The following is a 57,671-nucleotide window of genomic DNA, read 5'->3' as shown; positions in this document are numbered from 1 at the left end:
CTGTTTGAGTGAAAATAGGGTCAAAAGTAAATACTTTGAATTCCTTCCAAAATACTCCGACTAAGACTAACAGCACGATTCCGATAATGCTGATCATTCTGACGTCGGACAGCAGCATTGATGAAGCTTGTCCATAAACAAAGTTATCCAGCCCTGCCTGATTTGCATTGGGTTGATCTTGGATATACGTCAACAATACTAACCCAAGACCGAAAAAACTCGATAAAATCAATGACAGCGCACTATCGAATTTCACCACATTTTTCCGACTCATCCATTGGATCAAAAAAGTAGCAAACAGGCCGCTAACGGCTGCGCCGATCATCAAAACGATCCATTCTTTTCGTCCAATAAATAAAAATCCAATAGCGATCCCTGGCAGAGCTGCATGACTCAAAGCATCTCCCAACAAACTCTCTTTCCTTAAAGTAGCGTATGTTCCGATCACTCCACTAAGGAGTCCAAGAAATCCTGTCCCCAAAGCTACGAGTTGAAACGTATAGTCGCTCAATAACGAAGTCAATTGTTCTATCATAACTGATCGACCCTTTCAGCAACACTATGGTCTTTCCGATAGGTCTCTTCAATGATGTCTTCAGTGAAAGTTGTTGCAACTGATCCAGCAGCCACTACTTCACGATTCAAGAAAACAACTTCATCAAAATATTCTTTTACCGTCTGCAAATCGTGGTGGACCACAATAACAGTCTTCCCGGCCGAACTTAATTCCTCCAGCAATTCCATGATCACTTTTTCCGACTTCATGTCCACTCCGGCCAACGGTTCATCCAATAAATAAATCTCTGCTTGCTGGACTAGAGCGCGAGCAAGGAAGACTCTCTGTCTTTGTCCGCCTGAAAGCTGACTAATTTGTCTGTCTTTGAAAGAATGCATCCCTACTTTGACCAGCATCTCTTCTGCCAGTGCCGTATCTTTTTTGCCTGGACGCTTGAACCAGCCCAAATGACCATATCTCCCCATCACGACAACATCCAAAACAGTTGTCGGAAAATCCCAATCTACAGAACTTTTTTGAGGAACATAGGCAACTGATTTTTTGATCGATTTGTACTCCGCCCATTCTCCATCTTTTACAGAGAAATCTACTTCTCCTGTCAGCGGAGTCATCAATCCTAAAATGGATTTGATGAGGGTCGATTTTCCTGCTCCATTTGGTCCGATGATGGCCGTTCGTTTTCCTTTTTGAACGTTTAAACCTACTTGCCATAATACAGGTACGGCTTGATAGGCTACGGTTAGTTGTTCAATATGAATAGCTGTTTGATTCATGACAAGCCCTTCTTTCTGTTTATTTTAAAGCATCCACAATCGTATCAATATTGGATTTGTACATTTTTATATAGGTTTCGGCATTTTGAGATTCATCTCCTAATGCATCTGAAAACAATTCTCCGCCTATCGACACATCCCAACCTTTTTGTTGGACGGCTTCTTGAAGAGATTCAATCGTACGAGTAGGCACGGAGCTTTCTACAAATATCGCTTTGATTTGTTTATCCGCTACAAGTTGCGCCAAATCGCTGACATCACGTGTTCCAGCTTCTGACTGAGTATTCAGTCCTTGAAGTCCAACCACTTCAAATCCGAACTCTTCTCCAAAATAATGGAACGCATCGTGAGCAGTGACTAAATAACGACTTTCTTCCGGAATTTCTGTGATACGTTCATTAATATAAGCCGCTAACTCATCCAATTCTTTTTGATAATTCTTATTGTTTTCTTGATAGACATCTGCATTTTCACTATCAAATTCACTTAACTGCTCTGTGATGTAGTCAGCTGCCATTTTCCAATTGCTGACACTAAACCAAATGTGCGGATCATAAGCTAGTGAATCATCATCAGATGACAAAAATGTTTCTTTTGACAAACCTTCTTCTAATACAAAAACTTCTTTTCCTTGTTGTTCCAGTCCTTCGAAAACTTCTCCTAATTGAGCTTCTAAATGCAGACCATTTGAAACCACGACATCAGCTTCCATCATATTTGTGACATCTGAAGCAGAAGCTTGATATCCATGAGGATCAATCCCAGGTCCCATCAGACCTTCTACCTCTACATGCTCGCCACCTATTTGGTTGACTAAATCAGTGATCATAGTTGTTGTCGTGATGATTTGGACGGCTCCTTCTTGAGCGGTCGAATTCCCCTCATTCGCATCTGATGCATCAGATTGGCATCCTGCCAAAATCAAGAGGACAACAGCAGAAACAAGCACAGCTAGTTTTTTCATTTTATCTACCTTCTTTCGGGTTGCTTTAAGTTATTTTTAGATTAGACTAAAAATTATATAAAGTCAACCTAAATCGATTGATTCCTTACTTGGCTGTTTTTTCTGGATGAGGTATAATAAGAATACTGATTTAAACTGACTTGCTGGAAACCGATGAACACAGTCAGTGATATTAAGCGAGCTTTTACAGGCAACAACTGTTGACCCATGCTTCATGCCTGTATGCGAAAGAAAAAAGGAGTATTCAAATGACGCCAAGCAAAGAAGATTACCTAAAAACCATCGTTAGTCTCGGAGGGGCCACCAAAGTAGTAAACAACAAACAATTGGTAGCAGCGATGAATGTATCTGCTGCGTCAGTAACAGATATGAATACAAAATTATTAAAAGAAGGGTTGATTACCCATACTCCTTACAGAGGTGTGCAAGTTACTGAAAAAGGATTGCGTCTGGCAAACCAAGTGATTCGAAAACACCGCATCTGGGAAGTTTTTTTACTGGAAAAACTGGGATACGATTGGAAAGAAGTCCATGCTGACGCTGATCGATTAGAACATGCATCTTCTGATTTGCTGATTGAACGGTTAAACCAATTCTTAGGAGAACCAGAATTTGATCCTCACGGCGGGAGAATCCCTGCAAAAGATGGTACCACAGAAAGCTATGACTACCCGCAATTGAATGACTTGTCTGCCGGTGATTCATTTGTCGTAAAAGAAGTCGAAGATGATCCTGACTTTCTAGACTACATCACTGTTAAAGGGATCAAATTAGAACAACAGTATACTTTGCTGGCTAAAGAAGCGTACGAGGGCTCGTTAGCTTTACAAAACGCAGACGGTAAAACATTTATGCTGAGTTACAAAGCTGCATTTAAAGTATTTGTAGAAAAGGCAGATACTGAATGACCTCGCATTTTCAGCGAGTTCTTCCAACTTATGTTAGAGACAAAAAAACTGCTCACTGGGGAATTGTCCCAATGAGCAGTTTTATCGTCTATTTTTTCAAAGCATGCAATCTTTCAATCAGAAACAGCAAGTCTGTTTCAAATTGCACGCCAAATCTTAAGCTAGGTCTATTTTCAAGTGTTCGTTTGATCACTTTTTCTACATATTCTACGGCACTTGTCATTGCTAAGTCTAAAGAGATCTGTTGAAATAAGAAACCGGCAATCACGCTGCTGAACACGTCTCCTGTTCCTTCAAACCGACCAGGATAGACGGGTGAAAATGCATAACTGACTTGTTGGTCTTTTTGTGTCATGCTGGCTGCTCCAATTTCGTTTTCGCTCAACATCACACCTGTCAGAACTACTTGTTTTTTATTCAGCTGCACCATTTTTTTCATCAATCGTTCAACATCTTCAGAAGCATAAGGCCCTTTTTGATAAGGAGTTTTTGTTAAGTAAGCTGCCTCTGTTAAGTTAGGAATGATCACAGTCGACAATTGGCACAACTCCCGCATTTGCTGGACGTATTCTTCGTCAAATCCATCATATAATTCTCCATGATCGCCCATTACAGGATCCAACACAATAACCGCTTCAGGCGTTGCAAACTCTTTGATAATGCGTTTCACGATTTCGATTTGCTTGTGTGAGCCTAAATAGCCGACTAGTACTCCATCAAAACTAAGACCCAATTGCTTCCAATGGTCTAAAATTTTAGACATCTCACTCGTCAAATCCAAATAAGTGTAATCTTCAAATCCAGCCCCAGTGTGCGTAGACAGTAAAGCAGTAGGCAGCATATGAGTGCTGTTGTTCAAACTGCTTAAAATCGGCACAGCCACATTCATAGAAATCTGGCAGCTGGCTGAGATGTCTTGAATAACTAATACTTTTGGTTGCTTCATCTATTTCACCACTATTCCATTACATTCTTTGTTTATTATACCAGTTTTATCTTTATTTTTTCCTCTTACCATCATTTTTCTGAAAACTATTGCTTATCTTTGGAATGAATCGTGTATAATAGAAAATAAATTAGGGGGGAAGCTATGAATAAGAAAACACTCACTACGCAAAATTTGGTATTATTCGCTTTATTTATTGCAATGACTGTCGTTATGACGCTCATTATCCGCATTCCTATCCCGTTTGCTCAAGGGTACGTGAACATTGGGGATTCGATTTTGTTGCTCGCAGGGATGCTTTTGGGTCCGGCAGGCGGTTTTTGGATTGGTGGTATCGGAAGCGCATTGGCAGATTTATTTGCCGGCTATTCTTTCTATGCTCCCATCACTTTTCTGGTCAAAGGGATAGAAGGCTTGTTATGTGGATGGCTGTTTATGAAATTGCCTTCTACTAAACCGTTGATTCCTGCTTTAACAGCTGGTATCTGGATGGCAGTGGGGTATGTTTTAGGAGACTGGATTCTCTTCGGGCTGGCTGCAGGTTTAGCAGCATTTCCAATGAATCTCCTTCAAGGAGTCGTTGGGGCTTTAATGGCTGTACTGCTGCATCGTTTCGTTGCACCTGTCTTTAAAAATCAAACACATTAAAAAAGCTAGAGAAAACAGTTTGCACTGTTTATTCTCTAGCTTTTTTAATGACAACTTCAAGATATTGGTTTTCAGCAGCTGAATCCTTCAACACTCGTAACAAGCTGTTTCCATATCGGCCCAACTGCTCTTCTATCATTTCTGGATACCAGACTTCAATCACCTTACAAGAGAAATCCATTGTTAAGCAATCTTTTAAAGCATCCAGGTTATTGCCATAATAGTCGGGCAAATCCAATTCTGTTTTCAAGTAAGCATGCAATTCTTCTCGATCCGTCATCTGACTGCCGTCAAGAATGATTTTCTTTGTCATAGAAACCTCCTAATAAAGTTGTTCGAATGATTCATAATGGTCATCGGTGTAAAAAATCAACCCATCATTCGAATAGACGATTCGTTTAGGGCCTCGATATTCTCCTTCATAATCAATATCCGCTTCATAATAGATGCGTCCATCTTTTTCAGGCAGCAGCCCTTCATAATTTCCGAACTTGTTGCCCCCAATGGACATCTGATCGGTCACTTCCCATAAGTTGCCTTTTTCATTATCCCAGCCTAAAGCTTCTGCTTCTTGCTTCGTCAAATAATTAGGCGGCAGTTCACCGAATTGATGCAAATAAGCAGCAACCTCATCTTTCGTGGAGTAAACCTCTCCTTCAGTAACACCACTCTCTTGAACTGTAGATTCTATCTGCGCGTTTTCTGACGGAAACAGCGTATCAAATACATCCAGCTGTTGTCCTCCAAATAACAGGACCAGTACTCCAACGATACTGTATAACCAATTCTTTGTATTTCTTGTCTTTTTCATATTAATCCTCTTTTTCTTCTAATTCTTTTTGTGCTTGTTTCGCTGCTTTCTTGCGTGCACGAAGCATACGGAAAAAATCCGTCAATAGAGCTGCGCACTCTTCTTCCAATAACCCTTTTTCAATGTCTACTTGGTGATTGAACCGTTCATCTCCTAAGAGGTTCATTAAAGTTCCCGCAGTACCTCCCTTAGGATCTGGAGCTCCATAATACAACTCTTTCACACGCGACAAAATCATTGCTCCGCTGCACATCGGGCACGGTTCAAGCGTCACAAACAATTGAGTGTCTTCTAGACGCCAATTGCCTAGATGCTGATTTGCTTCTCGAATCGCAATCATTTCTGCATGTGTAGTAGCATCATGAGTCAGCTCGCGCACATTATGTCCACGGCCGATGATCTCTCCATTTAAGACCACTACCGCACCAATCGGAACTTCTAACTTTGCTTCTGCTTTTTTCGCTTCTTTGATAGCTTCTCGCATAAAAAACTCTTTTTCAACGCTCGATAATTCCATATCATTCTCCTCTGTCTGTTTTCACTTCTCTTATGATAGCATATTCTTCTTCAAACCCTACAAAAAAAGTCAAACCATGATAAAATAAAGAGGAAGCTCTCATCAACCGATATCTTGCTACAGAAATGAGGAACACAAGTGAATTTCAAAGAAATGAAATTATTGTATCCAGAAGCTGTACTGACACATTCCAACACCTCTGGAGAAAAATATGTCGCTTTCCCTTATAAAGACAAATGGATCCAACTGGAAAGAAAACAAAAAAGCGACACTGAATTAGCTTTGATCCAGTATGCTTTGACGCAAAAAAAGACCTCTTCAACTCGTTCTGCTGCTTCCAAATGGCAGTCGTTTCTGCTGGAAGAGTCATTCGCTTTGCCAAGAAACGAAGGCAGTTACCGGATCATTCAATTTGAGATCGTAAAAATGGACGACACGTTTACGCAGTCAGTCTGGCTCGATGCCTTTAAGCAGTTGTTTTTGAACATAGAAGAAGCTTTTTTTCTTACTGAAACTAAAGGAATACTTATTGAAGAAAAGCACGACCATTTACTAAACAATGAAGAAATGGCTGGAATCATCCGTACTTTAGACGATGACTTTTCCATTAAAACAGTTTATTACATCGGACAATTTTGGCCAATAGAGGCTACTTTGCCGCAAATTTTCAAAGAAGAACAGTCTATATTCGATACTCAAAAAAACAAACAAGCTCAAGTGTTCGACTTGTCGACGATTGCCTTGCATCATTATACTGCTGACGCCATAAAAAAGAGTCCCTTGATGCAGAAGTTGAAAGCAGAGACCGTTTTTGACGCTGAATTCAAGGAATTGATTTTAGCGATGTGGAAAAGCCAAGGCAATATTTCCGTTGCTGCTAAATCTCTGTATATCCACCGGAATACCTTACAATATCGTATAGATCGATTCCATCAAGCCAGCGGCTTATCCTTACGCAATATGGATGACCTATTGCTTTGTTATTTATTGACGTTGAATTAAAAACGAGATTGGGAAAAAAAGCGTTTAGCCCCGAATCACTTTACGAAATCAATAATCATAAAAGAGGCGGAGCTGGGAAATAACTCCCAGCTCCGTCTCTTTATTTTTCAAGTTAATAGCAATTTTATTTTTTCATTTTGTGCACAGTAGCGTCTTTTAATTGATCTGTGTACTCGCTGATATTGCCTCTTATATTGCTCACTTTATCAACTACACTCAATAGATTGATCAACTCTTCGTCTGACAAGCTTTCTACTACTTTCATCGCTTTAGGATTGCCATTTAATTTCTTTTGAACAAATTTTTTGGCACGTTTGCGGTTGATCTTATTTTCCACTTTTTCCATCGCCGAGTCCGATAATATCATATACGCTGCTCCGATTGCCGTTGCTGCTCCAAGTCCCATTAACAAATTACGCGTAGAATTCTTCATAGAAAATCACGTTCCTCTCATTTGTTTTCTCAGGTTCATCATATCAGAAATGCTTTTTTATCACGAATAAAAAAGCCTACCAGACTCCTGTCTGATAGGCTCAACTAATTGTTTACGGAGTAGTGACTTTTTCTTTATTCTTGTCTTGCTTTGCAGATTTCTTGGAGTCTCGAACTGTGAATCGGATTTCTCCTTTTTGAGCACCAATGGTTACATTATCCCCAATTTTGATATTTCCGCTTAACAATTCTTCACTCAACAAGTCTTCGATTTTCTTTTGGATCGCTCTACGTAAAGGACGAGCCCCATATTCAGGATCGAAGCCTTCTTTAGCGATCACATCAATCGCTGCCGGTGTGATTTTAGCATAGATATCCATATCTTCTAAACGTTTAACGATTGTGCGAGACATTAATTTCACGATTTCATTCAATTCTTCTTTTTCTAATGAATGGAATACGATCGTTTCATCTAAACGGTTTAAGAATTCTGGACGGAATGAATTTTTCAATTCTTCCATGATGCGTTTTTCCATTGTTTTGTGGTCTTGCTTTTTATCTTCCAATGAAAAACCGACTGATTTCTCATCACGTAAAGCAGTTGCTCCCAAGTTGGAAGTCATGATCATAATCGTATTTTTGAAATCTACTTTACGCCCTTTTCCATCTGTCAAATGTCCATCATCCAAAACTTGAAGTAAAATATTGAACACATCAGGATGGGCTTTTTCTACCTCATCCAATAGGATAACAGAATACGGTTTTTGACGAACTTTTTCAGTCAATTGTCCACCTTCATCGTACCCTACATAACCTGGAGGTGATCCCACTAAACGACTCGTACTGAATTTTTCCATATATTCAGACATGTCGACACGAATCAACGCTTCTTCATTTCCAAACATAGCTTCACTCAACGCTTTCGCTAATTCGGTTTTACCAACCCCTGTAGGCCCTAAGAACATAAATGAACCAATTGGGCGGTTCGGATCTTTCAACCCGCTTCTTGCACGGCGTATCGCTCTAGAAACAGCTTTGACCGCATCTTCTTGGCCAATCACTCGTTTATGCAATACATCTTCCATTTTCAATAAACGATCAGATTCTTTTTGTTCCATTTGTTGAACTGGGATACTTGTCCATAAGGCTACTACTTCAGCAATATCATGTTCAGTAACTTCTAATTCAGTTGGTGTTTCTTTTTGTTGTTGTTTTTTCATTAAAGCATCGACTTTTTTACGTTGCTTCATTTCGCGTGTTCTGATTTCGCCAGCTTCTTCAAAATCTTGATTTTGAATGGCTTCTTCTTTCGCTTCAACCAATGCATCCAGTTCTTCAACAGCAACGGCTATTGGTGTTGGTTTACCAGTTACGTCGATTCGTACTTTAGAAGCAGCTTCATCAACCAAATCAATCGCCTTATCAGGCAATTGTCTAGAAGTAATGTAACGAGTTGACAATTTGACCGCAGCTTTGACTGCTTCATCTGTGATTTTCACACCGTGATGATCTTCATAGCGAGAACGCAGACCATATAAGATCTCTTCTGTTTCTTCTCCATTCGGAGGATCAATATGGATTGGAGCAAATCGTCTTTCTAAAGCAGCATCTTTTTCGATGTGTTTTTGGTACTCATCTAAAGTCGTAGCACCGATAGTTTGCAATTCTCCACGTGCTAGAGCTGGTTTTAGGATGTTAGAAGCATCAATTGCTCCTTCTGCTCCTCCTGCACCAATTAGTGTATGCAACTCATCAATAAACAGGATTACTTCGCCATCTTGATAAATTTCCTCGATGATTTTTTTCATTCGCTCTTCAAATTCCCCACGATACTTCGTTCCGGCAACTAAAGAACCCATGTCCAACATCATCAGACGTTTGTTTGCTAATGTACCCGGTACTTCTCCTGAAATGATTTTTTGAGCTAATCCTTCAGCTATAGCAGTTTTACCCACACCAGGTTCTCCAACTAAAACTGGATTGTTTTTAGTTCTGCGGCTTAAAATTTGGACGATTCGCTTAACTTCTTTACTGCGGCCAACAACAGGATCCATTTTTCCGTCTTTGGCTTGAGCAGTCAAATCTCGCGCTAATGAATCCAATGTCGGTGTTCCGGCAGAAGATGGCTTAGCAGCTGATCTTGGACGTTTGCTTTTCGTATTCTTCATTTGGTCTTGTCCGATCTTTTTGAAGATCACTTGGCGAGCTTTATTCAAACTTACATCTAAGTTGCCCAATATTTTAGCTGATAGAATATCTTCTTCGCGCAACAACCCTAATAGCAAATGCTCCGTTCCGACCAAAGAAGACCCCATGCGTCTAGATTCATCTGTAGCAAACGTAATCGCTTGTTTTGCTCTAGGTGAATAAGGTAAGACAGCTTCTTTTGAAATGTATTTCATGGTTCCATATCCGGTAAAATGTTCAATCTCTTCACGAACATCCTGTTCTGTGATGGTGAACTGACGAAGAGTTTTCCCAGCGATACCTTCTGTTTCTTTTACAATCCCTAGTAAAATGTGCTCAGTTCCAACAGAATGGTGACGAAAAGCCTTAGCCTCTTCTTGAGCAATACCTAGTACTGTTTTTGCTTTTTCTGTAAATAATTCATTCATGTTCTCGCCTCCGACTTTTCGTTATTCATACCTCAAATTGTTCAGGCAAGATTTTAAGATACGTGCTCTTACCTCTTTAGCCGTTTTATTATCTAATCCTAATACGACTTTGTCCATAGCAGCCATTATTAATACGGCTTCTCTTTTATTTAAAAAATCATCTTCATACAACTTTTGCACGATCGAAAAAGCATCATTTTGAGAAATACTGTTTCCGACTATTTCTATTATTGTATCTAACATCTCAGATTCGTCCAACAATTTAACTTTTATGATCCGGATGTATCCACCGCCGCCACGTTTGCTTTCCACTAAATAACCTTTTTGCACCGTAAATCGAGTATTGATCACATAATTTATTTGAGAAGGAACACAGTTAAATAAATCAGCCATTTCGCTTCTTCTGATTTCCACTTGATCTGATTGTCCTAACACTTTTTTCAAATAAGATTCAATGATATCTGACATATTTTTATTTTCCATGCGTTGTTGTTATTAAAAATAGGTCCTTGGTGTTTTAGTATCATACACTGTTTTTCAATACATTCCAATACCTGATTTTTAATAACCCTCCTTTTCTTTTAGTCTTCAAAAAAAGACCATCTCATTTAGTCGCTGATCTTCGCTTATTACCCTCGATAACCTTTGACTAATCCTGACTAATATTATACTGGAAAAAACCTGATTTGAAAAGCTCCACTTATGAAAAGTTGCTGTTGAGCCATTTTGAGAGCTTCATCACTGATTAAAGCAGTAAAATAAAAATCTGTCATTTGGATTCCATATATGAAGGTCATCTGCAACATAACCTCTCAGCCAAAGGTTGCCTTCTATTTTTCTAATGTAAAAACCTTGAGGAAAATCCTCCTCTTCATCGATTTTTTCTGAAGCGATCGTAATTGAGCCATATGGAGCCTGTTTTTCATAAACGGGTTTACCCGTATAACCTTCTAGTTGATCTAAATAGGCTAATCTCAAATATGGTCCCGTTTCTACTGGACAAAGAGACAATCCATTCTCTATGGCTCGAGCATAAATATCCGGCAGGACAGCTCCTTCTATGAAACCAAGGTCTCCAACAGTCAATTCAATAGTTTTTAACAAATACACTTCTTTAGAAACACTCATTCGTTCATCCAATAATAATTGCTTACCTAAATCATTGAAAAATACATTCTTCTCCTGCAGCTTATCCATTAAATCTGCTTTACTAAGTCCGCCTACTTCTATCGTTCTAACAATACCAGAATGCCATAGTTGTTCATTTACTTTAAGAACCGTCATTTTTCTCTCACTCCCTTAAAGAATCCTTATTTTTAACTCTCATAATAGCTGAACGAAACTTCTTACACAATAAACACCTATATAATTTCATTTCTAACAAAAATCGACAAAAAAAGTGAGCTGGATAGGAATCCACTCACTTTAAACAATGCTTCTATTATCGGGAATACAGGATTCGAACCTGCGACCCCTTGGTCCCAAACCAAGTGCTCTACCAAGCTGAGCTAATTCCCGTATGTATGTGCGCTTCTATAAGTCTCTATAAAAGAAATGTACCCAGCAGGAGTCGAACCTGCAACCGCTTGATTCGTAGTCAAGTACTCTATCCAATTGAGCTATGGGTACAAAATAAATGGTGCCGAGGGCCGGAATCGAACCGGCACGGATATCACTATCCGCAGGATTTTAAGTCCTGTGCGTCTACCTGTTCCGCCACCCCGGCAATAAAGAACAAGATTCAGAAGATTTACGTTCAGTATCTAGATAAACTAGAAAGCGGAAGACGGGATTCGAACCCGCGACCCCCACCTTGGCAAGGTGATGTTCTACCACTGAACTACTTCCGCAAATGATGCCGGCTAAAGGATTTGAACCCTCGACCCTCTGATTACAAATCAGATGCTCTACCAACTGAGCTAAGCCGGCAAGTAATATTGCCATTCAAAAAAGTAATGATGCGGGTGAAGGGACTTGAACCCCCACGCCTCGCGGCGCTAGATCCTAAATCTAGTGCGTCTGCCAATTCCGCCACACCCGCATAATATTTAATTTGGCAATAGATAAACATACTAGTCATATGAATACAACTAGTATGAGTCATGCAGGATTCGAACCTGCGACCCTCTGATTAAAAGTCAGATGCTCTACCAACTGAGCTAATGACTCATGGTGGAGGTTAACGGGCTCGAACCGCTGACCCTCTGCTTGTAAGGCAGATGCTCTCCCAACTGAGCTAAACCTCCAAAAAAACTATGCGTGGCAACGTCCTAGTCTCACAAGGGGAAACCCCTCACTACCTTCGGCGCTAAGAAGCTTAACTTCTGTGTTCGGCATGGGAACAGGTGTGACCTTCTTGCCATCATCACCACACATATGAGAACCTTGCGCTCTCAAAACTGGATTTGTCTACTATCACATTTGTTCGGATCCGTTGAATCCACCTAAAATCTTGGTTAAGTCCTCGACCGATTAGTATTGGTCCGCTCCGCCTATCACTAGACTTCCACTTCCAACCTATCTACCTGATCATCTCTCAGGGGTCTTACTCACTTACGTGATGGGAAATCTCATCTTGAGGGGGGCTTCACGCTTAGATGCTTTCAGCGTTTATCCCTTCCACACATAGCTACCCAGCGATGCTCTTGGCAGAACAACTGGTACACCAGCGGTGTGTCCATCCCGGTCCTCTCGTACTAAGGACAGCTCCTCTCAAATTTCCTACGCCCGCGACGGATAGGGACCGAACTGTCTCACGACGTTCTGAACCCAGCTCGCGTACCGCTTTAATGGGCGAACAGCCCAACCCTTGGGACCGACTACAGCCCCAGGATGCGATGAGCCGACATCGAGGTGCCAAACCTCCCCGTCGATGTGGACTCTTGGGGGAGATAAGCCTGTTATCCCCAGGGTAGCTTTTATCCGTTGAGCGATGGCCCTTCCATGCGGAACCACCGGATCACTAAGCCCGACTTTCGTCCCTGCTCGACTTGTAGGTCTCGCAGTCAAGCTCCCTTCTGCCTTTACACTCTACGAATGATTTCCAACCATTCTGAGGGAACCTTTGGGCGCCTCCGTTACATTTTAGGAGGCGACCGCCCCAGTCAAACTGCCCGTCTGACACTGTCTCCCGACCAGATCATGGTCGAGGGTTAGAGTGGCCATACAGCAAGGGTAGTATCCCACCAATGCCTCCACCAAGACTGGCGTCCTGGCTTCAATAGCTCCTACCTATCCTGTACAAGCTGTACAGACACTCAATATCAAACTGCAGTAAAGCTCCATGGGGTCTTTCCGTCCTGTCGCGGGTAACCTGCATCTTCACAGGTACTATAATTTCACCGAGTCTCTCGTTGAGACAGTGCCCAAATCGTTACGCCTTTCGTGCGGGTCGGAACTTACCCGACAAGGAATTTCGCTACCTTAGGACCGTTATAGTTACGGCCGCCGTTTACTGGGGCTTCAATTCTGAGCTTCGCCGAAGCTAACCCATCCTCTTAACCTTCCAGCACCGGGCAGGCGTCAGCCCCTATACGTCATCTTTCGATTTAGCAGAGACCTGTGTTTTTGATAAACAGTCGCTTGGGCCTATTCACTGCGGCTGACCAATGGTCAGCACCCCTTCTCCCGAAGTTACGGGGTCATTTTGCCGAGTTCCTTAACGAGAGTTCTCTCGCACACCTTAGGATTCTCTCCTCGACTACCTGTGTCGGTTTGCGGTACGGGCTGTTTGTTTCTCACTAGAAGCTTTTCTTGACAGTGTGACATCAGAAACTTCGGTACTTAATTTCCCTCCCCATCACAACTCATCCTTAGAGAAGCAAGCATTTCACTCACTTCAAGACTCATTGCTTGGACGTGCATATCCAGCAGCACGCATTTCTTAGCCTCCTGTGTCCCTCCATTGCTCAAACAAAACAAACAGGTACAGGAATATCAACCTGTTGGCCATCGCCTACGCCATTCGGCCTCAGCTTAGGTCCCGACTAACCCTGGGAGGACGAGCCTTCCCCAGGAAACCTTAGTCATTCGGTGGACGGGATTCTCACCCGTCTTTCGCTACTCATACCGGCATTCTCACTTCTAAGCGCTCCACTAGTCCTCACGATCTAGCTTCAACGCCCTTAGAACGCTCTCCTACCATAGAACCAATGGTTCTATCCACAGTTTCGGTGTTATGTTTAGCCCCGGTAAATTTTCGGCGCAGGGTCACTCGACTAGTGAGCTATTACGCACTCTTTAAATGATGGCTGCTTCTAAGCCAACATCCTAGTTGTCTAAGCAACCCCACATCCTTTTCCACTTAACATAAACTTTGGGACCTTAACTGGTGGTCTGGGCTGTTTCCCTTTCGACTACGGATCTTATCACTCGCAGTCTGACTCCCGGACATGAATCAATGGCATTCGGAGTTTATCAGAATTCGGTACCCCGATAAGGGGCCCTAGTTCAAACAGTTGCTCTACCTCCATGATTCTACATTCCGAGGCTAGCCCTAAAGCTATTTCGGAGAGAACCAGCTATCTCCAAGTTCGATTGGAATTTCTCCGCTACCCACACCTCATCCCCGCACTTTTCAACGTACGTGGGTTCGGTCCTCCAGTGCGTTTTACCACACCTTCAACCTGGACATGGGTAGATCACTTGGTTTCGGGTCTACGACCACATACTCATTCGCCCTATTCAGACTCGCTTTCGCTACGGCTCCGTCTATTCAACTTAACCTCGCATGTAATCGTAACTCGCCGGTTCATTCTACAAAAGGCACGCTATCACCCATTAACGGGCTCTAACTATTTGTAAGCACACGGTTTCAGGTGCTATTTCACTCCCCTTCCGGGGTTCTTTTCACCTTTCCCTCACGGTACTGGTTCACTATCGGTCACTAGAGAGTATTTAGCCTTGGGAGATGGTCCTCCCGGATTCCGACGGAATTTCTCGTGTTCCGCCGTACTCAGGATACTGATCAGAGTGAACGTCGTTTCGAATACAGGGCTTTTACCTTCTTCGGCAGTCCTTTCCAGGACGCTTCTTCTACGACGTTCATTTATGACTCTATGTGTTCAGTCCTACAACCCCAGAAAGCAAGCTTTCTGGTTTGGGCTCTTCCCGTTTCGCTCGCCGCTACTCAGGGAATCGAATTTTCTTTCTCTTCCTGCAGGTACTTAGATGTTTCAGTTCTCTGCGTCTACCTCTACTGACCTATGTATTCAGTCAGCAGTAACATCCTATTAAAGATGCTGGGTTCCCCCATTCGGAAATCTCTGGATCAAAGCTTACTTACAGCTCCCCAAAGCATATCGGAGTTCGTCCCGTCCTTCATCGGCTTCTAGTGCCAAGGCATCCACCGTGCGCCCTTAGTAACTTAACCTATCATTACTAAATTGGTATTACTTGTTTTATCTTACGATAAGAACATTAAAAAACTCATTTAAAAACGCGGTGTTTTCTCGGTTTCTTACTTAAATGTTTCTATTAGACAATATCCAGTTTTCAAAGAACAAAATTCATTTGCAACTAAGTTGCAATGGAGCCTAGCGGGATCGAACCGCTGACCTCCTGCGTGCAAGGCAGGCGCTCTCCCAGCTGAGCTAAGGCCCCTATTTATCTTTAGTATGAAAATGATGGGCCTAAATGGACTCGAACCATCGACCTCACGCTTATCAGGCGTGCGCTCTAACCAGCTGAGCTATAGGCCCAATATCGGACTTCATAATAAAGAATGCAGTTATTGAAAGATCTATTAAACCTCTCAAAACTAAACAAAGTAAAAGCGAACCGTGTAAAGTTCCGTTATATCCTTAGAAAGGAGGTGATCCAGCCGCACCTTCCGATACGGCTACCTTGTTACGACTTCACCCCAATTATCTGTCCCACCTTAGGCGGCTGGCTCCCGAAGGTTACCTCACCGACTTTGGGTGTTACAAACTCTCGTGGTGTGACGGGCGGTGTGTACAAGGCCCGGGAACGTATTCACCGCGGCGTTCTGATCCGCGATTACTAGCGATTCCGGCTTCATGTAGGCGAATTGCAGCCTACAATCCGAACTGAGAATGGCTTTAAGAGATTAGCTTAACCTCGCGGTTTTGCGACTCGTTGTACCATCCATTGTAGCACGTGTGTAGCCCAGGTCATAAGGGGCATGATGATTTGACGTCATCCCCACCTTCCTCCGGTTTATCACCGGCAGTCTCACTAGAGTGCCCAACTGAATGCTGGCAACTAATAATAAGGGTTGCGCTCGTTGCGGGACTTAACCCAACATCTCACGACACGAGCTGACGACAACCATGCACCACCTGTCACTTTGTCCCCGAAGGGAAAGCTCTATCTCTAGAGTGGTCAAAGGATGTCAAGACCTGGTAAGGTTCTTCGCGTTGCTTCGAATTAAACCACATGCTCCACCGCTTGTGCGGGCCCCCGTCAATTCCTTTGAGTTTCAACCTTGCGGTCGTACTCCCCAGGCGGAGTGCTTAATGCGTTAGCTGCAGCACTGAAGGGCGGAAACCCTCCAACACTTAGCACTCATCGTTTACGGCATGGACTACCAGGGTATCTAATCCTGTTTGCTCCCCATGCTTTCGAGCCTCAGCGTCAGTTACAGACCAGAAAGTCGCCTTCGCCACTGGTGTTCCTCCATATATCTACGCATTTCACCGCTACACATGGAATTCCACTTTCCTCTTCTGCACTCAAGTTCTCCAGTTTCCAATGACCCTCCCTGGTTGAGCCAGGGGCTTTCACATCAGACTTAAAGAACCGCCTGCGCTCGCTTTACGCCCAATAAATCCGGACAACGCTTGCCATCTACGTATTACCGCGGCTGCTGGCACGTAGTTAGCCATGGCTTTCTGGTTAGATACCGTCAAGGGACGAGCAGTTACTCTCATCCTTGTTCTTCTCTAACAACAGAGTTTTACGATCCGAAAACCTTCTTCACTCACGCGGCGTTGCTCCGTCAGACTTTCGTCCATTGCGGAAGATTCCCTACTGCTGCCTCCCGTAGGAGTCTGGGCCGTGTCTCAGTCCCAGTGTGGCCGATCACCCTCTCAGGTCGGCTACGCATCATCGTCTTGGTGAGCCATTACCTCACCAACTAACTAATGCGCCGCGGGTCCATCTACAAGTGACAGCCGAAACCGTCTTTCTTCTTTCTGCCAGGAGACAAAAAGATCTATGCGGTATTAGCATCCGTTTCCGAATGTTATCCCCCGCTTGTAGGTAGGTTACCCACGTGTTACTCACCCGTCCGCCACTCTTCTTTCCCGGTGCAAGCACCGGTAGGAAGCGTTCGACTTGCATGTATTAGGCACGCCGCCAGCGTTCGTCCTGAGCCAGGATCAAACTCTCATATAAAGTCGTCACCCGAAGGTGACTGCTTAATGATGCTTGAAGCTCATTAATTGATTGCTAGCGAATAATTATTCACTAATGTTGTTGTTTCGGCGCTTGCCGAAACTCCTTACACGTTTGGTTCGTCTTACTTTGTTTAGTTTTCAAAGGTCTAATTTCGTGTTGCGCTGTCGTTTTGACAACTTCTAAATAATACCAGATGTTTAACTGTTCGTCAACAACTTTTTTTACACTTTTTTTAAAATGTTTTTTTAGAATTTGTCGTTCTGTCTCAGCGACATGTACTAATATACCACCCTGATAAGGTTTCGTCAAACAAATTCTTTCATTTTTTTTACTTTTTTCAGATTTCTGAACATTAAATTTAAAATCTGATTTTTTCTCCCTTTTTCTTTTATTTAAAACGAATAATCCTATTCTGGTACAACTCAACATTCGTTTATCTCTTTTAGTTCGCGGTGAATGGTCAATTTGTTTATCTATCCAATACTATGTATTTTTACTCAATTGAATTGATTACCTGATTATACAGAAAGAAGGAGCAGCCTCTGCTGCTCCTTCTGCATCTATTATATTGTGCTAAAGCACGCTTCAGTCTTTATTTACTCTCTTCGGCTTCTTGATAAGTACTTGGAGAGAATTCTACGTTTTCGTATTCGCCCGCTTCATCAGCGTAGTAACGATTGTATCGTTGTTTGAATTTGCGGAAGATGAAGGTAACAACGACTCTACTGATCGCATAAATCGGAACTCCTAGTATCAACCCGACTAACCCTAATAGTTCACCTAGTACCAGCAAAACAATAATGATAGTTAATGGATGGATTTTTAAGTTTTTCCCCATAACGTTTGGTTCAACAAAATTTCCATCTACAAATTGTACAACTAGCCAAACAATGATCAGTTTAACTAACATGAACCATGAGGTAGTTAACGCAATAATAACTGCGGGAACCATGGCCAATGTAGCACCGATATAAGGTATAACGCTTGTAACACTGGCTACAATAGCTAATATTCCTGCATAGTCCAACCCAATAATAGTAAAACCAATAAACATCATAATACCAAGGAATAATGAGATCGTTAGTTGACCTTTAACGTAAGATCCTACTTGGTCTGCAATGATTAATCCTAAATCACGAGTTTCTTTACGATATTTCGGCGGAATGACTTTCATCACATAGCTGAAGAATTTTTTGTCGTCTTTCAATAGGAAGAATAAGATAATTGGGAAAGTTACCATGATCACAACAAAATTAGACACTGTAGAGACTACCGTAGATATTCCTGATACAGCAGTTGTCAGATAATCAACAATATTGCTAGGTAATTCTCCTATCCATCCGTTAAACCATTCAATCACATTGTTAGCTGTATCTTCAAAAACTGAATTGTCCGTCCACCCCATAATAGTTGCGCCGATGTTGTCCACATATTCTGGAAAAGCTACTACAAACTGAGTCACTTGTTCGCTAATATAAGGCACCACTAAAAATATCAACCCTACTAAAGCACCAATCAATACTAAAAACAGAAGAATAACTCCCCACACTCGTTTTAAACGATGCTTTTCCAACCAATCAATTAGCGGGTTGAATAAAAAATAAGTCAACACAGCTAAAATGACTGGTGCTACTATAGAAGAAAAGAAAACCAGCAGCGGTTCAAAAACAAAACTTATCTGATCATAAATAAAAATCAATATTCCAATCATAATGGCTACTCCTAGTGTGAACAACAGGTTCTTTCCACCCAGAAAGGAAATATACTTCGAGTCTTTCATAGTTTATACACTCCTCATCTTTTATGTCTGTTTTGTACTTAAAGGAGAGCTCTTGAAGAAACGCACCTGTCTTTTCTTTACCTTCTCTGATTTGAAGTTGGTACAGACAATGCTTCCATTATTATGTACATCCGTTGATAGTCATGACGTTTGTTTATCTTCATTAAGTACTTCTCCTTTACATGCATTATACTATGTTTCTTTATGATCTGTGAACAAATCACCTTATCCTCGCAACCGCAAAAAAAATAACCAAGACAAAAGCGTCTTGGTCATTTATATTTTATAGATTACGCATAGTTGGGAATAACAATACGTCTCGAATAGATTGTGCATTTGTCAGTAACATGACTAAACGGTCAATTCCTATTCCAAGTCCACCTGTTGGAGGCATACCGTATTCTAATGATTCGATAAAGTCTTCATCAATTTGATGAGCTTCGTCGTTTCCTTGTTCGCGCTCTTTCATTTGTTGTTCGAATCGTTCTCTTTGATCGATTGGATCGTTCAACTCACTGAACGCATTTCCGTATTCATTTCCAGCGATGAATACTTCGAAACGATCTGTGAAGCGTGCGTCTTCAGTATTTTTCTTCGCTAATGGTGAGATCTCAACAGGATGTCCGTAAACAAATGTTGGCTGTACTAACGTTTCTTCTACAAATTCTTCGAAGAATTCATTTACTACATGACCAAATTGGCTATGCGCTTCAACTTGAACATTGTGCTTTTTAGCAATTTCGCGCGCTTCTTCATCGGTCATTTCTTGCCAAAAATCAACGCCTGTTTGTTCTTTGATAGCATCAACCATATGGATTCTCTTCCATGTAGACTCTAAGTCGATTTCGATTTCATTGTACGTGAATTTCCCAGTGCCTAGAACATTTTGAGCAACTGTACGGATCATGCCTTCAGTTAAGTCCATTACGTCTTCATAATCTGTGTATGCTGTATAAACTTCTAACATCGTAAATTCTGGGTTGTGAGTTGTATCCACACCTTCGTTACGGAATACGCGCCCGATTTCATAAACACGTTCCATTCCACCTACAACCAATCGTTTCAAATGCAATTCCAAAGCAATACGCAAATACAATTCCATATCCAACGCATTGTGGTGAGTAATGAACGGACGAGCCGCTGCTCCACCAGGAATGTTATGAAGAGTTGGTGTTTCTACTTCGATGTAGTCTTGGTTATTCAAATATTTACGAACTTCAGCAATGATTTGGCTGCGTTTCACGAAACGGTCATAGCTTTCTGGATTACTGATTAAATCTAAATAACGTTGACGGTAACGTTGTTCTACGTTCGTTAAACCATGATATTTGTCAGGCAATGGACGCAATGCTTTAGACAATTGAGTCAATGAAGTCGGTTTAACTGTAACTTCTCCAGTGTTGGTTTTCATCAATAAACCTGTAACACCTACAAAGTCCCCTAAGTCAGCACTTAGAAATGTTTCATAGTCCTCTTCGCCAACAGCGTCTTTACGTACATAAACTTGGATTTGGCCTTTGCGGTCTTGCAAGTGAGCAAACCCAACTTTACCTTTACCACGTTTCGTCATAATACGTCCAGCAACCGTTACTTCGATTTCTTGTTCTTCGATTTCTTCTTTGGATAATGCATCATAAGTTTCGTGTAGTTCTTTAGATAAATGTGTACGTTTGAATTTGCCACCAAACGGATCAATATTACGGTCACGCAACGTTTGCAGTTTCTCACGGCGAACTTGCAATTGATCATTCAATTCTTCTAAATGCGAATTTTCATTGCTCATTAGTTTCTCTCCATTCTTTTTAGCTTCTCAGCTCTCTCTTAATCATGCCAAGAGTGCGCAAAAAAAGCAAGGCAATTAGTGACTTAACTCCCTAACGCCCTAACTTTTTCATTTAACATACTTAACGATTTTCATACGATATATGATAACACATTTGCATACAGTTTGGGAAGAACCGTTATTTTGAAGAATGTGTGTCGTAATAGGCGTTTTACACCGCAGCCAGAGAAACTTCTTCTATTTCGTCCTCTTTATTTTTATGGTAATACTGCGCTTGGGCATTCCACAATTCGTAGTACTTTCCTTTTTTATTTTCTACTAGCTCATCATGGGAGCCTAGCTGCACTAACTTACCTTCATCAAATACAGCTATTCGATCACAAAAACGGCAACTGGATAAGCGATGGGAAATATAAATGGCTGTGCGGTTCCCTATAACTTCTGCAAAATTTTCATAAATCTCAGACTCCGATAGCGGATCTAAAGCTGCAGTCGGCTCATCTAAAATAACGATTGGTGCATTTTTATATACAGCACGTGCCATGGCTATTTTCTGAGCTTCTCCACCAGAAAATTCAATTCCAGATTCATCGTAATTTTTGTACAAAAAGGTGTCTAGTTTTTCGGACAAGGTAGCCAGTCGATTAGAAAACCCTACTTTCTCCAAAGCGGCTATTGTTTTTTCTTCATCCATTCCATTAGATGCAGCCACATTGTTGCCTAACTTAAAGGCATACAAATGGAAGTCTTGGAACACCACTGATAACAACCGCAAATACTCTTGGTAATCGTATTTTTTGATATCAATCCCATTTAATAGGATGACACCTTCTGTCGGATCATATAACCTGCAGATCAGTTTGATCAAAGTAGTTTTTCCCGAACCGTTCATCCCTACGATGGCCATCTTCTCGCCAACTTCAAATTTCAAGCTGATATTTTGCAATACCATTTCATCAGTACCAGGGTATGCGAATGATACATCTCGTACTTCTAACGTGTATTCATTATCTAGACGTTTTTCAACAGGCAGCGTGCCTTCGTGTCTATCTGTCTTCAACTCTAGAAATTCAAATAACATCTTCAGCCCTTCTACGTTATTGATAAGATCTTGAATAGAAGAAAGCAGATTTGGAAACTCACGAATAAACAATGTAAAAGCACCTGCGTATTGGACGACCGATCCAGGAAGAACAGCCCCGTTCATTGCTTTGACAATCAACCAAAAGTATCCAGATGCCAATAACAAATAAGACATCAGCTGAACAATAATCGTAGTACGATACCGACTGCGGGTTACCTCTGCCATAGTATCTCTAGTATAGGTATACAATCTCCTCATATTTGTTTGATAAATAGGCTGTTGTTTATACAAACGAATTTCTTTTCCTGAATTGTAATTCATTAGCTGACTCAGAAAAAACTGAGCAGCATTATTTACCCACACACCACCTTTTAACAGTAATTTCATTATTTTATCTTGTGTACGTTCATTTATTTTTAGAGATAGGATACTGAACAGCAGCAGAGCTATACTAAAACCTATTAGTATCGAAGGAGAGTCCGCATCAAATGCAATCGTCATTGTCTGTGAAGTCGACGTAAACAAACTCCATAAGAAGATAAATGAAATAATTAGTGAGAAAATCTGCTGAAAATAGTTTTTCGTCTCATTTAACAATAGAAATAACCCTATTCCTCCAGCATACTCTGACTGCTTAATGGTATTTTTCAGATCATGAGTTTCAGATTTTTCTACTAATTCATAATCCATATGGATAATCTTAGTGTTCAACAACATCTCTTTTCTATCCATTGCACTATAAATTAAACCAATACGATAATGCGAGATTCCATTTGAAATAATGGAAGAGCAGTATCCGGTAACTAATGCGCCAATCACCCAATAGATAAGAGTGGCTTCATTCTCTCCTTGCAAAAGTAAGTTCAATATTTTACTAGTAAAGAAAAAAGGTATAAATGGAAATACTGCTTCAAAAAAACCTTGTGTCAGACTCGACCAAAAAAGTTGCGGAGATAATTGGATCATCAATTGGTAACCTTTACGCGTCATCGCTAAATTTTCTTTTATCTTATGCATATGCGGGCTCCTCCACATCATTTTGATAATAACGACTTTGTACAGTATACATTTCTTTGTACTTTCCGTTTACCGCCATCAGTTCTTCGTGTGTCCCTTCTTCAATAATCGAACCATTTTCCAAGAAAACGATGCGATCACAGAATCGAGTAGAAGAGAGTCTATGAGAAATAAAAATCGAGGTTTTATCTTTTGCAATATCATTATATTTAGTATAAACAGCATTTTCGGCAATTGGATCCAACGCTGCTGTAGGTTCGTCTAGTATAAGCAATGGAGCGTTTTTATAAATCGCACGAGCTAATTGCAGTTTTTGCTTTTGTCCGCCAGATAGATCTACCGCGTCTTCGCTGACTCGTTTAACCAAATACGTTTGGTCTTTTTTAGAAAGTTTAGCTGTTTCCATGTCCAATCCACTTTGCTCCATTGATTCTTCATACGACACGGAGTATCGTGATTCTCCTTGCACAATCGTTTCTTGGATAGTTACAGGCAACTCGAAGTAATCTTGAAACACGACTGAGAACAGTTCTGTATACTCTTCGTCAGAAAAATAGTGACTAGGAATCCCATTGATCAGAATCTCTCCTTCTGTTGGTCGATACAATCCACATAACAATTTGATAATGGTTGACTTTCCTGCACCATTTACGCCTACCATTCCTACTTTTTCTCCTGCTCTAATATGCCAATTCAATTGTTGGATAGTATTCTTATCAGCACCATCATAAAGATAAGAAACATTTTTGAATTCTATATCTAATGGAAAACTTAACGAATCAATCGAAACTCTCGCTTCATGATTGAGTTGATTTTCTAGTTCTGTATAATCCCTAAAATCTTTGATTTCACTGGATATATATTTAAAATTAGCGATATTTGTCAGTACCCCATTCATAAACATTGATAATGAAGCAATGATTCCAAAATAAAAGGAAAAACTGGCTACCGACAACGCGCCATTCAACACTTGTTGAATCAAAATCCAGTACGCTAGTCCATCACGTAGTAGTGATAATGTACTAGAAAGCACACTTCCTTTTAATTTCCGCTGATTAACAGCATTCATCAGTTTTAATCGTTGCGCGTTATTCTCTTCAAATTCTTTCATAAACCAATCTTCCATATGATACAAACGCATATCTTTAGCAGCTTTAAAATCTCCAGTGTTTTCTACTAAGTACCCGTTCTTTTTTTGGATAGGAGCTAACGTATCTTTATTTCTTTGTTCCAGCCGGTTTGTTCCTAGACTGAATACATACATGATGACTGATGATCCTACAATAACAAGAATCAATATTGGATGGACCGTCCCTATATAAAAACCATATAACAATAATCCAGTAATGTTTTTTAAAAATTGATAAGACTCTTCAAAGCCTTTTTGAAACGCTCCTTCTGGATCACTAGTAGGAACCATAGCTTTAGAAAACAATTTTTGGTTCTCTGCATTTTCAACTTGTTCATATTTTCTAAACAATAATTCTTCTGCTAGTTCAACCATATTTTGAATTCGAAAAGTATTTCCTTCTGAATTAAAATAAACTCTTAAACTCTGAGACAAACAATAACACAGCAATGAGCCGCTCAAAACTCCAATCAACAAATAGATCGAATCTCTCCAATCCCCTTTGTCTCCAACCATTGCAATAATGATGGCTACTGTAGCTGACGACAGTAAAGGAATCAGCATATCTGCAAATGCTCGAATAATCATATACACTATATATTTTTTATCTGTTCGCCACATTTTTTGATATAAATAATACAAATGTGATGATTGTTTTAGTAGTTTTTCCATTCTAATCACCTCTAAGGATACAATAGCATGTTGAAATATCTATTCAGAAAAACGACCACGAATGGTCGTTTTCTAAGCATAAGCGGTCACAACGGCAACAAAATCTCTGTCGCAAACACTCCTTCTTCATGTTTCCGATTTACATGCCCTTGATATTTATGTACCGTTTGATCAATCCTCTTTAAACCAAATCCATGTTCTGTGCCTTTTTTTGTTGTCTCATAACCTGTCCCAGTCTTCTTGATGGTTTGGTTCATACTATTGGTAACTGAAATATATAATTGCTCTTTCATTTCAGCAATGTACACTCGAATAAATCGTTCACTCGGATCAGCAACTGTCTGACTGCCTTCAATCGCATTTGACAATAAATTCCCTAACAACGTTCCTAAGTCGACATTATGGATCGCTAAATCTGATGGAATAACAGCTTTGACATTCAACTGTATTTGACGCGCCTCAGCTAGAGACAATTTGCTGTTTAAAATAGCATCCGCCATAACATTCCCCGTACGAATGCTCAAATCTACGGCAACCAAATCTTCATCCAATTCTTCTAGATAGCTTCCTAACAACTCAATTTTATCCATTTCAATATAGGCTTTCATCGTCTGGATGTGATTTTTGTAATCGTGTCTCCAGCCACGCATTTGACGATAGATATTTTCTACTTCTTCTGCATGCTCATTTAACATACTTGCTTGAGTATGGAATAAACGCTGAATCGTTTTTCGGTGGTAGTGCCACATCAATGCAGCCATACCAATAAAAAGTATCATAAAAATAAGGATAATCAGTTCTATCGGCATGAGCTACTCCTTTCGAAAATAGTGGGTAAAAGCATTGACGACTTTTTGTTGATTTCTTCTGGAAATTGGAATTACGCTATTGTCATCCATAATCAATTCGCCTTTTTTGATGCGTTTGATACGATTACAATTCACAATGATATTTCGATACGGTTGTACAAACTGTTCTTGATCTAACTGCTCACTAAAACGTTGCAAAGTATCTTTGAGAAAAAGGACTTGGTTATCAAGAATCACCTTTATCTCCCGACCCTCTACTTCAACAGATAGAATCTCATCTTGATTGAGTTTGATTTGTTCATTATCTTTTTCTGCTAATAAATACTTTGTTTTAGAAGGTAGTTTCATTAATAACCGATCTAGAGCATCGATTAATTTTTCTTTATCTACTGGTTTTATTAAGTAATCGACCGCTTCAACCCTATACCCTTCACTTATGTAATCTGTTAACCCTGTAATAAACAGTAATGCGACTGAGTCGTTTTCTTTGCGTAAATAACGAGCCATTTCCATCCCATTCATCTCATTCATTTGAATGTCCAATAAAACCACATCTACTTGCTTGTTTTCTGCATAGTGAAACAAAAAAGCTTCTGCGCTTTCCCATATATGGATAGAGACAGAAAATCCATGTTTTACCGCATAATTTTCTACTTGTACTTGCAGCCATTCTGCTTGAACAGCTTCATTTTCGCAAATAGCAAATGAATAAGTTTTCATTTCCATCACCTCTCTTACTCATTATAAACTAACTTTATTTTAAATAAATTCTTTTAGACAAAAAAAGTGTCACTACGCTTAAAAACAGCGTAGTGACACTTGAAATATCTTCTTATTGTTCTACATTAAAAACTCCAGTAGACAGGTAGCGCTCACCATTATCAGGAGCGACTGTTACAACACGTTGATTGCTTTTCATTGTTTTCGCTACATCAATGGCTGCTTTGATAGCTGCACCAGAAGATGGACCCACTAATAATCCTTCTTCTTTCGCTAGACGTCTCGCCATATCAGCCGCTTCTTCACTGCTTACTTTCATGACTTTGTCGTACAAAACAGTGTCCAGTACATTTGGAACAAAACCTGTACCGATACCTTGGATCTTGTGTGATCCAGGATCTTCGCCACTTAAAACGGCTGATTCTGCTGGTTCCACGGCATAGATCGTAATGTCCGGATCAACATTTTTCAAGACTTTACCAGCTCCTGTCAATGTACCTCCAGTACCAACTCCAACAACAAATGCGTCTGGCGCTTCTCCGTTGAAAGCCTCTAAGATTTCTGGACCCGTTGTCGCTGCGTGAACTGCGGGGTTAGCTAAATTATCGAACTGCATTGGCATAAAATAACCATCTTGCTCAGCCAACTCTTTTGCTTTAGCGATTGAACCTTTGATTCCATCGGCACCTGGAGTCAGCATCAATTCAGCTCCATAAGCTTGAGCTAATTGACGACGTTCCATACTCATCGTTTCCGGCATAACAATCAACACTTTATAGCCTTTAGCCGCAGCAATCATAGACAAACCTACACCTGTGTTTCCACTTGTCGGTTCGATGATTGTGTCGCCTTTTTTCAATTTACCTTCTTGCTCAGCTACTTCGATCATGTTCAATGCGATACGGTCTTTGACACTTCCGCCTGGATTAAACGATTCTAGTTTCACATATACTTCCGCAGCATCAGGTGGTGCCACTTTTGTTAACCTTAATAGAGGTGTTTCTCCAATCAAATCTGAAATTGAATGAACTACTTTTACCATATACGTAAAGCCTCCTAATTTTCGCTATTCTTCTTACTTTTTGTAGGGTTCTCCCAATAAGTTTAACGCTTTTATTTTTCAATTGCAACAATTTAAAATTCGGCAAGAGAATTTAGCTCAATTCCTTTTGCGTGACGAAATTGAGCTGCTATCCTTCAAAAGGGAACGCAACTATTCGTTGCGTTACATTAACGTACCTTTTCTGCCCAAAACGGAACGCAACCTACTTTTGCGTCCCTTTTTTTCACTTTTCACCTCAATTACGGCACGCAAATCACCTTGCAACCAGCCAATTCCTCTAAAAACAAAAAAAACTGCTGAAAAGCACCCTCATTAAGGGTCTTTTCAACAGTTTATAGAATGCTTATTTTTAAGCGTTCGCTTTTAAGTCTTCTAATTCTTGTTCTGAGTAGTGGTATTTATTTCCACAGAAGTGGCATACCGCTTCAGCGCCATGATCTTCAGTAATCATTTCATCGATTTCTTTTTTACCTAAAGAAACGATTGCACCAGCAAAACGATCTTTAGAACAGTCACATTCAAAAGAAATTGGCATTTTATCCAACACTTTTGCATTTCCTTCACCGACTAAACGATCAAGGATTCCTTCAGGAGTTTCTCCGTTTTCCATCAAACGAGACACCATTGGGATGTTTTCGATAGCTTTTTCGATAGCTGTGATTGTTTCTTCTGTAGCTCCAGGCATAACTTGGATCATGAATCCTCCAGCTGCTTTGATTGACTCATCAGTGTCTACTAATACACTCAAACCAAATGCTGATGGTGTTTGTTCACTGGTTGCCATGTAGTACGTAAAGTCCTCAGCTAATTCTCCACTGATCAACGGAACTTGTCCCGAAAAGGCTTCTTTTAATCCTAGATCTTTCGTGATCGTCAATGTACCTTCAGTACCTACAGCGCCTCGTACATCGATTTTTCCTTTTTCATTCAACGGAAGACTTACTTTAGGGTTGGCAATGTATCCTTTTACCGTTCCTTTTCCGTTACTGTCGGCAACAATGTGTCCCGTTGGACCGTTACCTTCAATTTTAACCGTTAATTTTTCATCGCCTTTTACCGTTGCTCCTAGTAAAAGAGCTCCTACCATCGTACGACCTAACGCTGCTGAAGAAGCACTCCATGTGTCATGACGACGTTGAGCTTCTGCAACTGTTTCAGTAGCATCGATTGTAAATACACGGATTTGGCCATCATAACATACACTCTTTAATAAATAGTCTGACATTCATTTCCCTACTTTCTATTCGTTTGCATTCTCATTCAGTATGAAAGAGGGTTGCGGAATTTCCCGCAACCCTCTTCCTTTTTGTAAGGACAGTATACCATCCTACTTTATGCTTTGTCTACTGTTTAGGGGAATCTTGTTTGTCCTCTTCATCAGGAACGTCATTGCCTTGAGTTGTCAATGCCGTGTCGTCACCTTGTGAAGATTCCTCTTTTTCATCTTCGCCTAATTCTTTTTTAGCTTCTTCAACAAGTTTTTCAGGATCTTCCTGTGCTTCTTGTCCTTGAGCTCTCGCTTGCTGCTCACGTTCTTTTTCTTTTTGTTCGCGAGCTCTCTTGATTTCTTCAAAAGATAAACCTTCTCCTTCACGTTTTTCACGTGGGAACTCTTCGTCTTCTGTTACAGGAGGCATTTCCCCTGTTTCAAATAGACTCTTGATTGTGCGTTCATCTAATGTTTCTAATTCAAGCAGTTTTTCAGCGATCAATTTCAACTCTTGTGCATGCTCTTCAAGAATTCTGCGCGCTTCAGTGTGCGCTTCATTCATGATCGCCAATACTTCTTGGTCGATTTGGTAAGCAATTTGTTCAGAGTAGCCTTTCGTGCTTCCGTAGTCACGTCCCAAGAATACTTGGTTGTTTCCTTCGTATTGCACGGTACCCAATTTATCACTCATACCATATTCTGTTACCATGCTGCGAGCCAATTGAGTAGCTTGTTGGAAGTCATTACTTGCTCCAGAAGATTTAGAGTTGAAGATCATTTCTTCAGCTACACGTCCTCCAAGCAATCCAACGATTTGTTCTGTCATTTCTTTTTTCGTCATCAAGAAGCGATCTTCTTTAGGTAACATGATAGCATATCCGCCAGCACGCCCACGCGGTACGATCGTAACTTTATGAACGACACGAGCATCATTCAATACCATACCAACGATAGTATGTCCCGCTTCATGGTAAGCAACCATAGAGCGTTCAGTTTTACTGATGACACGGTCTTTCTTAGCAGGACCAGCAATAACACGGTCTTGCGCTTCATCGATGTCTAATGCATCAATAGATTTTTTGTTTCTACGAGCAGCTACTAAAGCCGCTTCGTTCAACAAGTTTTCCAAATCTGCTCCGGCAAATCCTGGTGTTTGTCTTGCAACAACACCTAGGTCCACATCAGCAGCTAATGGTTTGTTTTTCGCATGTACTTTTAGAATAGCTTCACGTCCTTTAACGTCTGGACGACCAACCATGATTTGACGGTCAAAACGGCCTGGACGAAGTAAAGCCGGGTCTAATACGTCTGCACGGTTTGTTGCTGCAATGACGATGATTCCTTCGTTTCCAGAGAAACCATCCATTTCAACAAGCAATTGGTTCAACGTTTGTTCACGTTCATCGTGTCCGCCGCCCATACCGGCTCCACGTTGACGACCTACTGCATCGATCTCATCGATAAAGATGATCGCTGGCGCATTTTTCTTAGCTGTCTCAAACAAGTCACGTACACGGCTTGCCCCAACCCCAACGAACATTTCTACGAATTCAGAACCTGAAATCGAGTAGAATGGTACTCCTGCTTCACCGGCAACGGCTTTAGCAAGCAATGTTTTACCCGTACCTGGAGGTCCTTCTAGTAATACCCCTGCAGGAATACGTGCGCCTAAATTAACAAAACGTCTTGGATCTTTTAAGAATTCGACTACTTCTACTAATTCTTCTTTTTCTTCTTCTGCTCCAGCTACATCTGAAAAGCGTACTTTACTTGCTTTAGTATCGGCTTCTTTAGCTTTTGATTTCCCAAAGTTCATGACGCCTCGGCCGCCTTGGCCTCCGCCGCCTTGTCCGCTTTGTCCCATCATCATGTAAATGAAGAAGATAAAAATAACTAGCGGCAATACAGATATCAATAGCGTTACCCAAACACCGGATGACTCTTCTTGTATTGGAGTTACTTCAATATTATTTTCTTTTGACAGATCCCAAATCTCTGAAATCATTGGATCATTTTGTAAAACAGTTGTCGTAAAGTTTGTTACTTCTGAATCGCTTGTTCCAAGAATCGGAATATCACTTTGTTCTGATTCCTCTACCGGCTGTTCATCACGGTATGACCCTGTGATGGTATAAACTCCAGCAGTTGGTTGCATGGTAAATGATTTGATTTCATTACTTTCCAATTGTGTTATAAATTCACTTGCGGAAATACCTTGGCTTTGCTCATTAGAGTTTCCTCCAGTTGCCCAAGATACGATCCCGATGATTCCGATAAACACTATGGCGTAAAAAATCCCATTTTTCAAGAATCCTTTTTTCACACAGTCGACCTCCCTTACTTTCATTCCATTTTTTCATTATTTTCCCTATTTATTGCGACTGAATCTACTTTATCATATCATATTTGACCATACTTGACCAATTATTTTTACTCGTAAATCTCTGGTTTTAATACTCCAATGTAAGGAAGGTTGCGGTAATGTTCGATGAAGTCTAAACCGTATCCTACTACAAATTCGTTCGGCACCAAGAAACCAACATAATCAGCTTCCAATGGTACAACACGACCTTCTGGCTTGTCTAACAACGTAACGATCTTGATGGATTTTGCTTTGCGGTATTTGAACATATCGATGATGTAAGATAACGTACGTCCGCTATCGATGATGTCTTCTACGATTAAAATATTGCGTCCTTCTACATTCGTATCCAAATCTTTCAAAATTTTGACCTCTCCAGAAGAAACCATTGCACTTCCATAACTAGAGACATCCATGAAATCCATTTCCAATTTCACGTCCATTGCTTTTGTCAAATCAGATAAAAACGGGATAGCGCCTTTTAAGATCCCAACTACAAGAGGGTTTTTGTCTTTATATTCTGCGCTCAATTCTGCTCCCAACTCTTGTGTTCTTTTCTGTATTTCTTCTTCAGACACTAGAATTTTTTCGATATCGTTCTGCATAATAGTAAGTTCTCCTTTTAGCTCTCATTGCCGTTTTGGCTATGAATTAGTATGTACTGTATTGTATCAGTTTCCCGCTCAATAGACAATCTTGAATCTTTGTATCCCAGAAAACAAAGCACTTTCCCCTCGGCATCACACACGACTCTCAATTCGTCTCGCTGCTCGAGCGGAACTTTTTGATCAATCAGTACATCTTTGATTTTTTTGGTTCCTCCTGTACCCTTCAGCGACATTCGGTCTCCAGGTTTACGTCGACGAATCACCAGCGGCAGCTCGACACTGTCAGCATTCATCCACATTACCTTTTGATGCCCGATGTCTAAGAAAGTATCGGCTGTAAACAACCCTACTTTCCCTCCTTGCGGCAAATGAATCCATTCTCCTAGATGTAATTCTTTAGGTTCTTTCACTGAAACTTCGACTGACTTGGGTAAGGTGAAAAACAACGTATCATACCTTCGTTTCGCTATCCACTGTCCTGGTAAGTCAATTTGACCATTTGGATGCGGACTGATCAACAAGTCATGGACAGCTTGGATGTGCTGCCGTTGAAACAGCTGGTCTCCTTGTTGATAAACCATCATCAGCAACTCTTGCACGACCAATCGCTGAAGACTTTGATCCATTTCCAGATACCTAATTCGATCCAACTGAAGTCTTCCATCAGTCGTTTTCTTGCTGATGCGTTTCAATTGGCGTTGGACTTCTATTTGCGCAACAGCCAGAACATCTTGTAAATCAGTTGAAAAGTCAGAAAAATGCGGGACCAGTTGAGGATTTTCTTCTTTCAGCAGCGGAATCACTTGATTGCGGTAACGATTCCGGGTGTATACTGAACTTTGATTGGTCTCATCTTCAAAATAGTGCAGCTGCTGTTCGTCACTGTATTGGTACAGTTGTTCTTTTGTATAAGGCAATAACGGTCTCACCAACAGTCCTGATGAAAAAGATCGAACGGCTTTGATACCCGCCATACTTTCTAATGACCCACCGCGTACCAACCGCATCAAGATGGTTTCTATCTGGTCGTCTCCATGATGAGCTGTCAACAAATGGGTAGCCTGCTGCTCAGCAAATACTGTTTTAAAAAAGGCATACCGGAATTCACGTGCAGCTTCTTCAGTAGAGGCTTTAGGATGTTGGCTGGTTTCCCATTTGGTCATGAAAAAAGGGATCTCAGCTTGCCGGCAAAATTGTTCTAAAAAAACCGCTTCTTTAACAGAAGCTTCTCTGAGCTGGTGGTTGACATGAACTACTGCGAACCATGGTTTCAGCTCTTTTGGCAGCCGCTTCATTAAATCCAGCAGCACCATCGAATCGACACCGCCAGAAACAGCTAGTAAAATTCGGGAACTTTTCTTCCAATAAAATTGTTTTTGACAAAGCTGTAAAAAATCTTTAAACAAATCCATGGAAATAGCTCCTTTAAAAGATGATCTTATTTCTATTATACCCATAGAATACGAAGAATTTAAGAACAAATGCCAGAATTTTAAAATAAATTAAGATATCAGACTTTATTTTCTAAGAAATGGAGTTCAGTCTCTTTTTTTCATTCAAAAAGAGGAACTTGATGATTTCAAGTTCCTCTTTTCAATCTATTAGTTAATAATCTTCCGCTTTTGTAGCAGGATCGATATCATAAGCTTTTTGGACCATTTCATTGCGTTGTCCCAATCCTTCATCGGTCTGCTTAGTCCATAAACTTTCTGCTTGCTCTTTCACTTGCTGGATCATGCTTTCAGGAACTACATTACGGTATTGCTTGGTTTCACCTAAGATAACTTTAATCGCAGGTTCAACCACTTCTTTTGGATCATACTGTTCAAATGGAAACGAGATCTCTTCCATATTGAAAACACGTTCTGGATCTTCAGGCCAATCTTTCCATGTCTCAAACTCCCGATCGTTAAACCCTGTTAAATAAGGTCCCGGATTGATCGTTGCTACCTCAATATTAAATTCCTGCAGCTCTCTGCTTAATGTGTCGGCGAAAGCTTCCAAGGCATATTTCGATCCAGCATACGGACCAGAGAAAGGATTCACCATTAAACCGGATACTGAAGAAGTAAAGACGATTCGTCCTTGTTTCTTTTGGATCATTTTCCGTGCAAATTTTTGCGTCAACAGAATTTGACTAATAGCGTTCACGTCAAATTGTCTGCGCAAGTTTTCTTCAGGGATATCTACCAGCGAACCGCCTTCTTTGATAGCCGCATTGTTCACCAATACATCAACGTCCCATTCCCAAGCTTTTTTCCGGTCTTTTTCATTCGTAATATCCAATTTTTCAATTCGCATTGAGACGCCTTTTTCTCGAGCTTCTTTTTCTAAAGCTGAAACTTGCGACATCGCTTCAACGCTGGCAATGACGTTTTTCCCCATCTCAGCTAATCGAAAGGCAATGTCTTTCCCGAATCCAGTACCTGCACCTGTAATCAAAATTGTTTCTTCACTCATCAATCTTTCCTCCTCTGCAATGCTCTTCCTGTCTACAGAGTAACAATATTCTTAAAAAAACTTCAACTATTTTGATTACCTCTTCTGTTTTATGATAACGATAATTTTTTTTAATTTTAGCAAAAGTGATTAAGTTATTGTTTATTTCGGCCATGAGTTCGTTATTTTTTTTGCTCATGGCCGTTTGCATGACCAGTTTCGGCCATCAGCAGCTTATTTTATAGCGTCATGGCCGATCTTTATTTATAGTCCGCCATGAGCCCTTTATTTTGTCTTTCATGGCCTAAAATCCCTTTTACTCTCTATAATCTCTTATCCAATCCTGAAAAATACACGCTTAAACGGCTCAATCCAGCTCATTTAAACGTGTATCCTCAGATAAAAGCCTTATTTCTTAACGACTCTCGTACCGCCGTTTTCATTGATGACATTTGACAGGTTCTCCAATGAAGTAATCACCGTTTCGCCGCCTTTTTGAGATTGTTCAGCAAAAAGAATCGCTGCTTCAACTTTCGGCAGCATACTGCCTGGAGCAAATTGGTCCTCGCTGATGTATTGTTTCAATTCATCAGTAGAAACAACTTCTAGTTTCTCTTGATCCGGTTTGTTGTAATTGATGTAAACATTATCCACACCTGTCAAGATGATGAACAAATCTGCATCAACCAGTTCAGCTAATTTTTCAGAAGCGAAATCCTTGTCGATAACAGCTTCCACTCCAACAACTTTGCCGTCTTTTTCAACGACTGGAATACCGCCTCCACCTGTTGAGATCGTGATGACGCCTTGTTTGATCAACTGCTCAACGATCGGAGCTTCTGTGATATTAACTGGTTTAGGAGACGGAACAACTTTCCGCCATCCGCGTCCTGAATCTTCTTTGTATACCGCTTCTGAAGATAATGATCTTACTTCTTCCTCGGTAAAGAATGGTCCAACAGGTTTTGTCGGATTCTCAAATGCAGGATCATTCACATCAACGACAACCTCTGTTAATACTGTTGCCACGTCTTTAGCGATTCCGCGATCTTTCAATGCTTGTCTCATCGCTTTTTGCATCCAATACCCGATGCTTCCTTGAGTCATTGCCACACAAGTATCCAATGGCATCGCAGGATTTTTTTCGGAATCCGCAGCTGCTTGCTGCAACAATAAATTCCCCACTTGAGGGCCATTTCCGTGTGAAATGATCAGTTCATTTCCTTGTTCTACTAAAACAGCCAATTTTTCAGCTGTTTCTGCTAAAGCTCGTTCTTGCGCTTCTGCACTGGCGTCTGTTGATAAAATCGCATTTCCGCCTAATGCTACTACAATTTTTTTCTTCACTCGTTTATCTCTCCTTCTTTTGCACGTATTGCAATCCTAATGCAAACCCATATAACGTATCCGTCCCAGAAGTGTGGCCGAACCGTTTCAAGCTTTGAATCGTATCTCCTATTTTCTCACGATCTTTTTCCGTCACTAATTGTGCCAAACACAAGAAATTCTCGTTGACGTACCCTTTTAGCAACGCTTTAAAGTAACCCTCACTGATAGCTGTCGTCTTTTTTTCTTTCAGTGCTGCAGCGACTTTCTCTTTCCAACCTGCCGCTTCTTGAAACAACATCCGCGCAAATGTGTACCCGATCAAGATGTCGTCTCCACTTGGGGTCAATCCGATTCCTCTCCCGATCAGCATCCGCATCATATCTTCATCTGCCAGCGACTTGTTGCCTTCATCTGGTTCAGCCAAAGATTTGAGTCCATCTTTGATCGCGTCATTCAATGGCAATCCAGTCTCAATAGATAAGGAAAACATCGCTTCTTTAAATACTTGATAAAACACCGTTTTTTCTAAATCAACGCTTCCCAAATCTAATTCTGGAACAGACAAGTCAACTTCTTCAAACATACGGAAGTCGATGTCGATAATGTCTTTTTGCGTATAGAAATACAGCTTTCCTTGTTTGAAACGCACCAAGTCTCCTGGTCGACATTGCTCGTGCAGCCGACGATACAGTTGCGTACTGATCAGGCATCCGAATGGAGATAAGGGCATTCCAATTTGTCCAATGTGAAGCAAACCGAATGGAAATTGAACATTCATACTGTTTTCAAATAACGTATGGATGCTCCCCATTTGCAGCGAATCTTTAAAATAGAGAGACAAAAAATTGCTTTTTGTCTCTCTTTTGATGGTATTCATTAGTCTTCCTCTACTTCAATTCCAACAGATTCAGCATAAGCTACCAAAGCTTTTTCGAAACAAGCTAATGGTGCGCGTACCGTTCCGGCACCTACTTGACCAAGTCCTGCTTGTTTATGAGCGATTCCGGTATTGATCAACGGTGTGATTCCAGTTTCGACAACTTTACGGATATCGATTCCAAGACAAGCTCCTTTGAAGTCCCATGTTGGGATACTGTAGTTCGGGTTATGTCCCACACAGATTTCACTCATCTCGTTGCTGACACGTAAAGCATCTTCAAAACCGCCAGCTCCGACAAATCGAGTTACCCCTGGAGCTGCAATCATTGCCATACCACCAACACCGATGGTTTCCGTAATCGCACTGTCTCCGATATCCGGGTTGCCGTCTTCTTCACTGAAACCAGTAAAGTACAGTCCTTTTGGTGTATTAACGGGTGCAGTAAACCATTGGTCTCCTAAAGCACTGACACGAACCCCGAAATCTTTTCCGTTACGAGTCATTGTGGTAACGATCGTTCCTTCAGTGATTTGACGTGCTCCATCAACGATAGCTTTACCTGTTGCCATCATGATGTTTAAGAAGAATTGATCTGTGTCTGCTAAGAATTGGATTACTTCTTGTTTCATTGCATTGTCTACATCGTCTAATGACAGGATTGTTGGTGAGATTTCTTTCAAAAACAACAAGCTGGCTGCGATATTTCTTTGGTGGAACTCATCCCCCATAGTGATGGCTTTAGCAGCTAATACGTTCACGTTCAATCCGCCATCTAATTTGCGCAAAGCTTTGCTTAAAACAGGTGCTAATACATCTTGGATCCACGTCAAACGATCCACAACTTCTTGAGAGAAAGCTCCGAAACGCAATACTTTACCGATTCCTTCGTTCAAAATACAGTAAGCTGTGTTGTTCGTTAAGCGGTTTTCTACTACTAAGACCGGCATGTGCATAGAGGTGATTCCGCCCATAGGTCCAACAGCATTCACATGGTGACACGGAATAAAGGTAAACTCGCCGTTTTCCAACATTCTTCTCGCTTCTTCTTCTGTTTCAGCCCATCCTTCATATAAGGTAGCTCCCACACAAGATCCTTGCATTGGTCCAGTCATATCTTCATAAGCGATTGGCGGACCAGCATGCAGCAAGACTTTTTCTTTCAATTCAGGAATCACCGTATGAGCTGGTACAACATCCACTAGGAATGGCTGTGCATCTTTGAAACGTCCGATGACTTTTTCGTTTTGCTCGTTGATCTCATCAATTTGTTTCAATTGGTTCAAGATCTTGATCAATTTGCGATTTCCGCCCGCTACTGGTTTCCAATTGTATTGAACCGCTTGGCCGCCGTGTTCGCGAACAACATCACTGAAGCTTTCAACCCCGATATTGATCACTCTTGGTTTCGTATTTAATAAATCGGTGATGGCTTCACTCACTGCTGGCAATGCTCGTTTTTCTTGATCGTAGCTCTTCACTTCTTTTGGTGCATCTTCTACGTCTTTGCCCATCAAATGCAAGGCTAATCTGACAGCTTTTGCATTACTGTCTTCCACTAAGACTCCCGCTTCTTCCAACGTACGTTTAGCTTCATCGTAATCTTGAGGGTCTTGTTGTGTTCCACAAACGGTTCCGATGAAAGAAAGTTCACGATTTTCAGCTTTAGCTATTTCTAACGCTTCTTTGATGACAGGAGCTAATACACCAGCCATATCTGGATGCGAACCGTATCCTAAAACAATATCTAACAAGATGACGCCGGTATTTTCGTCTGCGGCGTATTCTTCAATTTTCTTTTTCCGAACTTCAGGATCGATCATTGGGTGAGGTTTCCCTTGTGTGTAAATGTCATCTCCAAGGTCCATCACTTCAAATCCGTTAGCTTTTAAAATGTAGCCTTCTTCTTTGATCAAGCCGCCTAATTCTAATGCTTCAGAAATCAACATCGCTGCTTCAGAAGCTAATGTTCCGCCTGAATAAAGTCCTTTAACCGTTTTATCTGCTCCAACTTTTTCGCCGCCTAAATGATGCGGTTGTTCTTGATAACGGTCTTTCACTTCTTTGCCATTTGCTAAGTCAACTGCGATATGAGCTGTTTCTTCTAGAGTGTGTGCTAGATAAACGTCTCCTTCGTGATGATCAGGGTTTTCTCCAAGGAAAATCGCTACTACTGGTTTAGGAAGATCATACAATAAACGCACTACTTCATCGCGAACCTCTGGTGCAGGCGGCTTAGAAATGACAACAATAACGTCTGTCGGTTCGTGTTCTGCTAAACCTACTAATGCGTCTTTCATCGTGATCGCGCCAACTTCATCTGACAAGTCGCGTCCCCCGGTTCCGATTGCATGGATCACTCCCCCGCCTAAACGGTCAATGATCGTGGTGACTTCTTGGATCCCAGTACCTGAAGCTCCAACGATACCAATATTTCCAGGTTTCACTACGTTGGTAAAAGCCATTGGTACATTTGAGACGATTCCCGTTCCACAGTCAGGTCCCATAACCAACAAACCTTTTTCATGAGCTTTTTTCTTCAAACGTACTTCGTCTTCTTTAGAGACATTGTCACTAAAGACAAAAGCATGAAGATTGTTGTCTAATGCTGTTTCGATTTCATCAGCAGCATAAATTCCAGGTACAGAGATCAATGCTAGATTAGCATCTGGTTGAGCTTCTAGTGCTTCATCCCAATTGCGTGCATCTTTTACTTGGCTGCTTTCTTTTTTGACCGATAAGTCGCCTAAAAAGTTTTCCACTTCATCCATTACAGCAGAAAGAACGGCTTCATCTTGCGAATCTACCGCCACCACCATATCACTCGGCTGAGCTTTTTGGACTTCGTCGTTGTATAATCCAGCTTCCTTTAAAATATCTTTATTCGCATCTGTTCCCATCATAACTTGAGCTTTTTCAACACCATCGATTGTACTCACTGCGTTGGTTAATAACATCAAATTGATAGAGTCTTGATAACTGTTTTCTTTAATTTTTGTATAAATCACTTTCTCTACCTCCATTCATTAATTACAAGTCTCATTATAAAGAATATTGAAAACGCGTACATCAGCATCAATAGATAAATCTGTTTCTTCTTTTTCTCCATGAGGGATAAAAAAAGAATTCTAAATATCAAATAAAGCCTTTTTATGCTAAATTAAAGGAACAGACGTACTCTTTTAGGGATAAATTAAGGAGGAAGACTATGTTACACGGAAAAGACTACACTTATACGCATTTTCATTCGTTGGAATTGAAGGCTACTTTCTATTCAGCTCAATCCAATGTCAAAGACAAAACGATTCTTTACTTTCATGGTGGAGGTTTGATTTATGGGCAAAGAAACGACTTGCCTGAACCCTATATCCAAACTTTTTTAGACAACGGTTATCATTTTTTGACCTTTGATTATCCTTTGGCTCCTGAAACACCTTTGGTCGATATTTACTCCCAAAGCAAAAAAGGCCTTCTCTGGTTTATGGATCATTACAAGAAAACCTTAGGCATCGAGTCGAATGACTTTATTTTATTTGGTCGATCGGCTGGAGCCTATTTAACTCTGCTGCTTTCTTATGATAAGGAATTGCCAAAGCCGGAAAAAATCATCAGTTTCTATGGTTATCCTTCTTTAATGACACCGAGTTTAAGCACTAAAAATACTTTTTATCAAAAATACCCGGCTGTCCCTGAGATGCTCGTGAAAAAAATGATCGGCAGCACTCCACTCGCTGATGGACCGCTCCAAACCCGCTACGCTCTTTACTTGTACGGCAGACAAACTGGCAGATGGTTGGATCTTCTAGGCATTTCTTCAGAAAATAAGGGTGTTTTTTCTCTCACTGAAGAAAACCTAGCTGAACTGCCGCCTACTTTTATTGCCCATAGTCATGATGACCAAGATGTACCCTATACTATTGGTGAACAATTGCATGCAGCTATTCCATATTCTTACTTTTACAGTGTTTCCAATTTAGAACACGATTTCGACCGTGACCCAACTGTCCCTCAAGCTAAAGAAGCTTATCAAAAAATGATCGATTGGTTACTTTTGAATTGATGATGAATTAATGATGGTGACATTTTTTATAGTGTAATCATCAATTGAATCCTACGGGGCCTTGTACAGAAGCTTTTACTATTGGTTGTTATTTTGAAAGGTTGGACAATATGGAAAACAAAACTATTCAGTTAGCTGTTTCACTAACTCAAGATGAATTTATTAGAGTAAAGTTATTTTCTAGGTGGAAAAACTTAGCTATATTATATGTATGTATGTTCATACTGAGTTTACTATATTTTTCCATAGCAAGTCATCTCCTTTTTTCTTGGCCAGTCAGTTTTCTGATTGGTTTTGCAATAACGATACCTTTGTTAATATTGATTTTTTTTTCGAACGATAGGTTTGTTTAAAAAGGATTATAAAAAAAATCTTTCTAATAAAGAAGAAACAATATATGAGATAGGTGAAAAAGGAATTCGCATTTCTCAAACAGAGGGCTTTTTTTTATTGACTTGGGAAAATGTTGATTATGTAAAGGAATTAGATGATTTTTTTGTCATTTGGAATAGTGGGACAGCTAATGCTATTCCAAAACGATGTTTTTCCAACTTAGAAGACATCTCTTTTTTCAAAACATGCTTTAACAAAAATAGGTCTACTAATAGCAGCATAGAACATTAAATCGCGTTTATCCTTTACCTTTAGTATTTTATAATCAATAATAAATGGGCTACTATCCTCTTATTTATGTTTACTAGTCCATTTAAGCATTAGGCTACCAGATACTCTTATTAAATAATTAAATGGCGGAATAAGGATACTAATCTAGCTAATTGCATATCGATACACTTGCCTATAGAAAAATAATAAATATTATTAGAACGAATTAGTCCAAATCAGGAGGAAAGACTATGGAAGAAAAAAAAACAGAAATAATATTCAAAGGCGGATTGAAACTAGAGGATATGCATAAATCAAATCGCTACCAATTACGGATTCGCCGTAAAAGATCACTAATATATATTGGTATTATGGTAGGTATTATGTTCTATATTCTTTATAATGCAATTGATAATATTTCTAATTCAACTTCACAAGGTATTTTTTTATCGACAATAGGTATAATATTTTTAGGGTTAGTATTAGGAATAATTGTCGGTAGGACTTTGATAAAAAAAAGAACAGAGTCACTGTACAATTTAAATCCTACTCTAAGTAATAAGACTAAGTATATTGCAAATGATATTGGTCTAAAACTTGAAATGATAAATGAATTAGAACGTTTTTACGAATGGAAGAACATACTTAAGGCATACGAGTTTAGTGATATGTTTCTTATATATATAAATTCTCAAGCCTTACTATTTATTCCAAAGTCATTTTTTGAAACACAAGAAGATGCTGATTATTTCAGTAATCTTCTTTCATGTAAAACTAAAAAAACTATGCTTTAATTTTCTTGAATAAAAAAGTTTCTTCCAAAAAATATGATTTTTGGAAGAAACTTTTTTATTTTTGGCATAACGCATCATTTTAATAATTATTAAGGTATTAAAAGTAATGTAGTAAGAGGATTAAAATAGCTTGCAAGATTTGCTAAAGCTCCTGGTAACAATGGACCTGCATATACTCCAATCACTACTAACCCTGTTATCGCTAGAACTCCACCAATAGCTAGAGCTACTTCCTTACCGTTAGAAGACTCATTAGAAACTTCGTGGATTCTATTTGTAACTTCAACAGGTACTTGGTTTTCTGTGGGAAAATTAAAAGTCTTTAAATAAACTTTTAAAATGATCGATGCGGACACACTAGTACTAAAAGGAAACTCAATTTCTGAAACAGTTATTTCATACGTATAGATAATTTGACCAAATTCTGCGCTAACAGATGTTTGTATGTTTCCATTCCCTATATTAGAAGAAAGAGTAGCTATCATTTCTTCGCTCCCAATTTGAACTTCACTTGAAAGCCCTTTCGTATTTTGAATTCTTCCTAATATTGATGCTTTAAATGGAGTATCAGACGGATGCCCATCTATTACATAAATAACATTCGCAGCACCTTTTTCACCTTGAGTTACTTCTCTAGAGGAACTATGGGTAACCTTTAGTAGATTAGTATCAAGAAGTGTATATTCTTTTTCGTCCAGTATAATTTTTCCAGCTAAACCGGAAAATATAGGTATATCCTTTCCTATATTGGCCAAAGCTTCTTTAATGATTGAATCATATGGTTCAGATGGAGTAGCTTGTTCCACAGATGACACCCCATTATCTCTTCCAGATTTGATATTATTATCAATTTCAATTTGTCCATCCCCACTACCTAACGTAATCGTAGAGATTTGGTCAAATGCCCAATTTTCTGGTAAAGGAAAGCCTAAATTTCCACTGAATCCTGTGGACATACCACTTACAAAACTTGTTACTGCATACCCTGCATTCGATACTCGTGAGCAAGCATTACGAGTCCCATAAATTCCTACTCGATACGAACCAAGAGCGGTCAATGTAGAGTGAACAGCTTGAAAATGAAGTAAAATTTTATTCGTAATCTCATCGTCGGTTGAGTCGTAGTCTACTGCGAAATAAATAATCGTTCCTTCTTCAAAACCATATCCTCTAGCTGCCGCATGAGCTGATTTAGCATCTGCTGCGCCTTGCTCAGCGTTGAAATAACTAGCCGCTCCACCATATGTCTGGTAAATAGGGAATACTGTCAACCCGGCATTGAAAATCGTTGCTAACTCACCCGGTTGGATTTTTTTATTCAATGTCGCTCCCGGCACATTGGTTAGATAACGTCCAACTGTTTCGTAACCAGCATTCACAAGTGTCTGTGCTCTCGCAGGTGTAATTTCTGAAATACAATCTAAAGCGGTCCCTTTTCTTTCAGGGTCTCCTGTACTGACCAATAATGAAGCCCATGTCTGGGCACCAACATACCCATCACTGTATAGTCCAGAAAAAGCTTGGAATGCAGCTACTCGTTGTTTTGTCCCATTCCCAAAGATACCATCAAAATCAACTTCAAAATTATTGAAACACAAAGCTGCTTGTAGCAAATGAACAAATTGAGTGTTTGTATCTCGATTCCCAACTTGTAACAACGGAAGTTTTGCTTTCGTTGTAGGGCCAAAAGTCCCATTGGCTACATCATCTGACAACCCCTCCTCGTATTGAATAGCATAAATCAACGCTTTTTGAGTTCCTCTCTGATAAATTCCATCAGTAGGTTGTAAATAAAAATCTCTTCTGTTTTGGTAGCGATTATTTAACCATTGTTGGATCGTACGAACTTTTGCAGTTCCTTTACCAATACGAATATATGCATCCATCGTCAATAAGGCTTTAAATACTTTCGGTGTTACTGACCCATCAGCTGCCACCAATCCCATATCAGTTTTCATTTTTTGAACAGCTGCTGCGGTGCCAGGTCCATAAGTGCCCGTGATTCCACCAGGTCCATATCCTTTACTATAAAGTGCACTCTGGATAATTTTAACGATATTTGAATTTCTGTCATTTTTTCCTTGTCCAATTGTGCCGTATTGTCTTGTGAATTCTGCTAAAGTGGTGTCTCCAAAGCTGTTAGATGTTGCTGTGATCCCCAACTCGATTTGAAGTGCTCGGGTAAGTGCATACATCGTTGACCAACCAGTATTCCCATTCGCTGTGATTTCTTGGTAACCTGGATTATCTCCGTATTCATCATTTACCCATTCTTGAGCTTTTTTCACCATTTCATCTGCCATTTTACATTCCTTCTTCCTTATTAATAATTTATGCATACCATTCAATCTTCGATGAACAATTTTTGTCCTATCTTTATTTGATCAATATCAGAAATGTGATTATCCATAGCAAGTTTATCTACAGTTTTGTTGAACTTTTTTGCAATCTCCGATAATGTATCGCCTTTTTTCACAACGTAGTACTTGCCCTCTTTTTTATTCTCAGAAATTGGAACGATCAGTTTCTGATCTGGATATATAAGATTTTTATCTACAATTTGGTTGACCTGAACGATCGAAGAAACCGTAACGTTATATTTTTTTGCTATTTCAGAAAGAGTTTCACCTTTTCTTACTTTATGAATGTGAGATTTATCCACTTGAGCTGTTGACCTTTTACCGAGAACATCAGCATCCCATTTTTGTAACCCATTTTGTTCAATCAACCTAATCAGCTTATCTGCATATTGTGGATCAGTAGCGTAACCTGCTGTTTGGATAGCTCTTGCTTGTTCCCGGTAATCTTTTGCTTTCAATACATTTACATAGCGTGGATTTTCATGAAAGAATTTTCCATGGTCTTTTAAAGAATCTTTATAGGACTGATATTTCCTAAAATAAGCTGTAACTACTATTAATCCTGAATAATTCATACTTTTAATTAAAACCATGTGAAACTGCCTCACGGCAGCTTACAATTACTTTTTCATCTTCACCCGTTAAGTGATGAAAAAAGAACCCCTTTCTGCTATGGTTAAAGTGACTAAACCAACCAAAAGAAAGGAGTTCTTTTCATGACTAGCTTACACAAAAACCAAGTAAAATTCAATTCAAATATCACTATTTCTCATACAGGTGGTCAATTATCGAGTGATTCGGGTCTCGTCCTAGTGAAAGAGCTGATGAACATCTTTGGTTTTTCTGAACTGGCTAAGCAACACATTCACATTGAAGACGAACGAGCGTATTTTACTCATGACAACTTATCCATACTTGAGCAGTTCATTATGCAATTAATTGCTGGTTACTCAGCTGATTCTGCAGCTAATCTCCTGAGACAAGATCCTGTGTTTAAAGCTGTTTTAGATAGGAAAGAACTCGCTTCTCAATCTTCACTTTCCCGATTTTTAGATCGACTATCTGAGGAGAATATCCATGAACTTCAAGCTTTGAACCAAGAACTTATCGATAAAGCACGCCTCATCCGTAATGATACGGAATTAATCATTGATTTAGATTCGACCCATTCAGATACATTTGGTCACCAAGAACAAACGAATTATAATACACACTACCAAACCTATGGTTACCATCCATTGGTAGCTTTTGACGGATTGACTGGTGACTTCTTAAAAGCTGAACTACGTTCAGGAAATCAATATACATCAAAAGGCGTAAAGGAGTTTCTCACACCTTTATTAGAGCACTATAATCACTCTCTACCAAACACTGACATCTTGGTTCGTGGAGACAGCGGGTTCGCTACACCTGGTGTGTATGATTCGTGTGAATCAAAAAAGAGTCATTATGTTATTCGACTGAAGAATAATCGTAGACTAGGTCAAATAGCTGAGAAATCAGTACTTTATGGCGATAATCAAAAGTGGGAAGAACGAGAAGTTCAGTACTTATCGACCACTTATCAAGCACAATCCTGGTCACAAAGTCGTCGCGTGTGTATACGCTCAACACGTGAAGCGGGCGAACTACTCTTTCGACATGAATTTATCGTGACGAATCTATCAGAAAATGTTTCTCCTGATACCATCTTTTCTCTCTATGCCAAACGTGGCACAATGGAGAACTTCATTAAAGAAGCGAAAGCTGGCTTTTACTTTGACAAAACAGACAGTCCTCGCTTTTTGGAGAATCATGTCCGAATGATGCTCAGCTTGATAGCTTACAACTTAGTCAACTTCTTAAGAACGATTGGCTTTGAAGAAGTCCAAAAGGGAATGACCATTCATTCTATTCGATTGAAGTTTCTGAAAGTTGCTGGGAAATTAGTCCAAACGGGTAGACGAGTCTATCTCAAATTATCTAGTTATCATGTGTATCAGAATGAATTCTACAGGGTCTTTGCTCGCCTGAGGCGAGCCAGTCAATGGATCTAATCCAACAATCTAACGATTTTTTACTGGGAAGTTATCCAGGGAGAAGTATGCTCAAAATGCCTTACACCCAAAATTTATTCCTCAATATTTTTGAACAGTGAATGTTTGAAGTAACTTTTTAGTCAAAATCAGTTGATAGGGATATTAGTGATACATATTTCAATAAAATGTGCCAAAGAATTAAAGCTATGAATTATTCAGGATTAATTTGTTATTTTTATCATATTCTTTTGTCGAATAAGCTTTCTTATCTCCTTGCCAACTTTGATCAGCTTTGATGCCAAATAAATTAAGGCATTCGCGTGCAAGTTTAGACTTGCCCCAGTTACTTTCTAATATTGATTGAGCAGCAGTAATGGATGGTAATATGTTATACGTTTCAAATGTTTGAAGTGCGCCTTGACGGATTTGTTCAAGAAATAATTCTTTAGTCATTGTTATCCTCCTTTCTTTTCACTACTCTTTATAAATCGATTCTTTCAATTCAGTTAACGCTTCTGTCATTTTGCTTATGATTTTCTCTAAGCGCATCAATAAATAAATTGTTATAAAGATTGGAAAACCAACATTCCCTATAAAGTTCATCCATTCTTCCACTTAACCGCTCTCCTTTCTCTCCCCCCTAATCAGCTAGATCGTATATTTCTTGGAGAAATCGTATTTCGAGACCACTTGAATGCAATTTAGCCTTAGTTCTTGAAAGACATCTTCACGCATGGAAGATGGCACTCCTTTCATGTGCTTATAAAAAAGAGGAGTCAACTCATCCACGATGACCTCTAAATCTTGTACTTTAAATGCCTGAAGCAGCTTGTCGTTTATGTTATCCAATGTATATCCGTCCTTTTCTAGAAAAGATTCTAATTTCTTTAATGCACGTTTTTTTGTCTTGGAGATAGACTGTTGAGAGACGCCTAAAATCGTTGTGATGTCCGTATTCGTTTTATCTTCTACAAATAATAACCAGATTACTTGCTCTTCCCTTTTCGTTAAAGAAGAGACCGCTTCAATAAGAGCTTCGTCTTCCATAATGAATTCCCATCTCTTTGGCGGCAAACCTAGTTCAGCAGATTGGTCTTGATTGACTGCGTATTCTAAAGATTCCTCAGAAACGATTTCAGAATACTGTTTTTGCAGACGTTCTCGTACATGTAAGCTTGTGTATTTGATATTCGTTTGGATAAGAGAAAGCAGTATAGTGTAATTCACAAAATCGGAATAGTCGCCGTTTAACTGTTCGAACAGCTTTGAGTCATTCGTCTCTAGATAATGCTTATAGATTTGTTGGTACTTTGCTTCTTTTAGAAATTTTTTCTTTAATTGCTCTTCTAGGTGTTTTTCTTTTCTGTTCATCCCACTCCCTCATTTTCTTTTTTATTGGTTACATCTATAAAAAGCGAAATAAAATCAAATAAACAACCTTTTTTCGAAAAAATACGAACACTAGTTCGTAAAAAGTATAAAGAACATTTTGTAAAAGTTCAAGAATGTTTCTTTAAATGACTTGGTTCTTATTTTTAACCGCAAAAAAGTGAATAGGTTCTGTTCTTGTGTTGAAGAACAGAACCTATCCACTTTTGCATTTCATTAGTGGTTCATTTGTAAAAAGAAAGCTTTCCTTTACATATTTTCCAAATGCAATTTCAAGTCGCCATGTTGGATCCAGCCGAATTTTCTAAACAATTCAGAAATGACCCACGTTAAAATAGCAGGTGCGATGAAACAAAAGACGATGATCTTGATCCAGATTTCAGCTGCAGGATAACCGGAAGCTGTCATTTGCGCTAAAACTCCTAAAGATATCATACCTGCAGACAATTAAAAACAGGAAAGCCGACAGAATACGTCTGTCGGCTTTCCGGATTTTCGGATTTTTAGAGGTAGACGGTAGCGATGTTGGCGTGCTGTGGGCAGTTCTTCAGCCATGACACAGAGATTGCGGGTGCTCATGGCCGAATTTTTATTTTTTCCAGCCATGAGCGGTAGCATTCCAATGCTTATGGACAAAATGAGTGACCGATACGGCCATGAACGACTACTATTCAGTGCTCATGGCCGAAAACGCATATAGATTCATAGAAATTTGCCTATTTGAACAAAGCGAAGCTACCTAATATCACTACTTTTTATTTTTCAAGGAAAATGGTGGGTATATTCGAATGCTGGGGTGACAATTTGGCCATGAGGTGGTCTTGATGGGTGCTCATGGCTGACTTTTTATTTTTTCCGGCCATGAGCAGTAACATTTCAGCGCTCATGGACCAACAGAGCCTCCGATACGGCCATGAGCGACTAATCCTAATTGCTCATGGCCGAAACCCCTGCCTAAATCCACCAATTCAAACAACCTCAATCAAAAAAAGCACCGACAGCCCAAATTGGCTGTCGGTGCTCTCCTATCTATCCACTCTTATTCTTCATTTGTTACCAATTCTAATGGAGAAGCGATGTACTCTTCCAGTGTTTCACCAGCAAAGTAATCAATGGCAGCTTGCATCGCAAGTTTACCCATCTCTTCTGGTTTTTGAGCCACTGTTGCACTCAATGTGCCTGCTTCTACAGCTTTGATGCCGTCTTCTGTACCGTCAAATCCAACGACTTGGATCTCTTCTGTCAAACCTGCCGCTTGGATTGCTTCGATAGCTCCTAAAGCCATTTCATCATTTTGAGCAAAGACTGCTTTGATGTCTGGGTTAGCTTGAAGCATATTTTCCATAACCGTCAACCCTTCAGCGCGGTCAAAATTGGCTGTTTGGCTGTCGATCACGTTTAGTATTTCTTCCGCAACGTTCGTGAAACCTTCCCCACGTTCGCGAGTAGCGGATGCTCCCGGAACACCTTCTAATTGAACTGTGTTTGCATCTTTTCCTGATATTTTTTCGATGTATTCAGCAGCCGTTTCGCCACCTTCAACGTTGTCTGATGCTACTAAAGTAACCACTTCTCCGCCATCACTTGAGCGGTCGATCGTGATAACTGGGATTCCTGAAGCATTAGCGGATTCAACGGCCGGAGTAATCGCTGATGAATCAACTGGGTTGATCAATAGAATATCAACGCCTTGTTGGATCAAGTCATCTACGTCATTCGTTTGTTTAGCCGTATCATTTTGAGCGTCGACACTTTTCACTGTTGATCCATTTTCTTCAGCTAAATCTGCAATACCTTCGTCCAAAGAAACAAAGAACGGATTATTCAATGTTGATATCGAAACCCCTACTACTAATTCTGATGCATCTTTTTGTTCTGCTTCATCATTGGTCGTATTTTCTCCTTCCAATGTTGCTGCCCCGCACCCTGCTAAAAATAAAGTTGCTGCTGCTGCCATACTCAATAATTTTTTCATACTCGTCATTCCTCCATTTTTTGTTATTTTTTATTTTTTCTATCCAATAATACGGCAATAATAATAACGATCCCTTTAACGACTTGTTGGTAGAAACTTGAGATTCCCAGCAAGTTCATTCCATTGTTCAATGTTCCAATAATCAATGCACCGATTAATGTTCCTACGATTCTTCCGCGTCCGCCTGATAAGCTGGTTCCGCCAAGAACCACTGAAGCGATCGCGTCCATCTCGTAAGATGTTCCAGCTGTCGGTTGAGCTGAGTTTAGTCTTGAAGTGATAATGATTCCTGCAAGTGAAGCCATCAAACCAGATAATGCATAAACACCGATTTTGATTTTGTCATTTTTGATCCCTGCGATGAAAGAAGCTTTCTCATTTCCACCGATTGCAAATGTTTTTCGTCCAAATGTCATTTTGTGCAGTAAGACAAACAATAGAAGGAAACTGATGACCATCAAAACAACTGGGAAAGGAATACCAAACAAGTAGCCACGTCCAGCAAATTTGAAAATAAAGCTGTCGCCGATTCCTGTGATCGGGTTTCCGTCCGTGTACACAAGCGTCAATCCACGATAGATCGTCATCGTTGCTAATGTAGCAATAAATGGAGCCATTTTACCTTTTGTGATCAACAACCCATTCACAGCACCCAATACAGTTCCTAAAATCAAGCTCAATAGCATAGCCAGTAAAGGATCCACTCCGGCAGCAATCGTTCCTGCCATCAACGCACTGCTCAATGCCAATGTAGAACCAACCGATAAATCGATTCCGCCTGTTATGATGACAAATGTCATCCCGAAAGCAATCAATGCATTAGTCGATACTTGTCTCAATAAGTTCAATACGTTTGTCGGAGCAATAAACCCAGGGTTCATGATCGTTACCAATAGGACTAAGACGATCAGTGCCAGTAACGGTCCTAATTTGCCGAGGAAATCTTTTGAGATCCGTGCGTTTTTATTCTCTTTCATCTTTTTTGTATCAATCATGTTAATAGCCTCCCGTTGCAAGTTTCATAATTTTTTCTTCTGTCGCTTCTTGTTTTGACAACTCGCCAGCGATATTTCCTTCGTGTACTACGATTACTCGGTCGCTGACTCCTAATATTTCCGGAAGGTCGCTCGATACCATAATGATCGCAACTCCTCTGTCCGCTAATTCATTCATCAATTGATAGATTTCACGTTTAGCCCCAACGTCGACACCTCGAGTAGGTTCATCTAAAATCAAGACTTTTGATCCGATACCGATCCATTTGGCTAAGACAACTTTTTGCTGATTCCCGCCAGACAAACTAGATGCAGGATCAAATTCATCAACCGCTTTAACATTCAAGCGTTTCATCAACATTGTCGAGAAATCGCTTTCTGCTTTGGTATCAATTATCCCATATTTGCTGAAGCCGTCGATCGATGGCAAGCTGATATTGTCTCGTAACGAGTAATCCAGTACCAAACCTTCTTCTTTTCGGTTCTCCGTTAAGAATCCGATGCCTTCTTTGATCGCTGCACTTGGATTTTTGATCGTCAATTTCTTGCCTTCTAAAATCATTTCTCCTTCGTCTAGAGGATCCATCCCGAAAATACTGCGCATGATCTCTGTTCGACCCGCTCCCATCAATCCTGAAAAACCAACGATCTCTCCGGATTTCACATTGAACGTAATGTCTTTGAAGCGGCCTTTTTGTGTCAGGCCTTTTGCTTCAAATGCAACCTCTCCGATTTTCGAATGTTTCGTCGGATAGTAATCTTCTAGATCTCGCCCAACCATTTTGCGCACGACTCCATCATTTGTCGTCTCTTTTGTCATAGTTGTATCAATCGATACGCCATCACGCATGACAGTGATGCGGTCACTGATCTTAAAAATCTCTTCCATCCGGTGAGAGATGTAAATGATCGATACATTTTTTTTAGTCAATGTATGGATCGTTTTGAACAAGACATCGATCTCGCGTTCCGTTAAAGCGGCTGTCGGCTCATCCATGATGATGACTTGTGCGTTCGTCATCAATGATTTAGCAATTTCGATCATTTGCTGCTGTCCTACAGAAAGGTCTTTCACGTCTTTGTCCAAATCCAATTGCACACCCAAATCGCTGAACGTTTGATTGGCTAACTCTTTCATTTTTTTCGTTTGGATCAATCCGATTTTGTTTTTGATTTCTTTTCCGATAAATAAATTCTCTAAAACAGTCATTTCCGGCCAAGTGTTCATCTCTTGATGGATAAAACTTACGCCATAATCTTCCGCTTCTTTCGGATTGGCAAAAAGTTGTTGTTTCCCGTCGATCACGATTTCTCCAGCGTCTGCCTTATGCAATCCTGTCAAAATATTCATCAATGTCGATTTACCTGCTCCGTTTTCTCCCATCAAAGCATGAACTTCTCCAGCACGAATATCAAAATCTACTCCTCTAAGAACAGAGTTGCTGCCAAAACTTTTCTTGATTCCAGTCATTTTCACTTCCATCGAACACACCTCCTAAAATAAAACGCCTGATTGCAAAATAATATTGGAATACGGGGTTGCTTCACCTGTACGAATCACTGCTTTTACATCTTTCAATTGTTGCTTGAATTCCTCATGGCTCACATAAGTGATGCGCTCTTCTTCTACAAGTTCGGCTTCAATAGCTTTTAATTGAGAAGCATTTTGTTCTTTGATCTCTTCTGCTAACACTACTTCTTCTACTTTCATGTCGTTCAATACCGCTTTTAACACTTTGATAAAAGAGGGATCGGATAACGCAATCGCCAAATCAATTCTCTTAACGCCTGTTGGAATCGGCAATCCAGCATCTCCGATCGCGATTTTATCGGTATGTCCTAAGTCTGTCAGTACTTTTGCAATGTCGCTATTTAATATTCCAAGTTTTTTCAAAGTGTTCACTCTCTTTCATCTCTGCTAACGAAGGCATGCCACCTTGAGCACCAAATTTTTGAATCGATAATGAAGCAGCTAAATTTCCGAAACGAATACTTTCGTCCATACTCATCCCTGAAGAAATCGCTACAGCAAATGCCCCATTGAATGTATCTCCTGCTCCGGTTGTATCTACCGGCTGTACTTTATAAGAAGGAATTTGTTTCTCGCTTTCTCCATCATGGTAATAAACGCCTTTAAATCCCATCGTCAAAATCAATTGATTCGGGTATTTTGCTAACCCTTCAGAAATCGTCATATCTGGGAAAAGCTGATGGAACTCACTTTCATTCGGTGTAAAGTAAGTCGCTTTTTCTAAAATACTTTGCTGTACTTCACGAGCCGGCGCCGGATTGTAAATCACTTTTACGCCACTCTCAAAGCACAACTCAATGATCTCATCCACCACTTCTTGAGGCAGCTCATTTTGTACAACGACCATTTGAGCAGATTGGATAGCTTCTTTTAAAGATTGGATTCGACTTGTATCGATCTCGTTATTCGCTCCCGGAATGTAGACGATGCTGTTGTCTCCGTCCGCAATCGTGATGTGAGCTGAACCGGATGGCTCATGTGTAACGGGTTCCACATAATCTGTATGAATCTTGTTAGTTGTTAAATTTAAGAGCAGTTCTTTTCCAAAAATATCGCTCCCAACTGTTCCGACCATATACACATCGGCACCCAGTCGAGCGCTGGCTACTGCCTGGTTAGCTCCTTTTCCGCCAAAAGTCGTTTCAAATCCTGTTCCGGTGATCGTTTCTCCTACTTCCGGTCGTTTATCTGTTGTCACCACAAAATCTGTTGAAATACTTCCAATAACCATCATTTTATTCATCTAAATCCTTCTTTCTTAATGATTCTCTTAGTTTCAAGGTTACAGGCAATTGAATATGATTTTCATGTGCATAGCCTTTTTCAAGGATGTTGCACAACAATTCTGCTCCTTGATAACCTATTTGATAGGCGGGTTGGGCAATCGTTGATAAACCTGGGTACATCATTCTGCTGAACGGCATATCGTCATAACCGATAATTTGCAGATCTTCGGGAATGTTCATCCCTCTTTTGATGGCTTCTTTCATGACAGCCAACGCGTACACATCATTGGATGCGATCACACTGTCAACATCCGGGTGTTGTTCAAAGAATCGTTCAGCTGTTTCTTCTGCCAAATTCAATTGGAAACTGGCTGTTTGGAACACTTCATAAGGAACCAGTGATTCTTGCAAGACTTTCTCGCTCCCAGCTAATCTCATTGCTGAACCAGCAACACTTTTTGGACCAACCATGATTACGACTTTTTTCGGGTTTCTTTCTACTACAGCTTGTGCAGCTAATTTGCCTCCTGCATAATCGTCTGAATGAACAGCGTATTCTTGATGGCTGTTTACTCGGTCCAGAAGAACCAACGGCATGTTGTTTAACTTGACGGTGTTTCCTTGAACAGCTGAGATGACGCCGGCAATATTGTTTTGCTCAAATATCTTTAAATAATCGCTCTCTTTTTCTGCGTCATCTTCCACATTCCCCAACAATAAACTGTATCCGCGTTGGTTCACTCCATCTTCTACTCCCTTTGCGACGGCCGGAAAAAATGGATTGGTAATGTCCGGCAGCAGCAATCCGATCAACTTCGATTTCTTCTGAAACAGTGATCTGGCTACTTCATTAGGGTAAAAATTTAGTTCCTTGACGGCTTTTTCAACTCTTTTTCGTGTAGACTCACTGACATATCCGCTATTGTTCAATGTTCTGGACACAGTAGCCACGGACACTCCTGCTAATTTCGCTACTTCTCTGATGGTTGTCATATCGAACCCTCACTTTCAAAAGTTAAAATATGAAACCGGTTACACGTAAAATGTACCATCTTTTAAAATTTCATGCAAGCACTTTCTCTTAACTTTTTGAAGTTTTTCTTTTCTTTCCAAATGATTTTGGATGTTTATTTGATAGGAAAAGGTTGGTATGTAAAGGTTACAGCCATTAGTAAGAGTTTAGAGACAAAGTTCTTAATCTCTTTCTTCGTGATACAGATTATTGTACAATGGAGCATGTTGAAAAAATGTAATATTGCATTTATAAGAAAGAACATAGAGTGGAGAATAACATATGGAAGAAACATCTAAAGGTTTAAAAAAAGAGCTGTCTTTTTTCACAGCTTTGACTATCGTAATGGGGACCGTTATCGGATCAGGCGTATTTTTCAAGCCTGAAGCTGTGTACCAAGCCACTGAAACGGCTGGTTTAGGCTTAGCAGCTTGGGTATTGGGCGGGCTGATCACAATTTGCGGTGGGTTGACGACAGCAGAACTCTCCGCTGCAATTCCGGAAACTGGCGGCATGGTCGTTTATTTGCGCCGTGCTTACGGTCCGCTGGTGAGTTACTTATTAGGCTGGGCACAAACTGTGGTTTATTTTCCAGCCAATATCGCGGCATTATCCATCATTTTTGCTACACAAGCCATCAATTTGACCGGCTTAGATTCACACTATACGATCCCCATCGCTATCGCAGCGGCGGTCTTGATCATCGTCACTAATTTGATGGGAACGCAGCAAGCCGGGCGCTTACAGTCTGTGGCGACGGTAGCTAAAATGGTGCCGCTATTCGTCATCATCATTTTCGGATTGCTGTACCAAGGTGATGTTCAATTCCAACTGCTGCCGGAAAATCTAGCTCCGACATCCACTATTTCCAAATTAGGGACCGGTTTAGTAGCCACTTTATTCGCGTATGACGGCTGGATCAACGTTGGCGCCATCGCCGGCGAAATGAAAGACCCGAAAAAAGATTTGCCAAAAGCCATCGTCGCTGGTTTGACAGCTGTTATGGGTATTTATATCTTGATCAATTTGGCTTACTTGCAAGTGATGCCGGCTGCTGCTCTAGGCGCAACCCCGACTCCTGCTGCTGATGTAGCTCATTTGATATTCGGGGACGCAGGCGGAAAATTGGTTACCATCGGAATTTTGATTTCCGTTTTCGGAACCATTAATGGGTATACGATGACCGGAATTCGCGTTCCTTACGCTATGGCATTGAACAACGAATTGCCGTTCAGCAACCAGTTGAAGAAACTCAATCGCCAACAAGTCCCTGCTAACAGTGCGATTTTACTGTTATTGATAGCAGTGATCATGATTTTTACAGGACAATACAATCAGCTGACCGATTTACTGATTTTCGTCATCTGGATTTTCTACACGTTGGTTTTTGTCGCAGTCTTCATTTTGCGCAAAAAAGAACCTGATTTGGTTCGCCCGTATAAAGCGCCATTGTATCCAATTATTCCTTTGATCGCGATCATTGGTGGGTGCTTCATCGTAGTAAATACCTTGCTGACACAGCCGGTCAACACAGCTCTCGGCATTTTCCTGACTGCTATTGGCTTGCCGATCTACTTCTACAAACAAAAGAAAAAAACTGCATAAACAAAGGCTCTTCTACTCTGGCACTTGACCAGGTAGAAGAGCCTTTTTTGTATGATTATCCGAGCAGCTCCCCACCGACAGCATAATCCGTTTTTTTCATTTCATTAATAATCACATGTACGCGCTCCGCTGGAACATCTGCATTTTTCACAACTGCTTCAGTGATATCTTTGACCAGCCCAGCTTTTTGCTCCGCAGTACGCCCCTCAACTAACTCCACATGGACAAATGGCATAACGACCACCCTTTCTTTTTCTTTTATTGTAACTTTCTTGGGCGATTATTCAACTGTTTTTTCACTACTCGTAGTAGCGCCATCTTCCAGTACCCACGGCTCTATAAGTTTGTTTCAATGTATAAGCGATTCTATTAGCGGACAGCCGACCGTCACTCCATTTGAGGAGAACTGTCTTAGTTATTTTTTGATCCGGAAACAAGAGCTTATATTCCTCAAACTGACGAATCACCGTATCCCTGATTCGTTCTTTATGATGGCAAATAGGACAGACACTATAAAGACTCTGGGTATACTCTTCTATAAAAGTTCCGCACTCGCAACAAATAACACCTTTCTTCAAGGAAGACTCTTCATAATAAGGTACCTCGCGCAACGATACATCCTCTATATGCAATGCTTTTATTTCTTCAGCAAACTTACGCTGCGTCTGACTCAATTGACCAGAAATCTCACTGACTTCTGCTAAGTGGGCTTTCAATGCACCAGGCAATATTAATTCCTCCAACATAGGAGCTTGGTACAGCGCGAAATCTTGATTCATAAAAACGATAACTGTTTTTATAGGCAAACTGTACCCCATTTGCTGCATCAATTGTCGCAACAAGGTAGAGGCATGTTTCACTTGGTCAAGAGGGTCATAAACTTCTTTTCGGCTGCGACCACTATACATCTTAGTTCCTTCATAATAATAAGTCCCTTCAAAGTTCTTCACTTCATAGATATAAATGCCTTTAGCCGTGATGATCAAAGTGTCAATTTGAAATTGCTTCCCATTAACCTTTAGAAATAAATCATTTAAAATCAGACAATCACACTTCAGCTTTTGGGTCAGCACGTCAAATTGGATTTCCCCTTTGTATCCTTTTACCCAATAAAGAAATTTGTTCCTTTCATCTCTGGATAGATTCATTCGTCTGCTTAATAACTCCATCACCCGTAAACGTTTTGGTTTTGTCCGCTCTTTAAAAGCCATCGCTTCACATTCCTCACTGTTCTTCTTACTATTAATATATGCATGAACAGCGAACTACCTTTTTTATTTTGCACAAATTTAATCGCACATGACTATTTTTTTGTTCATTTCAAATTTTAGCTTATTTAGTTTGTCTGGCGCCAAGGCGCTAGCTACTTTACACCTTCACGCTATTTTTGCGTGCACTTGTGAAGTAGATGCGTCCTACTTAACATCTCAACACCTTTTTCATGCCAACTTATCAAGTAGACACCTCCTACTTCACATCCTCGCACCTTTTTCACACCAACTTATCAAGTAGACACCTCCTACTTAACATCTCAGCACCTTTTTCGCGCCAACTTGTGAAGTAGACACCTCCTACTTCACATCTCTGCACCTTTTTTACACCAACTTGTTAAGTAGACACCTTCTACTTCACATCTCAGCACCTTTTTTACGTCAACTTATCAAGTAGACGCATCCTACTTCACATATCTGCATCTTTTTCACGCCAACTTATCAAGTAGACACCTTCT

General features: G+C 40.3%; 49 protein-coding genes, 10 tRNA genes and 3 rRNA genes (1 of these 62 only partly in view). 8 read left to right on the top strand and 54 right to left on the bottom strand.

Annotated features, from left to right (window positions below; translation table 11 throughout):
• The 3 genes in view from LMF32_RS07270 to LMF32_RS07260 are tightly spaced (at most 19 nt apart) and all read right to left on the bottom strand, a layout consistent with a single transcriptional unit that may run on beyond the window.
• Nucleotides 1-535, bottom strand: the 5' portion of a protein-coding gene (locus tag LMF32_RS07270) for a metal ABC transporter permease (RefSeq protein ID WP_230524358.1). The gene continues 401 nt to the left of window position 1, outside the view; only the first 535 of its 936 coding nucleotides appear in the window; the start codon lies at nt 533-535; its stop codon lies off the left edge, out of view.
• Nucleotides 532-1,290, bottom strand: coding sequence for a metal ABC transporter ATP-binding protein (locus LMF32_RS07265; RefSeq protein WP_188204788.1), 759 nt, complete (start codon nt 1,288-1,290; stop codon nt 532-534). Before LMF32_RS07265 ends, LMF32_RS07270 begins: the two co-directional genes overlap by 4 nt.
• Before the next feature lie 19 nt (nt 1,291-1,309).
• Nucleotides 1,310-2,254 carry a zinc ABC transporter substrate-binding protein gene (locus LMF32_RS07260; protein ID WP_092481129.1) on the bottom strand — a complete coding sequence of 315 codons (945 nt, stop codon included), beginning with the start codon at nt 2,252-2,254 and terminating at the stop codon, nt 1,310-1,312.
• A gap of 248 nt (nt 2,255-2,502) precedes the next feature.
• On the opposite strand from LMF32_RS07260, the gene LMF32_RS07255 reads away from it, so the two are divergent.
• Nucleotides 2,503-3,162, top strand: coding sequence for a metal-dependent transcriptional regulator (locus LMF32_RS07255; protein ID WP_230524357.1), 660 nt, complete (start codon nt 2,503-2,505; stop codon nt 3,160-3,162).
• Between the two features lie 88 nt (nt 3,163-3,250).
• On the opposite strand, the gene LMF32_RS07250 is transcribed toward LMF32_RS07255, so the two are convergent.
• Nucleotides 3,251-4,108, bottom strand: a complete 858-nt coding sequence (locus LMF32_RS07250) for a pyridoxamine kinase (protein WP_188204790.1) — start codon at nt 4,106-4,108, stop codon at nt 3,251-3,253.
• A 144-nt stretch (nt 4,109-4,252) separates the two neighbouring features.
• Here LMF32_RS07250 and LMF32_RS07245 point away from each other — a divergent pair, with 144 nt between their 5' ends.
• Nucleotides 4,253-4,756: an ECF transporter S component gene (locus tag LMF32_RS07245; protein WP_092481235.1), complete on the top strand. Its 504-nt coding sequence runs from the start codon at nt 4,253-4,255 to the stop codon at nt 4,754-4,756.
• A 28-nt stretch (nt 4,757-4,784) separates the two neighbouring features.
• Here LMF32_RS07245 and LMF32_RS07240 read toward each other — a convergent pair whose 3' ends face one another.
• Genes LMF32_RS07240 through tadA form a run of 3 tightly spaced genes read right to left on the bottom strand, consistent with a single transcriptional unit; the run spans nt 4,785 to nt 6,084 of the window.
• Nucleotides 4,785-5,069: a barstar family protein gene (locus tag LMF32_RS07240; RefSeq protein ID WP_230524356.1), complete on the bottom strand. Its 285-nt coding sequence runs from the start codon at nt 5,067-5,069 to the stop codon at nt 4,785-4,787.
• Nucleotides 5,070-5,078: 9 nt separating this feature from the next.
• Entirely contained in the window at nt 5,079-5,567 is a 489-nt protein-coding gene (locus tag LMF32_RS07235; protein ID WP_230524355.1) for a ribonuclease domain-containing protein, read from the bottom strand.
• Between the two features lies 1 nt (nt 5,568).
• Nucleotides 5,569-6,084, bottom strand: coding sequence for a tRNA adenosine(34) deaminase TadA (tadA, locus tag LMF32_RS07230; RefSeq protein ID WP_092481232.1), 516 nt, complete (start codon nt 6,082-6,084; stop codon nt 5,569-5,571).
• A 138-nt stretch (nt 6,085-6,222) separates the two neighbouring features.
• On the opposite strand from tadA, the gene LMF32_RS13690 reads away from it, so the two are divergent.
• Nucleotides 6,223-7,086 carry a helix-turn-helix domain-containing protein gene (locus LMF32_RS13690; protein ID WP_230524354.1) on the top strand — a complete coding sequence of 288 codons (864 nt, stop codon included), beginning with the start codon at nt 6,223-6,225 and terminating at the stop codon, nt 7,084-7,086.
• Nucleotides 7,087-7,210: 124 nt separating this feature from the next.
• Here the strand turns inward: LMF32_RS13690 and LMF32_RS07220 are convergent, their stop codons facing one another.
• From LMF32_RS07220 to fdrA, 33 genes are all read right to left on the bottom strand, one after another.
• Complete coding sequence (locus LMF32_RS07220; protein ID WP_230524353.1) at nt 7,211-7,519, bottom strand: hypothetical protein; 309 nt, start codon at nt 7,517-7,519, stop codon at nt 7,211-7,213.
• 112 nt (nt 7,520-7,631) lie between these two features.
• A complete protein-coding gene (locus LMF32_RS07215; protein WP_230524352.1) occupies nt 7,632-10,133 on the bottom strand; it encodes an ATP-dependent Clp protease ATP-binding subunit in 2,502 nt (833 codons plus the stop codon).
• A gap of 21 nt (nt 10,134-10,154) precedes the next feature.
• Nucleotides 10,155-10,616 carry a CtsR family transcriptional regulator gene (locus tag LMF32_RS07210; protein ID WP_092481228.1) on the bottom strand — a complete coding sequence of 154 codons (462 nt, stop codon included), beginning with the start codon at nt 10,614-10,616 and terminating at the stop codon, nt 10,155-10,157.
• A 255-nt stretch (nt 10,617-10,871) separates the two neighbouring features.
• The gene (locus LMF32_RS07205; RefSeq protein ID WP_230524351.1) at nt 10,872-11,417 is read right to left on the bottom strand and encodes a hypothetical protein; all 546 of its coding nucleotides are present in this window, start codon (nt 11,415-11,417) and stop codon (nt 10,872-10,874) included.
• Between the two features lie 160 nt (nt 11,418-11,577).
• Nucleotides 11,578-11,651, bottom strand: a tRNA-Pro gene (locus LMF32_RS07200).
• A gap of 37 nt (nt 11,652-11,688) precedes the next feature.
• A tRNA-Arg gene (locus tag LMF32_RS07195) sits at nt 11,689-11,762 on the bottom strand.
• Between the two features lie 8 nt (nt 11,763-11,770).
• Nucleotides 11,771-11,859: transfer RNA gene (locus LMF32_RS07190), tRNA-Leu, on the bottom strand.
• A gap of 52 nt (nt 11,860-11,911) precedes the next feature.
• A tRNA-Gly gene (locus LMF32_RS07185) sits at nt 11,912-11,983 on the bottom strand.
• A 6-nt stretch (nt 11,984-11,989) separates the two neighbouring features.
• Nucleotides 11,990-12,062, bottom strand: a tRNA-Thr gene (locus tag LMF32_RS07180).
• 30 nt (nt 12,063-12,092) lie between these two features.
• Nucleotides 12,093-12,174, bottom strand: a tRNA-Leu gene (locus LMF32_RS07175).
• Between the two features lie 55 nt (nt 12,175-12,229).
• A tRNA-Lys gene (locus LMF32_RS07170) sits at nt 12,230-12,302 on the bottom strand.
• Between the two features lies 1 nt (nt 12,303).
• A tRNA-Val gene (locus LMF32_RS07165) sits at nt 12,304-12,379 on the bottom strand.
• Nucleotides 12,380-12,390: 11 nt separating this feature from the next.
• Nucleotides 12,391-12,506, bottom strand: a 5S ribosomal RNA gene (gene rrf / locus LMF32_RS07160).
• 79 nt (nt 12,507-12,585) lie between these two features.
• Nucleotides 12,586-15,504 (bottom strand): 23S ribosomal RNA (locus LMF32_RS07155).
• Nucleotides 15,505-15,661: 157 nt separating this feature from the next.
• Nucleotides 15,662-15,734: transfer RNA gene (locus LMF32_RS07150), tRNA-Ala, on the bottom strand.
• Between the two features lie 24 nt (nt 15,735-15,758).
• Nucleotides 15,759-15,832 (bottom strand) — tRNA-Ile (locus LMF32_RS07145).
• A gap of 106 nt (nt 15,833-15,938) precedes the next feature.
• Nucleotides 15,939-17,489 (bottom strand): 16S ribosomal RNA (locus LMF32_RS07140).
• The 16S, 23S and 5S rRNA genes sit together here with 10 tRNA genes alongside, the layout of an rRNA operon.
• A 72-nt stretch (nt 17,490-17,561) precedes the next feature.
• Nucleotides 17,562-17,921 (bottom strand): hypothetical protein, encoded by a 360-nt coding sequence (locus tag LMF32_RS07135; protein ID WP_230524350.1) that lies wholly within the window; start codon nt 17,919-17,921, stop codon nt 17,562-17,564.
• A 163-nt stretch (nt 17,922-18,084) separates the two neighbouring features.
• Entirely contained in the window at nt 18,085-19,272 is a 1,188-nt protein-coding gene (locus LMF32_RS07130) for an AI-2E family transporter (protein ID WP_230524349.1), read from the bottom strand.
• A 283-nt stretch (nt 19,273-19,555) separates the two neighbouring features.
• Entirely contained in the window at nt 19,556-21,055 is a 1,500-nt protein-coding gene (gene lysS / locus LMF32_RS07125) for a lysine--tRNA ligase (RefSeq protein WP_230524348.1), read from the bottom strand.
• A gap of 211 nt (nt 21,056-21,266) precedes the next feature.
• Nucleotides 21,267-23,156 carry an ABC transporter ATP-binding protein gene (locus LMF32_RS07120; RefSeq protein ID WP_230524347.1) on the bottom strand — a complete coding sequence of 630 codons (1,890 nt, stop codon included), beginning with the start codon at nt 23,154-23,156 and terminating at the stop codon, nt 21,267-21,269.
• Nucleotides 23,149-24,957, bottom strand: a complete 1,809-nt coding sequence (locus LMF32_RS07115; protein WP_230524346.1) for an ABC transporter ATP-binding protein — start codon at nt 24,955-24,957, stop codon at nt 23,149-23,151. The genes LMF32_RS07120 and LMF32_RS07115 overlap by 8 nt, the downstream gene beginning before the upstream one ends.
• Before the next feature lie 86 nt (nt 24,958-25,043).
• Nucleotides 25,044-25,766, bottom strand: coding sequence for a GHKL domain-containing protein (locus LMF32_RS07110; RefSeq protein WP_230524345.1), 723 nt, complete (start codon nt 25,764-25,766; stop codon nt 25,044-25,046).
• Nucleotides 25,767-25,769: 3 nt separating this feature from the next.
• Nucleotides 25,770-26,486: a LytTR family DNA-binding domain-containing protein gene (locus LMF32_RS07105; protein ID WP_230524344.1), complete on the bottom strand. Its 717-nt coding sequence runs from the start codon at nt 26,484-26,486 to the stop codon at nt 25,770-25,772.
• Nucleotides 26,487-26,598: 112 nt separating this feature from the next.
• Nucleotides 26,599-27,528, bottom strand: coding sequence for a cysteine synthase A (cysK, locus tag LMF32_RS07100; protein WP_230524343.1), 930 nt, complete (start codon nt 27,526-27,528; stop codon nt 26,599-26,601).
• 370 nt (nt 27,529-27,898) lie between these two features.
• A complete protein-coding gene (gene hslO, locus LMF32_RS07095) occupies nt 27,899-28,774 on the bottom strand; it encodes an Hsp33 family molecular chaperone HslO (RefSeq protein WP_092481177.1) in 876 nt (291 codons plus the stop codon).
• A 118-nt stretch (nt 28,775-28,892) separates the two neighbouring features.
• Entirely contained in the window at nt 28,893-31,082 is a 2,190-nt protein-coding gene (gene ftsH, locus LMF32_RS07090) for an ATP-dependent zinc metalloprotease FtsH (protein ID WP_230524342.1), read from the bottom strand.
• A gap of 107 nt (nt 31,083-31,189) precedes the next feature.
• The gene (hpt, locus tag LMF32_RS07085; RefSeq protein WP_092481179.1) at nt 31,190-31,729 is read right to left on the bottom strand and encodes a hypoxanthine phosphoribosyltransferase; all 540 of its coding nucleotides are present in this window, start codon (nt 31,727-31,729) and stop codon (nt 31,190-31,192) included.
• A gap of 14 nt (nt 31,730-31,743) precedes the next feature.
• Nucleotides 31,744-33,141, bottom strand: coding sequence for a tRNA lysidine(34) synthetase TilS (tilS, locus tag LMF32_RS07080; RefSeq protein WP_230524341.1), 1,398 nt, complete (start codon nt 33,139-33,141; stop codon nt 31,744-31,746).
• A gap of 193 nt (nt 33,142-33,334) precedes the next feature.
• The gene (locus tag LMF32_RS07075; protein ID WP_230524340.1) at nt 33,335-34,189 is read right to left on the bottom strand and encodes an SDR family oxidoreductase; all 855 of its coding nucleotides are present in this window, start codon (nt 34,187-34,189) and stop codon (nt 33,335-33,337) included.
• 387 nt (nt 34,190-34,576) lie between these two features.
• The gene (gene arcC / locus LMF32_RS07070) at nt 34,577-35,515 is read right to left on the bottom strand and encodes a carbamate kinase (RefSeq protein WP_230524339.1); all 939 of its coding nucleotides are present in this window, start codon (nt 35,513-35,515) and stop codon (nt 34,577-34,579) included.
• A 4-nt stretch (nt 35,516-35,519) separates the two neighbouring features.
• Nucleotides 35,520-36,374: a DUF2877 domain-containing protein gene (locus LMF32_RS07065; protein WP_230524338.1), complete on the bottom strand. Its 855-nt coding sequence runs from the start codon at nt 36,372-36,374 to the stop codon at nt 35,520-35,522.
• Nucleotides 36,374-39,382, bottom strand: coding sequence for an acyl-CoA synthetase FdrA (gene fdrA, locus LMF32_RS07060; RefSeq protein WP_347401910.1), 3,009 nt, complete (start codon nt 39,380-39,382; stop codon nt 36,374-36,376). The genes LMF32_RS07065 and fdrA overlap by 1 nt, the downstream gene beginning before the upstream one ends.
• A gap of 200 nt (nt 39,383-39,582) precedes the next feature.
• Between fdrA and LMF32_RS07055 the strand changes: the two genes are divergently transcribed.
• The 3 genes from LMF32_RS07055 to LMF32_RS07045 all read left to right on the top strand — a co-directional run bounded on the left by LMF32_RS07055 (nt 39,583) and on the right by LMF32_RS07045 (nt 41,831).
• Complete coding sequence (locus LMF32_RS07055; protein WP_230524337.1) at nt 39,583-40,434, top strand: alpha/beta hydrolase; 852 nt, start codon at nt 39,583-39,585, stop codon at nt 40,432-40,434.
• 345 nt (nt 40,435-40,779) lie between these two features.
• The gene (locus LMF32_RS07050; protein WP_230524336.1) at nt 40,780-41,058 is read left to right on the top strand and encodes a YcxB family protein; all 279 of its coding nucleotides are present in this window, start codon (nt 40,780-40,782) and stop codon (nt 41,056-41,058) included.
• A 230-nt stretch (nt 41,059-41,288) separates the two neighbouring features.
• Nucleotides 41,289-41,831 carry a YcxB family protein gene (locus LMF32_RS07045; RefSeq protein WP_230524335.1) on the top strand — a complete coding sequence of 181 codons (543 nt, stop codon included), beginning with the start codon at nt 41,289-41,291 and terminating at the stop codon, nt 41,829-41,831.
• Nucleotides 41,832-41,920: 89 nt separating this feature from the next.
• Here LMF32_RS07045 and LMF32_RS07040 read toward each other — a convergent pair whose 3' ends face one another.
• Both LMF32_RS07040 and LMF32_RS07035 read right to left on the bottom strand, forming a co-directional pair.
• The gene (locus LMF32_RS07040; protein WP_230524334.1) at nt 41,921-44,134 is read right to left on the bottom strand and encodes a glycoside hydrolase domain-containing protein; all 2,214 of its coding nucleotides are present in this window, start codon (nt 44,132-44,134) and stop codon (nt 41,921-41,923) included.
• Between the two features lie 41 nt (nt 44,135-44,175).
• Nucleotides 44,176-44,784, bottom strand: a complete 609-nt coding sequence (locus LMF32_RS07035) for a LysM peptidoglycan-binding domain-containing protein (RefSeq protein WP_230524333.1) — start codon at nt 44,782-44,784, stop codon at nt 44,176-44,178.
• Nucleotides 44,785-44,907: 123 nt separating this feature from the next.
• Here LMF32_RS07035 and LMF32_RS07030 point away from each other — a divergent pair, with 123 nt between their 5' ends.
• A complete protein-coding gene (locus LMF32_RS07030; RefSeq protein ID WP_230524332.1) occupies nt 44,908-46,227 on the top strand; it encodes an IS1380-like element IS1678 family transposase in 1,320 nt (439 codons plus the stop codon).
• A gap of 186 nt (nt 46,228-46,413) precedes the next feature.
• On the opposite strand, the gene LMF32_RS07025 is transcribed toward LMF32_RS07030, so the two are convergent.
• The 10 genes from LMF32_RS07025 to LMF32_RS06980 form a co-directional block, all read right to left on the bottom strand.
• On the bottom strand, nt 46,414-46,662 hold the full coding sequence (locus LMF32_RS07025) for a glucosaminidase domain-containing protein (protein ID WP_230524331.1): 249 nt from the start codon (nt 46,660-46,662) through the stop codon (nt 46,414-46,416).
• 21 nt (nt 46,663-46,683) lie between these two features.
• Complete coding sequence (locus LMF32_RS07020; protein ID WP_230524330.1) at nt 46,684-46,824, bottom strand: YvrJ family protein; 141 nt, start codon at nt 46,822-46,824, stop codon at nt 46,684-46,686.
• A gap of 33 nt (nt 46,825-46,857) precedes the next feature.
• Nucleotides 46,858-47,580 carry a sigma-70 family RNA polymerase sigma factor gene (locus LMF32_RS07015; protein ID WP_230524329.1) on the bottom strand — a complete coding sequence of 241 codons (723 nt, stop codon included), beginning with the start codon at nt 47,578-47,580 and terminating at the stop codon, nt 46,858-46,860.
• A 267-nt stretch (nt 47,581-47,847) separates the two neighbouring features.
• On the bottom strand, nt 47,848-48,033 hold the full coding sequence (locus tag LMF32_RS07010) for a PTS sugar transporter subunit IIC (protein ID WP_278046276.1): 186 nt from the start codon (nt 48,031-48,033) through the stop codon (nt 47,848-47,850).
• A gap of 604 nt (nt 48,034-48,637) precedes the next feature.
• On the bottom strand, nt 48,638-49,573 hold the full coding sequence (locus LMF32_RS07005) for a D-ribose ABC transporter substrate-binding protein (protein ID WP_230524327.1): 936 nt from the start codon (nt 49,571-49,573) through the stop codon (nt 48,638-48,640).
• Between the two features lie 23 nt (nt 49,574-49,596).
• The gene (gene rbsC / locus LMF32_RS07000) at nt 49,597-50,568 is read right to left on the bottom strand and encodes a ribose ABC transporter permease (protein WP_242597290.1); all 972 of its coding nucleotides are present in this window, start codon (nt 50,566-50,568) and stop codon (nt 49,597-49,599) included.
• Nucleotide 50,569: 1 nt separating this feature from the next.
• Entirely contained in the window at nt 50,570-52,051 is a 1,482-nt protein-coding gene (locus tag LMF32_RS06995; protein WP_230524326.1) for a sugar ABC transporter ATP-binding protein, read from the bottom strand.
• A 12-nt stretch (nt 52,052-52,063) separates the two neighbouring features.
• Nucleotides 52,064-52,462: a D-ribose pyranase gene (gene rbsD / locus LMF32_RS06990; protein ID WP_230524325.1), complete on the bottom strand. Its 399-nt coding sequence runs from the start codon at nt 52,460-52,462 to the stop codon at nt 52,064-52,066.
• Nucleotides 52,437-53,342: a ribokinase gene (rbsK, locus tag LMF32_RS06985; RefSeq protein ID WP_230524324.1), complete on the bottom strand. Its 906-nt coding sequence runs from the start codon at nt 53,340-53,342 to the stop codon at nt 52,437-52,439. The genes rbsD and rbsK overlap by 26 nt, the downstream gene beginning before the upstream one ends.
• Nucleotides 53,335-54,318 carry a LacI family DNA-binding transcriptional regulator gene (locus tag LMF32_RS06980; RefSeq protein WP_230524323.1) on the bottom strand — a complete coding sequence of 328 codons (984 nt, stop codon included), beginning with the start codon at nt 54,316-54,318 and terminating at the stop codon, nt 53,335-53,337. Before LMF32_RS06980 ends, rbsK begins: the two co-directional genes overlap by 8 nt.
• A 301-nt stretch (nt 54,319-54,619) precedes the next feature.
• Here LMF32_RS06980 and LMF32_RS06975 point away from each other — a divergent pair, with 301 nt between their 5' ends.
• The gene (locus LMF32_RS06975; protein WP_230524322.1) at nt 54,620-55,942 is read left to right on the top strand and encodes an amino acid permease; all 1,323 of its coding nucleotides are present in this window, start codon (nt 54,620-54,622) and stop codon (nt 55,940-55,942) included.
• Between the two features lie 55 nt (nt 55,943-55,997).
• Here LMF32_RS06975 and LMF32_RS06970 read toward each other — a convergent pair whose 3' ends face one another.
• Nucleotides 55,998-56,177, bottom strand: a complete 180-nt coding sequence (locus tag LMF32_RS06970; RefSeq protein WP_092481189.1) for a 2-hydroxymuconate tautomerase — start codon at nt 56,175-56,177, stop codon at nt 55,998-56,000.
• A 64-nt stretch (nt 56,178-56,241) separates the two neighbouring features.
• Nucleotides 56,242-57,153, bottom strand: a complete 912-nt coding sequence (locus LMF32_RS06965; protein WP_230524321.1) for a nuclease-related domain-containing protein — start codon at nt 57,151-57,153, stop codon at nt 56,242-56,244.
• Nucleotides 57,154-57,671 lie beyond the last annotated feature (518 nt).

Source organism: Desemzia sp. C1, from assembly GCF_020882875.1.
Taxonomy (GTDB): domain Bacteria; phylum Bacillota; class Bacilli; order Lactobacillales; family Carnobacteriaceae; genus Desemzia; species Desemzia incerta.
Note: the sequence above shows the minus strand (reverse complement) of the source record. Positions and strands in the feature narration are given on the sequence as shown.

What these genes read in the sequence shown, in the direction of transcription:
- lysS (WP_230524348.1), bottom strand. Translation starts at nt 21,055, where the DNA reads ATGAGCAATGAAAATTCGCATTTAGAAGAATTGAATGATCAATTGCAA.
- tilS (WP_230524341.1), bottom strand. Translation starts at nt 33,141, where the DNA reads ATGGATTTGTTTAAAGATTTTTTACAGCTTTGTCAAAAACAATTTTAT.
- LMF32_RS07015 (WP_230524329.1), bottom strand. Translation starts at nt 47,580, where the DNA reads ATGAACAGAAAAGAAAAACACCTAGAAGAGCAATTAAAGAAAAAATTT.
- LMF32_RS07115 (WP_230524346.1), bottom strand. Translation starts at nt 24,957, where the DNA reads ATGGAAAAACTACTAAAACAATCATCACATTTGTATTATTTATATCAA.
- LMF32_RS06980 (WP_230524323.1), bottom strand. Translation starts at nt 54,318, where the DNA reads ATGACAACCATCAGAGAAGTAGCGAAATTAGCAGGAGTGTCCGTGGCT.
- LMF32_RS07005 (WP_230524327.1), bottom strand. Translation starts at nt 49,573, where the DNA reads ATGAAAAAATTATTGAGTATGGCAGCAGCAGCAACTTTATTTTTAGCA.
- LMF32_RS07135 (WP_230524350.1), bottom strand. Translation starts at nt 17,921, where the DNA reads ATGTTGAGTTGTACCAGAATAGGATTATTCGTTTTAAATAAAAGAAAA.
- LMF32_RS07110 (WP_230524345.1), bottom strand. Translation starts at nt 25,766, where the DNA reads ATGCCGATAGAACTGATTATCCTTATTTTTATGATACTTTTTATTGGT.
- LMF32_RS07240 (WP_230524356.1), bottom strand. Translation starts at nt 5,069, where the DNA reads ATGACAAAGAAAATCATTCTTGACGGCAGTCAGATGACGGATCGAGAA.
- LMF32_RS07065 (WP_230524338.1), bottom strand. Translation starts at nt 36,374, where the DNA reads ATGAATACCATCAAAAGAGAGACAAAAAGCAATTTTTTGTCTCTCTAT.
- LMF32_RS07255 (WP_230524357.1), top strand. Translation starts at nt 2,503, where the DNA reads ATGACGCCAAGCAAAGAAGATTACCTAAAAACCATCGTTAGTCTCGGA.
- LMF32_RS07220 (WP_230524353.1), bottom strand. Translation starts at nt 7,519, where the DNA reads ATGAAGAATTCTACGCGTAATTTGTTAATGGGACTTGGAGCAGCAACG.
- LMF32_RS07025 (WP_230524331.1), bottom strand. Translation starts at nt 46,662, where the DNA reads ATGACTAAAGAATTATTTCTTGAACAAATCCGTCAAGGCGCACTTCAA.
- rbsK (WP_230524324.1), bottom strand. Translation starts at nt 53,342, where the DNA reads ATGAATAAAATGATGGTTATTGGAAGTATTTCAACAGATTTTGTGGTG.
- LMF32_RS06970 (WP_092481189.1), bottom strand. Translation starts at nt 56,177, where the DNA reads ATGCCATTTGTCCATGTGGAGTTAGTTGAGGGGCGTACTGCGGAGCAA.
- rbsC (WP_242597290.1), bottom strand. Translation starts at nt 50,568, where the DNA reads ATGATTGATACAAAAAAGATGAAAGAGAATAAAAACGCACGGATCTCA.
- LMF32_RS07265 (WP_188204788.1), bottom strand. Translation starts at nt 1,290, where the DNA reads ATGAATCAAACAGCTATTCATATTGAACAACTAACCGTAGCCTATCAA.
- LMF32_RS07210 (WP_092481228.1), bottom strand. Translation starts at nt 10,616, where the DNA reads ATGGAAAATAAAAATATGTCAGATATCATTGAATCTTATTTGAAAAAA.
- LMF32_RS06965 (WP_230524321.1), bottom strand. Translation starts at nt 57,153, where the DNA reads ATGGCTTTTAAAGAGCGGACAAAACCAAAACGTTTACGGGTGATGGAG.
- LMF32_RS07215 (WP_230524352.1), bottom strand. Translation starts at nt 10,133, where the DNA reads ATGAATGAATTATTTACAGAAAAAGCAAAAACAGTACTAGGTATTGCT.
- LMF32_RS07235 (WP_230524355.1), bottom strand. Translation starts at nt 5,567, where the DNA reads ATGAAAAAGACAAGAAATACAAAGAATTGGTTATACAGTATCGTTGGA.
- LMF32_RS07075 (WP_230524340.1), bottom strand. Translation starts at nt 34,189, where the DNA reads ATGAGTGAAGAAACAATTTTGATTACAGGTGCAGGTACTGGATTCGGG.
- LMF32_RS07010 (WP_278046276.1), bottom strand. Translation starts at nt 48,033, where the DNA reads ATGATATCTTTAGGAGTTTTAGCGCAAATGACAGCTTCCGGTTATCCT.
- cysK (WP_230524343.1), bottom strand. Translation starts at nt 27,528, where the DNA reads ATGGTAAAAGTAGTTCATTCAATTTCAGATTTGATTGGAGAAACACCT.
- LMF32_RS07035 (WP_230524333.1), bottom strand. Translation starts at nt 44,784, where the DNA reads ATGGTTTTAATTAAAAGTATGAATTATTCAGGATTAATAGTAGTTACA.
- LMF32_RS07260 (WP_092481129.1), bottom strand. Translation starts at nt 2,254, where the DNA reads ATGAAAAAACTAGCTGTGCTTGTTTCTGCTGTTGTCCTCTTGATTTTG.
- LMF32_RS07205 (WP_230524351.1), bottom strand. Translation starts at nt 11,417, where the DNA reads ATGACGGTTCTTAAAGTAAATGAACAACTATGGCATTCTGGTATTGTT.
- LMF32_RS06975 (WP_230524322.1), top strand. Translation starts at nt 54,620, where the DNA reads ATGGAAGAAACATCTAAAGGTTTAAAAAAAGAGCTGTCTTTTTTCACA.
- LMF32_RS07245 (WP_092481235.1), top strand. Translation starts at nt 4,253, where the DNA reads ATGAATAAGAAAACACTCACTACGCAAAATTTGGTATTATTCGCTTTA.
- LMF32_RS07105 (WP_230524344.1), bottom strand. Translation starts at nt 26,486, where the DNA reads ATGAAAACTTATTCATTTGCTATTTGCGAAAATGAAGCTGTTCAAGCA.
- LMF32_RS07040 (WP_230524334.1), bottom strand. Translation starts at nt 44,134, where the DNA reads ATGGCAGATGAAATGGTGAAAAAAGCTCAAGAATGGGTAAATGATGAA.
- LMF32_RS07045 (WP_230524335.1), top strand. Translation starts at nt 41,289, where the DNA reads ATGGAAGAAAAAAAAACAGAAATAATATTCAAAGGCGGATTGAAACTA.
- LMF32_RS07120 (WP_230524347.1), bottom strand. Translation starts at nt 23,156, where the DNA reads ATGCATAAGATAAAAGAAAATTTAGCGATGACGCGTAAAGGTTACCAA.
- tadA (WP_092481232.1), bottom strand. Translation starts at nt 6,084, where the DNA reads ATGGAATTATCGAGCGTTGAAAAAGAGTTTTTTATGCGAGAAGCTATC.
- hslO (WP_092481177.1), bottom strand. Translation starts at nt 28,774, where the DNA reads ATGTCAGACTATTTATTAAAGAGTGTATGTTATGATGGCCAAATCCGT.
- LMF32_RS06995 (WP_230524326.1), bottom strand. Translation starts at nt 52,051, where the DNA reads ATGGAAGTGAAAATGACTGGAATCAAGAAAAGTTTTGGCAGCAACTCT.
- LMF32_RS07250 (WP_188204790.1), bottom strand. Translation starts at nt 4,108, where the DNA reads ATGAAGCAACCAAAAGTATTAGTTATTCAAGACATCTCAGCCAGCTGC.
- LMF32_RS07055 (WP_230524337.1), top strand. Translation starts at nt 39,583, where the DNA reads ATGTTACACGGAAAAGACTACACTTATACGCATTTTCATTCGTTGGAA.
- LMF32_RS07030 (WP_230524332.1), top strand. Translation starts at nt 44,908, where the DNA reads ATGACTAGCTTACACAAAAACCAAGTAAAATTCAATTCAAATATCACT.
- LMF32_RS07130 (WP_230524349.1), bottom strand. Translation starts at nt 19,272, where the DNA reads ATGAAAGACTCGAAGTATATTTCCTTTCTGGGTGGAAAGAACCTGTTG.